The organism is Streptomyces sp. B21-105, from assembly GCF_036898465.1.
Lineage (GTDB): Bacteria > Actinomycetota > Actinomycetes > Streptomycetales > Streptomycetaceae > Streptomyces.
On sequence record NZ_JARUMJ010000001.1, the window covers coordinates 7505244 to 7562169 of the forward strand.

Here is a 56926-nt window from a genome sequence, read left to right on the forward strand (position 1 = left end):
GCGCACCTACGGCCTGGAGATCCAGGACACCCCGGTCCTAGCCCACGGCAGGGTCCGCCATCACGGCGAGCCGGTCGCCATCGTGGCCGCCGACCACCCCGAGACCGCCCGCCGCGCGGCTGCCAAGATCAAGGTCGAGTACCGCGAACTGCCCGTCATCACCGACGAGGCGTCCGCGACCGCCCCCGACGCGCTCCTGATCCACGAGGCCCGCGACGACCACCACAGCGCTCACGTCGCGCACCCCAACATCGTCCACCGCCAGCCGATCGTCCGGGGCGACGCCGAAGCAGCCGCCGAGCGGGCCGACTTCGTCGTCCGCGGCGAGTACACCTTCGGCATGCAGGACCAGGCGTTCCTCGGCCCCGAGTCGGGACTCGCCGTGCCGGACGAGGACGGCGGCGTCCACCTCTACATCGCCACCCAGTGGCTCCACTCCGACCTGCGCCAGATCGCCCCCGTGCTCGGTCTGCCCGAGAGCAAGGTGCGGATGACGCTGGCCGGCGTCGGCGGCGCGTTCGGCGGCCGCGAGGACCTGTCCATGCAGATCCACGCCTGCCTGCTGGCCCTGCGCACCGGGAAACCCGTCAAAATCGTTTACAACCGTTTCGAGTCCTTCTTCGGGCACGTCCACCGCCACCCCGCCAAGCTCACCTACGAACACGGCGCCACCCAGGACGGCAAGCTCACCCATGTGAAGTGCCGCATCGTCCTGGACGGCGGGGCGTACGCCTCCGCGTCCCCCGCGGTCGTCGGCAACGCCGCCTCGCTGTCGATCGGCCCTTACGTGGTCGACGACGTCGACATCGAGGCCGTCGCCCTCTACACCAACAATCCGCCCTGCGGCGCCATGCGCGGCTTCGGCGCGGTCCAGGCGTGCTTCGCCTACGAGGCGCAGATGGACAAGCTCGCCGACGCGGTGGGCATGGACCGGGTGGAGTTCCGCCGGCTCAACGCCATGGAGCAGGGCACGATCATGCCCACCGGCCAGCCGGTCGACTCCCCGGCTCCGGTCGCCGAACTCCTGCGCCGCGTCAAGGCGATGCCGCTGCCGCCGGAGCGCCAGTGGGAGAGCAGCGAGGGCGCGGACGTACGGCAGCTGCCCGGCGGTCTGTCCAACACCACGCACGGCGAGAGCGTCGTACGAGGAATCGGTTACGCGGTCGGCATCAAGAACGTCGGCTTCTCCGAGGGTTTCGACGACTACTCGACCGCCAGGGTCCGCATGGAGGTGATCGCCGGCGAGCCCGTCGCGACCGTCCACACCGCGATGGCGGAGGTCGGCCAGGGCGGTGTCACCGTCCATGCCCAGATCGCCCGCACCGAGCTGGGCGTCGCGCAGGTGACCATCCAGCCGGCGGACACCCGGGTGGGCAGCGCCGGTTCGACCTCGGCCTCCCGGCAGACGTACGTCACCGGCGGCGCCGTCAAGAACTCCTGCGAGCTCGTCCGGGAGAAGGTCCTGGAGATCGGGCGCCGCAGGTTCGGCTCCTACCACCCGGCCTGGGCCACCGCCGAGCTGCTCCTGGAGGGTGGCAAGGTCGTCACCGACGGCGGCGAGGTCCTCGCCGACCTGGTCGACGTGCTCGAGGACGAGGCCGTCGAGGTCGAGGCGCAGTGGCGGCACCGGCCGACCGAGCCCTTCGACCTGCGCACAGGACAGGGCTTCGGGCACGTCCAGTACTCCTTCGCCGCACACCGTGCCGTCGTCGAGGTCGACACCGAGCTGGGCCTGGTGAAGGTCATCGAACTGGCCTGCGCGCAGGACGTCGGAAAAGCCCTGAACCCGCTTTCCGCCATCGGTCAGATCCAAGGCGGCACCATTCAGGGACTGGGCGTCGCGGTCATGGAGGAGATCATCGTCGACCCGAGGACCGCGAAGGTCAGGAACCCGTCCTTCACGGACTATCTGATTCCCACGATTCTCGACACGCCGACCATCCCGGTCGACGTGCTCGAACTCGCCGACGAGCACGCGCCTTACGGGCTGCGCGGCATCGGCGAGGCGCCCACCCTGTCCTCGACCCCGGCCGTCCTCGCGGCGATCCGGGACGCGACCGGGCTGGAGCTCAACCGCACACCGGTCCGTCCGGAGCATCTGACCGGCACGGCGTGACAGTCCCTCCGGGCGGCGCACGGAACGTCACACCCTCCGCGCCGCCCGGAGCACGCAGATCGTTCGTCTCGGGCCGTCCCCCGGGTCGTGCGGCCGACGCACCTTCCCAAATCCCGCAAACGCAGTGAGCGCCGCGCGAAGCGGCGCGCGGGTGCCCCTTTGAACCTTGGGAGCAGGCCCACATGACCCAGTCACTGCAGCCGAAGACCGTCTCGGACGACGCGGGCGAGCACACCCATGTCCTCGCCGGAGGCTCTCGGCTCGACCGGTACTTCCACATATCCCGGCGGGGATCCACGGGTCGCGCGCGAAGTGCGCGGCGGCGTCACCACGTTCATGGCGATGGCGTACATCCTCCTGCTTCATGTGGGGACTGACGGCGATCTTCCTCGTCTACTTCTCCCTCCACCTGATCGAGAGCCGGCTGGGCCTGCACTAGCCGCCCGACGGCCGCCCCTGCCGGGCAGCGTCCGCCACACCACCGCAGTCAAGGAGACCGAGAGATGCTGGACATCGCCGACGAGCTCGACCGGTGGGTCGGGCAGGGCCGTGACTTCGCCGTCGCCACGGTGGTGGCCGTCGGCGGCAGCGCGCCCCGCCGGCCCGGCGCCGCCCTCGCGGTGGCCGCCGACGGCACGGCCATCGGCTCGGTCTCCGGCGGCTGCGTGGAGGGCGCGGTGTACGAGCTCTGCCGGCAGGCGCTGGAGGACGGGCAGCCGGTCCGTGAACGCTTCGGCTACAGCGACGACGACGCCTTCGCCGTGGGGCTCACCTGCGGGGGAAGCATCGACGTGCTGGTCACCCCGGTGCGGGTCGGCGATCCCGTCCGCCCGGTGATCGCGGCCGGCCTGCGCGCCGCGGCCGCCGGGGAGGCGGCGGCGCTGGCGAGGATCGTGGACGGACCAGCCCACCTCGTCGGCCGCGCGCTGCTGGTGCACGCGGACGGCGCTCGCGGCGGCGACACCCCCTCCGCCCGCCGCACCGCCGCCCACCACGGCGGTTTCGGCGCTCACCCCGAGCTCGACCGCTCGGTCGCGGCCGAGGCGGGCGCGTTGTTGGACGCCGGACGCACCACAACGGTGGAGATCGGCGAGCAGGGCGCACGCTGCGGGGCGCCGCTCACGGTTTTCGTGGAGTCGTCGGTGCCCGCGCCCCGGATGATCGTGTTCGGGGCGATCGACTTCGCGTCGGCGCTGGTGCGGGTCGGCAAGTTCCTGAACTACCACGTGACGGTCTGCGACGCCCGTCCCGTCTTCGCGACCGCGGCCCGTTTCCCCGAGGCCGACGAGATCGTCGTCGACTGGCCGCACAGGTACCTCGAGCGCACACCGGTGGACGCGCGGACCGTCCTGTGCGTCCTCACCCACGACGCCAAGTTCGACGTACCGCTGCTGCGGCTGGCGTTGCGGCTGCCGGTCGCCTACGTCGGCGCGATGGGCTCCCGGCGCACGCACCTCGACCGTAACGCCCGGCTGCGCGAAGTGGGCGTGACAGAGCTGGAGTTGGCGCGGTTGCGGTCACCCATCGGCCTTGACCTGGGGGCCCGGACACCCGAGGAGACGGCGCTGTCGATCGCCGCGGAGATCGTCGCCGAACGGCGCGGCGGCAGCGGGGTCCCGCTCACGGGGGCGCACACGCCGATCCATCACGATGTGACGTCGCCGCCTGCCGGGCGGATCGGATCGGTGGCCTGAGCCGCGGTTCCCGGCCCGGCGACGGCGTGCCGTCGGGCCACGGCGTGGCGTCGGGACACGGCGTGGCGTCGGGACACGGCGTGGCGTCGGGACACGGCGGGCCGCACCTGGTGTCACGCCTGCCACGGTCATGCCGTGGCGAGCTGCCACTGTCATGCATGCTGAGCCGCTCGGCGCTCGCAGGACCTCCTTCCCGGCGCCGGTCGGACGCCTCAGGGTGTGCGGAGGAGGCGGTCGACCGCGCGTCCGAAGACCGACCTCGCCGAGGCTTTGAGGAGAGGGTCGAAGAAAGACGGGAGAAAGCGCACCCGCAACGCCTCCCGCCAGTTCACCCGGGCCCGGCCGCCGGGGAGGGCCCGCACCTCGATCTCGGCCCAGCCGAGGACGACGCGGCCGCGCTTCTCCAGTCGGCACCGGCCCGGCTCGTCGTCGGCGGGCGGCTGCCACCCGGCCACCTCCATCCGGTCGTCGAAGGCGAGCGGGCCGATACCCGAACGCGCCACGAAGACCGTGCCCTCGCGGGTCGGCGGGGGAGTGAGGACACGGATGCGGGTGAAGGGCACCACGTCGCCGTGCCTGGACCACTGCGTCAGACGCCCCCAGGCGTCCTCCCCGGACAGCGGGACCGTGCGTTCCACCTGGAAGACGACCATGTCCGCGATGGTAGGGGCACCGGCCGGTTCCGCGGTCTCCGCACCGGCTCACGGGCGGGGCGGGCGGCGGGTTCCGGTCAGCGGTAGACCTTCCCCGGCTCGGCCCTGCCGGGCGCCAGCAGCTGAGGAACGGTCACGAAAACGAATCCGCGCTCTTTCAGCGCATCGATGATTCCGGGCACGGCCGGCACTGTCCCGTCATAGATGTCGTGCAGCAGGATGATGCCGTCCCGGTCGGCCTGGGCGAGTACCCGGCGCCGGATCAGTGCGGAATCGGTCGTCGTGTAGTCCTTGGCGGTCACCGTCCACAGCACCTCGGCGAGGCCCAGCTCGTGGCAGATCTCGTGCACCGTCTCGTCGGTGCGTCCCTGCGGTGGACGCATCAGAGTGGGGCGCCGGCCGGTGAGGCGCTCTATCTCGTCGTTGGGCCGCTGGAGTTCCTCGCGTATCTTCTGCGGCTCGATCCGCGTGAGGATCTTGTGGTCCCAGGTGTGGCTGGCCACCTCGTGCCCCTCGGCGGCCATGCGTCTGACGAGCTCGGGGTAGGTGTCGATGTGTCCCTTGCCCAACAGGAAGAAGGTCGCCGGGACCTGTCTCTCCTTGAGTATGTCGAGCAGCCGGGCGGAGTTCTCGCTCGGTCCGGCGTCGAAGGTGAGGGCGATGCACTTCGCCACCCGGCAGTCGACGGAGCCGAAGCGGGCGGCCTGCGTGGTGGACGCGGGCAGGGCCCGGGCGGCGCTCGGATGGGCGGCGTCGACGCCGCCGCAGCCGGTGAGCGTGACCGTCAGGCAGGCGGCCGCCACCGACACGGCGATGCCGCGCAACCAGGCCCCCGTGTTCTTCGTCTTCCTGGTCAATGAATGCATGGCGTGACTATACATAAAGCGTATACACGCCGCGTATAGCCTCTCGTCTGTGCGTTGTGTGCCGTCGCCCGTCCGCCGGAAACCCGTCGCACACGGTTGCCCGTCCGCCAGGCGCGGGGCAGTGAACAGGGCGGCGCTCCGACGGCACCGCTGTTCGCGGGCTGTCGGAGCGCCGTCCTCACCTCGACGAGAGTGTTACGGGGCAGCTGACAAGAGTGTCACTGGGCGTAGAACGTCGCGTCTGCCCGGTCGGTCGCCGTGCTCGGCGTCTGCACGTACAGCAGGTAGTTGTAGTGGCGGATGTAGCGGCCGGCGTTGTTGTACGACTCGTAGCTGACGCCCGCCGAGTCGGCGAGTCCCGCCCGGGGGTAGAAGCTGGCGTCCGAGGCGAACGTCGACGTGCCGTCGTTCTTCTCCACCCACACCTCGGAGTTCTTGTGCCGCAGGTAGTAGCCCGGGAAGTTCGCGGACTCCAGCGAGACCGTGCCGGACCCGGTGAGCCCTGTCACCACCCGGAACTGCGAGTCGGCGAGCGGGCTGACGTTCGCCTCGATCTTCGCGCGGTACTCCCAGTGGCGAATGAACCGGTCGGCGAAGTTGTACGAGGAGAAGCGCTGCGGGGTGACGCCGTCGGCCACCGGGGTGCCGAAGTCGGGTGTGCCGTCGGCCTTCCAGTAAACCTTCTGCACCCGGGTGCGGCGGTTGGGGTCGTTCAGCGGGTCACCGGAGATGTCCTTGTAGCTGCGGTCGTGGTAGACGACGATGTCGGACTTGCCGTCCTCGGAGACCGTGAACGAGTTGTGGCCCGGTCCGTACTGCGAGGTCGCGGCGTTGCTGGTGAAGACGGGCTGCGACCCCTTGGTCCAGGACGCCGGGTCGGTGAGGTCGGCCGTCGCCGACGCGGTGAGCATGCCGAGGCAGTAGTTGGAGTCGGTGGCGCTCGCCGAGTAGGTCATGAAGACCTTGTTGCCGTGCTGGATGAGCGCCGGGCCCTCGTTGACCTTGAAGCCGATCGTCTCCCAGGACAACGTCGGCTGGGAGATCTCCGCCGGCGTGCCCGTGATCGTCCAGGGGTTGGCCATCTTCGCGATGAACAGGCTGGTGTTGTTGTTCTCGGCCGGGTTGCGCTGCGCCCAGGCGAGGTAGCGCACGCCGTTCACGACGAACGTGGTGGAGTCGAGCGAGAAGCTCTCCCACGTGGTCTTGATCTGGCCCTTCTCGGTCCAGGTGGCGGTGAGCGGGTTGGCGCCGGTGCCCTCCAGGACGTACATCCGGATCGCCCAGATGTCGTTGGTGGCGCCGGCCGCGAAGTAGACGTACCACTTGCCGTCGATGAAGTGGATCTCCGGCGCCCAGATGTGCGCGCCCATGACCCCGCTGGTGTGCTTGGTCCAGATGGTGACCTCCTGGGCCGTCGACAGGCCCTGGATGGTCGTCGCCCGGCGCAGCACGATGCGGTCGTACTCGGGGACCGTGGCGGTGAAGTAGTAGTAGCCGTCAGTGTGCTTGAAGATGTGCGGGTCGGCCCGCTTCTCGGCGATCGGGTTGGTGTAGGTCACCGCGGGGGACGCGGGTGCGGCGGCCTGGGCGGGGACGCCCAGGCCGGTGAAGGCGGCCGCGAGGGCGACGAGGCCGGCCAGGAGCAGCCGAACGGCGTGGCGTCTCAAAGGAGTTCTCCAAGGGGGATCGCTGTGGCTGACAGGGGGCGAGGAGTTGTGGGACGGGTTCGACGTCCTCGGTTCAGGAGGCGGGCGCGAGGCGCCACTGCTGGCAGGCGTTGTTCAGCCAGGTCCACTGCCGTACGTCGGTGCCGTTCGTGTTCTGGCAGTTCGCGACGTCGGCGACCTTGCCGCTGTTCTCGTTCACGATCCGGACGTAGTCACCGGTCGCGGTGAAGACGAGCCGGAACCGCTGGCACTTGTTGTTGAGCCAGGTCCACTGACGCAGGTCCGCGCCGTCGGCGGCGGAGCAGTCGGCGGTGTCCATCACCTTGCCGGTGGCGGCGTTGACCAGCCGGCTGGTGTCGTCGCCCTGGTCCTCGACGCGCCACTTCTGGTTGGTCCCGCCGTTGCAGGTCCACTGGAAGATGTTCGTGCCGTTGGCGCCGGAACCGCCGTCGAGGTCGAGGCACTTGCCGCTGTTGCGGTTGACGAGGGTGTACGCCGTGGGCGTCGCCGCCGTCTCCCCCGACGGGCCGGGGAGCGACGTGCCGAGCGACACCGGCGTGCCGAAGTTCGGCGTTCCGTCGGCGTTCCAGGTGAACTTCTGGGCGCGGGTCGTGCGGCCGTTGCCGCAGCCGCCGTCGGAGGCGCTGTTGGCGTGGTAGACGATCCAGTTCTCCGTGCCGTCCGGCGAGCTGAAGAAACCGTTGTGACCGGGTCCGTAGACGCCGTTCGCGTCACTGCGCTGGAACACCGGAGTCTGTTTCTTCGTCCAGGATGCCGGGCTGAGCGGGTCGGAGCCGGTCAGTTCCAGCAGGCCCAGTTTGTAGTCCGGGGTCTGGCAGTAACTCGCGGAGAACGTCAGAAACGTACGGCCGTCGTGATAGAGCGGTTCAGGCCCTTCATTGACCGCCGCGCCCGAGGTCTCCCAGCTCAGCGTGGGGCTGGAAATCACCGTGAACGTGTTGCTGGCCAGCGTGTACGGGTTGCTCATCGGCGCGATGACGAGACTCTGCCTGCTGCCGTTCACGGAACCGCTTCCCACGAGAAACAGTTTTCCGTTCGCCTGCAGCACGCTCGCGTCGATCAGCCAGCCGCCCGGAGTGAGGTTGGATCCGGTGAGCGAGCCCTTGTAGGTGTACGGGCCCAGCGGGTCGGTGCCGGCGCTCTCCAGCACGTGGGTGCGCTGCGAGTCGCAGCAGGCGACGCCGCCCTGGCCGGCCGAGTAGTACAGGTACCAGTGGCCGTTGAACCGGTGGAGCTCGGGCGCCCAGATGTTGGTGTTGCGGGTCGACGTGGTGTCCGACCACACCTGCACGGTGGGTGCGCTGGCGAGACCGGCCAGCGTCGGCGACTTCCGGATGCCGAGGACGCCCGTGAACGTCGTCGTGATCAGGTAGTAGTTGCCCTCGTGGTACTCCAGCCAGGGATCGGCGCCCTTGGCCGACTTCACCGGGTTGGTGTACGAACGGCCGTCAGCCGCGGACACCGGCTGGCTCGTCGCCACCAGGGCGAGGAGAAGGGCCAGCACGCAGACGATCACAGATCTGCGGTGGTTCAACCAGGGCATACAGGACCGTCCCTTGTCCGTGAAGCATAAGTTCGATATCTCGAACAGGGTTCGTAACTTCGGCCAGAAGATATGGGGCGTTCATGTCCCCGTCAATGGTTTCGACAGTCTCACCGGCATCGGCAGTCGATCTGGAAACAACCGGCACATGCTCACCGGCTCATGTGCGCGCTTTCACGAGCTCACGAGCTCACGAGCTCACGAGCTCACGAGCTCACGAGCTCACGAGCTCACGAGCTCACGAGCTCACGAGTCCGCCCTCGCGTGCGGCTGTTCGCGGCCGAGCGCGCCAGGGCGTCCCGCTCGGCCGCTGCGGGCCGGGCGGGACGCCCTGACGTTCGGTGCTGTGTGCTGCGCTGTAGAAGGGGCCGGTGTCAGACCAGGTCGAACCGGTCGAGGTCGGAGACCTTGGCCCACGCCGCGACGAAGTCCGTCACGAACTTCTCCTTCGCGTCGTCGCTCGCGTAGACCTCGGCGAGCGCGCGCAGCTCGGAGTTCGAGCCGAAGACCAGGTCGGCACGGGTGCCGGTCCACTTCACCTCGCCCGTGGCGGCGTCGCGGCCCTCGAAGAGGGACTGGTCCGAGGACGTCGACGACCAGGTCGTGCCCAGGTCGAGCAGGTTGACGAAGAAGTCGTTCGTCAGCGTGCCCGGTGCGTCGGTGAGGACGCCGTGCGAGGACTGCCCGTGGTTCGCACCCAGGACGCGCAGGCCGCCGACGAGGACGGTCAGCTCGGGAGCGCTCAGGTCGAGCAGGTTCGCCCGGTCGAGGAGCAGGTACTCGGCCGGCAGGCGGTTGCCCTTGCCGAGGTAGTTGCGGAACCCGTCGGCGGTCGGCTCGAGGGCGGCGAACGACTCGACGTCCGTCTGCTCCTGCGAGGCGTCCACCCGGCCCGGCGTGAACGGGACCTGAACGTCGTGTCCGGCGTCCTTGGCGGCCTTCTCCACGGCGGCGGCGCCGCCGAGGACGATCAGGTCGGCCAACGAGACCTTCTTCGCGCCGGAGTTGAACTCCGCCTGGACGCCCTCGAGGACGCGCAGCACCTGCGCCAGCTCGTCGGGCTCGTTGACCTCCCAGCCGCGCTGCGGCTCGAGGCGGATGCGGGCGCCGTTGGCGCCGCCGCGCTTGTCGCTGCCGCGGAAGGTGGAGGCCGAGGCCCACGCGGTGGACACCAGCTGCGAGACGGTCAGGCCGGAGGCGAGGAGCTTGGCCTTCAGGGCCGCGACGTCCTCGGCGCCGATGACCTCGCCGTCGGCCGCCGGCAGCGGGTCCTGCCACAGCAGGGTCTCCTCCGGGACCTCCGGGCCGAGGTACAGCGACTTCGGGCCCAGGTCGCGGTGGGTGAGCTTGTACCAGGCGCGGGCGAAGGCGTCCGCGAACTGGTCGGGGTTCTCGTGGAAGCGGCGCGAGATCGGCCCGTAGATCGGGTCGAAGCGCAGCGACAGGTCGGTGGTCAGCATCGTCGGGGCGTGCCGCTTCGACGGGTCGTGGGCGTCCGGGACGGTGCCCGCGCCCGCGCCGTCCTTGGCCACCCACTGCTTCGCGCCGGCCGGGCTCTCCGTCAGCTCCCACTCGAAGCCGAACAGGTTGTCGAAGAAACCGTTGCTCCACTGCGTCGGCGTGGAGGTCCAGGTGACCTCGAGGCCGCTGGTGATGGTGTCGCCGCCCTTGCCGGTGCCGTAGCTGCTCTTCCAGCCGAGGCCCTGCTCGGCCAGCGAGGCGGCCTCGGGGTCGGCGCCGACGTTGTCCGCCGGGCCCGCGCCGTGGGTCTTGCCGAAGGTGTGACCGCCCGCGATCAGGGCGACCGTCTCCTCGTCGTTCATCGCCATCCGGCGGAACGTCTCACGGATGTCGCGGGCCGCGGCCAGCGGGTCCGGGTTGCCGTTCGGGCCCTCCGGGTTGACGTAGATGAGGCCCATCTGGACGGCGCCGAGCGGGTTCTCCAGCTCGCGGTCGCCGGTGTAGCGCCGGTCGTCGAGCCAAGTGGTCTCGGGGCCCCAGTAGACGTCCTCCTCCGCCTCCCAGACGTCCTCGCGGCCGCCGGCGAAGCCGAACGTCGTGAAGCCCATCTGCTCGAGCGCGACGTTGCCGGTGAGGATCATCAGGTCGGCCCAGGAGATGGACTGGCCGTACTTCTTCTTGACCGGCCACAGCAGACGGCGGGCCTTGTCCAGGTTGGCGTTGTCCGGCCAGCTGTTGAGCGGGGCGAACCGCTGCTGACCGGCGCCGGCGCCGCCGCGGCCGTCACTGATGCGGTAGGTGCCCGCGCTGTGCCAGGCCATGCGGATCATCAGCGGGCCGTAGTTGCCGAAGTCGGCCGGCCACCAGTCCTGCGACGTGGTCAGCACCTCGGCGACGTCCTGCTTGACGGCCGCGAGGTCGAGCGCCTTGAACGCCTCGGCGTAGTCGAAGTCCTCGCCGAGCGGGTTGGCCACCGCGGGGTTCTTCGCGAGGATCCGCACGTTGAGCCGCTCGGGCCACCACTGGCGGTTGCCGCCGCCCTGGGTCGGGTGCGCGGCACGGCCGTGCGCGACCGGGCAGCCACCTGCCTCCGCCGCCTTCGAGTCGGTCACGATCGCGTCATGGTTCTCGGTCATGGGGGAATCCTTCTGGGCTGGTCGGATCACATGCTCAGGTGCCGCAGGGGTTCGGGTGCTCGGGTCTCGAGTCCTGCGGATGTGCGGGGTCCTGCGGAGGCGCGGCGATCCTGTGGACGATCGGTGCTGCGGATACTCAGCTGTTGCGGATGCTCAGGTGCTGCGAACGGTCGAACAGTCGGGGCACAGGCCCCAGTAGATGACCTCGGCCTCGTCTATGGAGAAGCCGCGGTCGTCGGAGGCGGTCAGACAGGGGGCGTGGCCGACGGCGCAGTCGACGTCGACGACGGCTCCGCACGACCGGCACACCAGGTGGTGGTGGTTGTCACCGACGCGACCCTCGAACCGGGCGGGGCTGCCCGGCGGCTCGATGCGGCGCACCAGCCCGGCCGTGGTCAGCGCGTGCAGGGCGTCGTAGACGGCCTGCAGCGAGATGTGGCCGACGCGGTCGCGCACCCCGGAGGCGATGGCCTCGACCCCGAGGTGGTCGCCCGCCCGGACGGTCTCGAGCAGCGCGGCCCGGGCGGCCGTCACCCGCAGGCCGGCACCGCGCAGCTCCTCGGCGGTGGTCGGTGTACCGGGTGCTGTCATGCGTTCGAACCTACGCCATAGACACGAACGGTTCAAGAAAACGAACTGCACAAGTCTGAAAGTCGCGGGTCGGGCGGGACGAAGCGTGCAGGAGCGAGGCCCGGCTCGCAGGTGGCGGGAGGCTCGGGAGGTGGCGCGGCTCGGCGGAAGCGCGGCGCGCGGGAGCCGGTCTGCGCGCGCTCCGCGCCCTTCGCGTGGACGGTGACGGCGTCGCCCGGCGCGCGCAGTCCGGCCGCCAGTCCGGAGCGCAGCGCGTCCTCGTCCTCGTCCTCGTGCTCGTGCTCGTGCAGGGACCGTAGAGAACGCGCCGGCCGCTGCCCGCACGTCCCCGGCGAGGCCGACCGTGTCCACGCCGGCGATGCCCCGCCGTGTCCATGCCGGGAGGTCCGTTCCGAACTCGAACCGCTCGGGCACGGCGTTCGTGGACGGCAGCAGCTTGTCCGGTACGAGACCTTCGAGGACCTCGGGCGCACCGGCGAGCACCGCGCAGTGTCCCGGCCGCGCTCGCCGTGGACGGCGAGGACGCGACGAGAACGCGACGAGGACGCGACGCAGGCCGAGCCGTCCGGTCACGCCGGCGTCGGCTGCAGCACGATGTCGAAGACGGCACGGCGGAAGGGGTTGGCCAGGCCGGACGCCGCCGCCTGCGCCGGTTCGTCCACCTCGGTGAACTCCCGCACCAGGCTCCTCCTGACGGCGAAGACGGCGTCCGACTCCAGGTATTCGCCGCCCGCCACGAAGATGTGCGTCGTCACGGGCAGGTGGCCGGCCGCGCTCACGATGAAGTGGATGTGGGCGGGGCGGTAGGGGTGGCGGCCGGTCGCCTCGAGCAGCGCCCCGACCGGCCCGTCCGTCGGGATCGGATACGGGCTCGGCACGCACGAGCGGAACCAGAAGCGCCCTTCGGCGTCCGCGGTGAACAGGCCGCGGCCGTTGCCCGGTGGCTGCTTCTGGGGCTGCTGGACGTCGTAGAAGCCCTGGTCGTCGGCCTGCCACACGTCCAGCGTCGCGCCGGGCAGCGCGGTGCCGTCGACGGACACGACCTGCCCGCTGATCAGGCAGGGCTCACCGCCGCCGACCAGGTCGACGGTGTCCCCGAGTGCCCGGGGAGGGGACTCGACCATGTGGAACGGGCCGAGCACGGTGGAGTCGGTGACGGCTGGCTCCTTGCGGTCGTTGATCGCCTCGACGAGCATCGACACGCCGAGGACGTCCGAGAGCAGGATGAACTCCTGCCGGGTGTCGTCGCACCGGTGCCCGGCCTCGGTGAGGAACGCGATCGCCCGCTCCCATTCGGCACGGGTCGGCTCGGTCTCCCGAACGAAGTCGTGCAGGTGTCGCACGAGCCCGGTCAACAGCTCCCGCAGCCGCGGGTCGGGGGTGCGGGAGAAACTGTCCACGACCGCTTCCGTCGCGGTTTCGGCGGTGAAGTCCATGGACATGGCGGTCTCCTGCTCAGCCTCGGCGGTGCGGTTGCGACGAGTATCCGCCGAGGGAGAGGACGAGGAAGAGGGCGAGGGCGAGGAAGAGGGCGAGGGCGAGGAAGCCGTCGCCGGGCGTGGTCGGACGGCCCGACGACGGATCGGGCAGGGCGCACGACCGGGCCGGCGCGACCCTTGAGAAGATCGTTCGTGAAACGCCTCCACCGAACGAACCTCCGGAAGGGAACCGACCAGATCATGTGTGTCACCGCTTCCCGCGGCCTGACGGAATCCCGTTCTCGGACGGGATCCTGTTTCCGGACGGAATCCCGTTCTCGGACGGAAACCTGTTGCCGACGGGCCACGCCTGGACGTGCGGAAACTCGTTGCCGACGCTTCACCCGTCGTCCGGCGGAAACCCGTTGCCTACGCTTCACCCGTCGTCCGGCGGAAACCCGTTGCCGACGGGGCACGCGTCGTCGTGCGGAAACCCGTTCCAGGGCGGAGGCCCGTGGATGACCGGCAACGAAGACGCAGTCCTGCTGCACACCGACGGCCGGGCCGCCCGCCTCGTCCTCAACCGCCCGCGCGCCCTCAACGCCCTGAACCACGCGATGGTGAACCGCATCGACGACGCGCTCACCGCGTGGGAGCACGACCCGGACGTCGAGACCGTGGTCCTCACCGGCGCGGGGGAGCGCGGCCTGTGCGCGGGCGGCGACATCCGGGCCGTCCACGACGACGCCCGCGACGGTGACGGAAAGGCCTCGGCAGCCTTCTGGCGGGACGAGTACCGTCTCAACGCCCGCATCGCCGGGTATCCCAAGCCCTACGTCGCCGTGATGGACGGCATCGTGATGGGCGGGGGTGTCGGCGTCTCGGCGCACGGCGGCGTGCGGGTCGTCACCGAGCGCTCCCGGATCGCCATGCCGGAAACCGGCATCGGATTCGTGCCCGACGTCGGCGGCACCCACCTGCTCGGCCGCGCGCCGGGGGAGCTCGGCGTCCACCTCGCCCTGACGGGAGCGCAGATCGGAGCGGGAGACGCCGTACTGTGCGGATTCGCCGATCACTACGTGCCGTCCGTCTCGCTCCCGCGGTTCCTCGCCGAACTCGCCGACCTGCCGGTGCGTGAGGCCCTCGCCCGTCACGAACAGGCCCCGCCGCAAGGAGAGTTGGCTGCGGCGCGCGGGTGGATCGACGCCTGTTACGCCGCCGGCACGGTCGAGGAGATCGTCCGGCGTCTGCTCGCCCACGGCGCCCCGGCCGCCGCGGAGGCCGCGGGAATCCTGCTCACGCGGTCGCCCACCGCGCTGAAGGTCACCCTGGCCGCCCTGCACCGTGCCCGGCGGCTCGGGTCGCTGCAGGAGGTGCTGGACCAGGAGTACCGCGTCTCCTGCGCCGCCCTGACCAGTCACGACCTCGTCGAGGGCGTCCGTGCCCAGATCGTCGACAAGGACCGCGCCCCGCGCTGGTCGCCGGCCACCCTCGCCGAGGTCGCCGACACCGACGTGGAACGTTTCTTCACCCCACTCGGCACCCAGGAACTCGGTCTCGCCGAACCTCCGCCCCCCACCCGGGCCTCGGCCCCCGCCCACAGACGGGGCTGACCGCCACGAGCCGGCCGGTGCCGGCGGTCTCGTGAACCGGCACGCCTCTCGTCGCCCACCGCTTCGCGGACCGGACCTGCCGTCGCTTCGCGGACCGGACCTGCCGTCGGGTCGCGGACCGGACCTGCCGTCGGGTCGCGGACCGGACCTGCCGTCGCGTCGCGGACCGGACCTGCCGTCGGGTCGCGGACAGGACCTGTCCGCAAGTCCGGTTAGTTTGCTGTGCATGACGAAGACGACGTCCCCGGCAGGTCCCGTGCTCGACGCCCAGGCTCTCAGTCGGGCCACCCTCGCCCGTCAACTGCTACTGAGTCCGGCCGAGTTGTCCGTCAAGGCCGCGGTGGAGCATCTGCTCGGACTGCAGGCGCAGAACGCCAGGCCGCCGTACTACGCGCTCGCCGCCCGCCTCGAGGGCTTCGCCCCGGAGCAGCTGTCGGCACTGATGGCCGACCGTGGAGTCGTCCGCATCGTCACCATGCGGTCCACCATCAGGTCCTCCGCTGGGTATCCCCGGCTTCAGCCGGGGCGGGAAAGCGGAACGGTGCGGAGCACCGTTGTTCGTTGAGGTCAGGACAGGGGGCGGCGCTGGCCCTCGATGTACTGACGGATGATCGACAGCGGCGCTCCGCCGCAGGAGGCCGCGAAGTACGAGCGGGACCAGAACACCGATCCCATCCCGGTTCGGTTGACGCGGCCGGTGTATTCGGCGCGCAGGTACCGGGAGCTGACGCCCTTGAGGCTGTTGACCAGCTTGGAGAGGGCGAGCTTGGACGGGTAGTGCACGAGCAGGTGCACGTGATCACGCTCGCCGTTGAACTCGCGTAGCTCCACCTCGAACTTGTCGCAGACCTCCCGCATGATCTCTTCGCATCGCCGAAGCATCTCGTCATCGAAGATTCCCTTCCGGTATCTGGTGACGAACACCAAGTGGGCGTGGAGATCGAAGGTGACGTGACGCCCCCTGCGGATATCGGTGTCTGGTTCCCAGCGTGGTGACATACCCCAAGGGCAGTAGGGTGATCGCAACGACCAGGAAGGGGGTGGGCCGGATGATCCGTGCGTACAAGTTCCTCATGCGGCCCACCGTGGGCCAGTCCGCCGCTCTCGGCGAGATGCTGCGCGATCACTGCTCGCTCTACAACGGGGCCTTGCAGGAACGGCGTGACGCCTACCGGCACGTGTCGAAGACGAGCATCAAGTACGGGATGCAGTCCGCGCAGCTCAAGGAGATCCGGGCGTTCGACCCGGAGCGTCAGGGCCGCTGGTCGTTCTCCAGCCAGCAAGCCACCTTGCGGCGCCTCGACAAGGCGTTCGCCGCGTTCTTCCGCCGCATCAAGCACGGCGAGACGCCCGGCTACCCGCGCTTGCGGGGAGTCAACTGGTTCGACACGGTGGACTTCCCCAAGGACGGCGACGGCTGCCGCTGGGACTCCACCCCGCATGATCCGCAGACCCGCGTACGCCTCCAAGGCGTCGGGCACGTCAAGGTCAAGCAGCACCGGCCCGTGGCCGGCAAGGTCAAGACCATGTCCGTCAAGCGCGAGGGCAAGCGCTGGTACGTGGTGCTGACCGCCGAGCAGGCCCAGCCCGAGCCGCTGCCCAGGACAGGGTCCGTGGTCGGCATCGACATGGGCATCGCCTCCTTCCTCACCACCTCCAACGGCGAGCACATCGACAACCCGCGCCACGGCCGCAAGGCCACAGCGAAGCTCGAAGCCGCACAACGGAAGCTGTCCACCTTCGGACGAGTGCGCCGCGACAAGCGGACGAAGAACCACCAGCGGGCCGTCGAGCGCGTCGCCGACCTGCACCGCAAGGTGCGGCGTCAGCGCCTGGACCACGCACACAAGACCGCGCTCGACCTCGTCCGCGACCACGACCTCATCGCGCACGAGAACCTGACGATCCGCAACATGGTGCGCACCGCCGCACCCAAGCCCGACCCCGACACGCCAGGGGCATTCCTGCCCAACGGCGCGGCGGCGAAGACGGGCCTCAACCGCTCGATCTCGGATGCCGGATGGGGGGTGTTCCTGACGATCCTGCACGCCAAGGCTGAAAGCGCCGGACGTGACGTGATCGCCGTGGACCCCCGCAACACCTCTCGGACATGCCCCGAATGCGGGCACGTCAGCGCGGAGAACCGGCCCACACAGGAGAAGTTCCACTGCGTTGGATGCGGCCACCGGGCGCACGCTGACGTCGTGGGAGCTTCCAATGTTCTGCGGGCCGGGCTGGCCCGTCGTCAAGCTCAACCAGCTTGACGAGAAGCCCCCGCATTTATGCGGGGGAGTAGTCACCCACACCCACACCGCGGACGACTGCCTGACCCTGCGGCCGCTCGTCCAGCCCGCCCGTGACCGGGAGTTGACGAACTTCCGCAAGGGTCTCCTCGGAGTGGACCTCGACCGGCTCGCCGCCCTCGCCCGCGAACTCGTCGAGGCCGAGCCGCGCACCATGGGGCAGTTGCGCGAGGCCCTCGGCGCGCAGTGGCCGGACGCAGACCCGCAGTCCCTCGCCGTCGCCGCCCGTTGCCGACTCCCCCTGGTCCAGGTCACTCCGCGCGGACTGTGGGGCCGGAGCGGACAGGTAGCCCTCACCACCGCCGAGCACTGGCTGGGCCGTCCGGCACAGCGGGCTCCCGCCGTGGACGCCGTCGTCCTGCGCTATCTGGCGGCCTTCGGCCCGGCCTCCGTCAAGGACATGCAGACCTGGGCCGGTCTGACCCGGCTGCGTGAGGCCTTCGAACGTCTCCGTCCGCAGCTGCTCGTCTTCCGGGACGAGCGCGGCGTCGAACTCTTCGACCTGCCCGAGGCCCCGCGTCCGGACCGGGAGACCCCGGCCCCGCCGCGGTTCCTCCCCGAGTTCGACAACCTCCTCCTCTCGCACGCCGACCGTGGCCGTGTCGTCCCGCCCGAGTACTGGGGGCGTTCCTGGCAGGGCAACCAGGCGCACTGCACCCTCCTGGTCGACGGTTTCCTGGCGGGCGTGTGGAGACTGGAGCGGGACGCCCTGGTCGTCGAGCCCTTCGGTCGCCTCACCGGCGTGCAGCAGCGGGACGTGCTCGCCGAGGGAGAGCGCATGCTGGCCGTGATGCATCCGGGGCAGCGTTACGACATCCGCTTCGGAACAGTCCTCCGGCCTTGACGGCAGCGGACGCCGTGGAGGTCATGGACGTCATGGATGCCGTTTGGACGTCATGGGCGGCAGGTCAGTCCGCCCGCCCCGTCAGCGCCACCGTCACGCCCAGGCCGATCATGGTGCAGCCGCCCGCGCCCCCGATCCACGACAGCCGCCGGTCGGAGCGCGCGAACCAGGAGCGGGCCGCCGACGCGGTCAGGCCCCACAGTGTGTCCGTCACCAGGCCGATCAGGATCGGGACGAGGCCCAGGAGCAGCATCTGGAGCGGGAGGTCGCCCGCCGCGTGGTCGACGAACTGGGGGAGGACGGCCGCGAAGAACACCACCCCCTTCGGGTTGGTCACGCCGACCAGGACGCCGTCCAGCGCGGTCCGCAGGTCGCCGCGGGCCGGGCCCGCAGCCCGTGCGCCGATCGACGACGCCCTCAGTTCCGCCCGGTGCCGGAAGGCCTGGACGCCCAGGTGCACCAGATAGGCGGCGCCCGCGAGCTTCACCCCCAGGTAGACCGTCACCGAGCGCTCCACCAGCGACCCGACGCCGACGGCGACCGCCGCCAGCAGCAGGTAGGAGCCCACGACGTTGCCGAGCGCGGTCGCCACGGCGGTGCGACGGCCGTGGGCCGGCGCGCGGCCGATGACGAACAGCACGCTCGGGCCCGGGATCGCGATCACCAGCAGCGACATGGCCGCGAAGGCCAGAATCCGGTCCGTGGACACCATGCGCGTCACCCTTTCCCGAGCCGCCGAACGCCCGCGGGCCGGGCGCCCCGTACAAACACGCCTGCCGCGGCCGGTCTCAGGGCCGTGCGTCATGCGAAACGCCCCCACCGGCGAGCGGTGAGGGCGTGGACGGATGGACAGGAGGCGCTGCGGGCCGCTCGTGGAGGCTCGCAGCGCCCCCTGGTCGTTCCCTGAGGGATGCTCAGGAGTTTCTCGGGGGTGGGCTACCGGGCTACCCGGTGACTACGAGTCGACCTGTGCCGTCACCAGGCCGGAGAAGGTGGTCAGCCGGGTGTAGACACCCGGGTGACCGGCTTCCGCGCAGCCCTCGCCCCAAGAAGTGATGCCTGCCAGGACGCCCCCGATGAGCAGGGGACCGCCGCTGTCGCCCTGGCAGGTGTCTGTGCCGCCGGAGGAGTATCCGGCGCAAACCATGTCGGTCTGGACGAAGTCCGAACCGTAGGAGCTCTTGCAGCTGGAGTCGGACACGACCGGGACGGCCGCGGTCCGCAGCTGGTCGGAGGAGCTGCCGTTCTCCGAGGTGGTGCCCCAGCCGATGATGCGGGCGGTGGTGCCGGCCGCGTACACGCCGGTCTGGGACGAGGAGACGTACGACGCCTTGGTGTACGGCATCGACGTCGACAGGGTCAGGACTGCCACGTCGTCGCCGTCGGTGGCGTCCGTGTATCCCGGGTTGATCCAGATCCTGCTCACCCGGCTGACCGTGCCGTCGGTGCCGCTGAGGTAGGTGCGGCCGCCGACGACGCGCACGCTGCTCGTGGTCTCGCCGACCATGCAGTGCGCGGCGGTGACCACCTTGGTCGCCGAGACGAGGGTGCCGCCGCAGAACTGGTTCTGCGAGGCGTCCGTGATCTGCATCATGAACGGGTACGCCGTGGTCGTGGTCGTCGTGCCGCCGACGATCGGCTGCGGCGCTGCGACGGCGGTGGGGGCGCCGAGCAGTGCGGTCGCCGCCGTGGCGGCGGTCGCCGCGACCACAGCGGCGGTTCTCTTCACGCGGTTGAGCCCGAACATGGAACTCCTCGAGGGGTTGCCGGTGGGGGGTCGCGCGGGTGTGGGGTTGCACGGGGGTCGCGGGACCGACCCCCGTCTGCCCGGGCGAGCGGCACGTCCCTTACGCTAGGACCCCGAGCCCGGCGTCCCCAATGAGGGAACCCCCTAAGGGAGTTGGGGCAGGGAAAACCCTCGGTCCGACAGTGCCCCCGCAGCACCTCGCTCAGGGGGACGTCCTGCGCGCGGGTCGCCCCGAGGGGCAGTTAACCCGCGCGATCCTCACTTCGCGTGACGCCCCGCCGCCAACCGGACGATGTCCACCCGCGAGCGGATGCCCAGCTTGCGGTAGACCCGGGTCAGGGTCGCCTCGACCGTCTTCACGCTGATGAACAGCCGAGCGGCGATCTCCCGGTTGGTCGCCCCCTCCATGACGAGCGCCGCGACCTGACGCTCCATCGCGGCCAGTCCCGCCAGCGCGTCGGAGGGCGGGGTCTGCGCGGGGGTGCCCGACGGCTCGCCCGCGCCCCGGGCGGCGGCCTCGTCCACCTGACGCAGCCAGGGCAGCGCCCGGCATCGCCTGAACAGCCGTGCCGCTTCGTCGTACGACGTCGGCCCCGGCCGCCCGGTGCGCAGCCGGGCCAGGGCGAACGCCGCCCGTGCCTCCTCCAGCCCGTAGCCGAGCTTGGCGAGCCGGTCCTGAACGGACGTCAGCCGGGACAGCGCCTCCTCGTGGTCGCCGAGCGCCGCCCGCACCAGGGCATCCGCCCGGTCCAGCACGGCCAGCACGCTCTCCCGGTCCAGTCGCAGCGCGTGCTCGCGCGTCACGGCGATGACGTCCTGCGCCTCGCCCGGCTCGCCGACCCGGACCAGCGCCTCGGCCAGGTCGCCCTGCCAGCGGCCGCGCGCCGGGTCGGTGATGCCCAGGCCCTGCTCCAGCTCCCGCACCCGGCGCAGCGAGGCGACCGCGCCCGCCGCGTCGCCGGCCACGAACTGGGCGTGGCCCAGCGCGGCCAGGGCGCGCGAGAGGTACATCTGATCGCCGTCCTCCTCGGCGCGCCCCGCCGCCTCCCGGGCCAGTGCCAGCGCCTGGCCGACGTCGCCGCCCGAGGCCTCGGCGAGGGAGGCCAGCATCGCGGAGGCGCCCAGGCCGATGCCCGAGTCACGGGCCAGCCTGAGGCTTTCGCGGGCCAGGTCGAGGGCGCGTCCGCAGTGCCCGGAGCGCAGTTCGGTCTCGGCGAGGAAGCGCTGGAAGTGCACCTCGCTCTCGACCATGCCGCGTCGACGCACCTCGCGCAGCAGCGCGGTGATGGTCGACCGGGCCTCGGGCAGCTGGTCGCTCATCATCAGCCAGCGGAACCTCGCCGCGCCGACGCCGTTGTGGTGGCAGGCCACGTAAGGGTCCTGAGGCTCCCGCATGGCGTGCTTGATGGTCGCGGGGGCGTTCGGATGGCCCATCAGGGTCTCGGTGGACGACTGGAACGACAGCGCCATCAGCTCGGTGCGCCGGTCGTCGCCGCGGGCCGCCAGCTCCGCCGCGTGCGCGGCCTCCTGCCGGGCCTCGGAGAAGTCGCCCTCGACGATCAGCTTGCGCCAGGCGAGGCGGTAGTGGACCAGGGCGAGCAGCCGGGGGTCGTCGCCGGCGTCGGCGAGGGCCTGCGGGAAGACGGCGTCGACGTCGCCGAGGGCCTGCCCGGCGGCCTCGATGACCACCTCCCAGGCGCGGATCCGGTCGGCGGGCACGGTCGCCCGGGTCAGCACCTCGCGCGCGATGTCCCGCGCCAGGTCCACCTCACCGGCGGTGATGGCGTCCTCGGCGGCGCACAGCCGGTGTTCGTCCGGGCCGGGCGTGCCGTCCGGCGGGGTGTGCCGGGCGGCGAGCAGACCGAGCGAGGCGGCCACCGACGGCGCGCCCCGGTCGCGGGCCAGGGCCGCGGCCTCGGCGAGCCGGGCGGCGACCTCCGGGTCGGTGCCGGTGGTGGCCAGGGCGAGGTTGCGGGCCCGCTCGATCGGGTCGGAGGCGGCGGTGGACAGCGCGGCGTGCGCGGCCCGGCGCTCCTGCGCGGGCGCCTCCGCGTACAGCGCGGCCGAGATCAGGGGGTGCGCGAACCGGACGGCAGGGCCCTCCGGCTCGGTCGCCAACAGTCCGAGGGCCGCCGCCTGCGCGGTCTCCGCCTCGGCGTTCTCCCTGCCGGCCGCGTGCAGCAGCGCCAGCGTGGGGCGGGCTCCGGCGCTGGCCACCAGCAGGGTGCGCCGGGCCTCGTCGGAGAGCATGTCCAGACGGCTGAGGACCAGGGCGCGCAGCGAGGTCGGCACCGGCAGCGGTTCGCCCGGGCGGGGCGGCGTCGGGTTCTCGCCGAGGGCGCGGCCGAGCTCCAGCGCGAACAGGGGGTTGCCGCCGCTGGTGCGGTGGATCTCCCGGACCGTGGAGCGGGGCAGGTCGGTGTAGCCGCGGTGGTCGAGCAGCGCGGAGACCTGGCTGCGGGAGAGCGGGTTGAGGCGGACGGCGAGGGTGTCGGGCGGGGACGCGCGTAGATGCCGGTCGTACTCCTGCCCCTCCGTGCGCACCGCGCACAGCAGTTGGACGGGGGTGTCGCCGAGGCGGCGGGCGGCGAAGCCGAGGAGTTCGGCGCTGGCCGAGTCCAGCCACTGCAGGTCGTCGGCGACGAGCAGGACGGGGCCCGCGGCGGCGAGGATGCGCAGCGCGGACAGGACGGCCAGCCGCAGGGCGAGGCCGTCGCGGTGCAGGGTCGATTCGCCGCGGCCGGTGAGCGCCGACTCCAGGGCGGTGCGCTGCGCGACGGGCAACTTGTCCGAGACCTCGCCCAGGACGAGACCGAAGAGGTCCGCCAGGGCCAGGAAGGGGAGGTGGGATTCGGACTCGGTCGCCGAGCAGCGCAGGACGGTGTGCGCCGCCTCGGCGTAATCCGCGGCCAATGCCCGCAGCACGGTCGACTTTCCTATTCCGGCCGGGCCGTGCAGCAGCACACTGCCGCCGCGCGTCAGCTGGTCACGGGCGCCCGTGACCAGCTCCTCCCTGCCGATGACGAGGTCGGGGCGGCATCTGGCAGGCTCCTTGAAGTCCCGTCGCACGGTCACCGCTCCCCTCCGAGTGTCGTGTCCGGGCCAAATTCTAGGCAACGTGTCTTTGAAATTCGGAGGTGGATCGTGGTGAGGGATATAACAACGTGACGCATAGTTAAATTCATGGCAACGGTAAGTGAATGATTCCTTGCCGTGAGGGGCCTCCTTGGCCGGATGTGATCGCTGCCTCTACTGTGCTTATGCACTGTTTCTGCCGTGTTTCTGCCGTGCTCCGACCGTCGCGCCCGAACGTCTGGCGCGCCACGTCGCTCGCGCTACGGCAGCAGACCCGCCCTGCGGGCCGCGGCCACCGCCTCTCCCCGGGTGTGCGCGCCCAGTCTGCGCATCGCCGATCTCAGGTAGCTCTTGACCGTCTCCGTCCGCAGCCCGAGCCGCTCGGCGGTCGCCCCGTTCGTCGACCCCGCCGCCACGCACGCCAGCACGTCCAGCTCCCGCGGCGCCAGGACGACCGGCTGTCCCGCCGGCTCCTGCGGCGGCCCCGGGGCCAGCAGCCCGCAGGCCTCGAGGAGGTCGGCCCGCAGCGCGGGGTCGGAGATCCGCGGGGCGAGGGCCCGCAGGGCCGCGTGCGCCTCGCGCACCTGCTCCCAGTCGGCGGCCCCGGCGGCCCCGGCCCTCCGGTCCGAGCCCGCGGTCGCCCCCTCCCCCGGAACGGCGCCTGCTCCGAAGCCCGGTCCCGCACCTGGTCCGGTACCTGGTCCGGCGCCCGGCCTGAACCCCGACCCGGTACCTCGTCCGGCACCCGGCCCGAACCCCCTCCCGGCACCCGGCCCGAACCCCCTCCCGGCACCCGGCCCGAACCCCCTCCCGGCACCCGGCCCGGCACCCGGCCCGAAGCCCGGCCCGGCGGCCCTCAGCAGTGCACGCACCTCGTCCTCGACGACCAGCGCCTGCTCCACGTCCCGTGCCGCCTGCGCCGCGGCGGTCAGTGTGCGGTCGCCCAGCGGCTGCGCCGTGCGCAGGGCCCCGTACAGCACCCCGCGCACCCGGCGCCGGACCACCACCGGGATCGCCAGCACCGAACGCAGCCCCTCCTCGGCGACGGCCGCGTCGTACTCGTGGCTGATCTGCCGGGAGAGCGAGTAGTCGGTCACCGCACACGGACGGGCCAGCGCCACCGCCCTGCCGCCGAGCCCGTTGCCGGACGTCACCGCCAGCCCGCGCAGCGCGAGCCCGGCAGCCCCGCTGAACTCGCTGATCCGCATCCGCTGCCGCCCGGGCTCCACCAGGCCGCCGAAGGCCACCGGCAGCCCGGTCGCCCGGCGCAGCCGCCCCAGCGCACCGCGAATCTCCACCGTTCCGGCCGCATCTGCTGCCACGTTCTCGCCCTTTCCGCGCGGCGTGGTGCCGCACACCCCCGTTCGGGGGTAGTGAGACCTGCATCACGGATTACACGATGTCGGAGAGCCGCCCGGCAATGGTCCGGCACCGAGGAGGACACAGATGACGGCGACGGAGCTCTTCCGCAGAGCCCGCGACTTCCTGCTGGAACACCGCGAGGACTACACAACCGCTTACGAGCGTTTCGAGTGGCCCCGCCCCGAGCGGTTCAACTGGGCCCTCGACTGGTTCGACGCCATCGCCGACGGCAACGAGCGCACCGCCCTGCACATCGTGGAGGAAGACGGTTCCGAAACCCGTCGCACCTTCGCCGAGCTGTCCGAGCGCTCCGACCGGGTAGCGAACTGGCTGCGCGGCCGCGGTGTGGCCGCCGAGGACCGCGTGCTCGTGATGCTCGGCAACCAGGCCGAACTGTGGGAGACCGCGCTGGCGGCGATGAAGCTGCGCGCCGTCGTCATCCCGGCGACGCCGCTGCTCGGCCCCGCCGACCTGACCGACCGCGTCGAACGCGGCCGGGTCAGGCACGTCCTCGTCCGGTCCGCGGACACCGGCAAGTTCGACGAGATCCCTGGCGACTACACGCGCATCGCGGTCGGCGGCGCGCCCGAGGGCTGGCAGCCGTACGAGGAGGCGTACGCCGCCCCGGCCGCCTTCACGCCGGACGGCCCCACCCTCGCCGACGACCCGCTGATGCTCTACTTCACCTCCGGCACGACCGCCCGGCCCAAGCTGGTGGAGCACACCCACACCTCGTACCCGGTCGGCCACCTGTCCACGATGTACTGGATCGGTCTGCGGCCCGGCGACGTCCACCTCAACATTTCCTCACCCGGCTGGGCCAAGCACGCCTGGTCCAACCTCTTCGCCCCGTGGAACGCGGAAGCAACCGTTTTCATCCACAATTACACGCGTTTCGACCCGGCCCGGCTGATGGCGGAGATGGACCGGGCGGGCGTGACGACGTTCTGCGCCCCGCCCACAGTCTGGCGCATGCTCATCCAGGCCGACCTCACCGGACTGCGCACCCCGCCGCGCGAGGCGGTGGCCGCGGGCGAGCCCCTCAATCCCGAGGTCATCGAGCAGGTCCGCCGGGCCTGGGGAGTGACCGTCCGGGACGGCTTCGGCCAGACCGAGACGGCCGTCCAGATCGCCAACAGCCCCGGCCAGGAACTGAAGACCGGCTCGATGGGCCGGCCCGGCCCCGGATACCGGGTGGAGCTGCTCGACCCGGTGTCGGGCGCGCCCGGTGCGACGGAGGGCGAGATCGCGCTCGACCTGTCCGAACGGCCGGTGGGGCTGATGACCGGCTACCACGGCGACGCCGACCGCACCGCCGAGGCGATGGCCGGCGGCTACTACCGCACCGGGGACGTCGGAAGCCGTGACGGACACGGTTACATCACCTATGTGGGCCGGTCCGACGACGTCTTCAAGGCGTCCGACTACAAGATCAGTCCCTTCGAGCTGGAGAGCGCGCTGCTGGAGCACGCGGCGGTGGCGGAGGCGGCCGTGGTCCCCGCCCCGGACGAGCTGCGCCTCGCCGTCCCCAAGGCGTACGTCGTCCTCGCCGACGGCTGGGAGCCGGGCCCCGACACCGCGAAGGTGCTCTTCGAACACTCCCGCGAGGTGCTCGCCGCCTACAAGCGGATCCGCCGTCTGGAGTTCGCGCCGCTGCCCAAGACCGTCAGCGGCAAGATCCGCCGCATCGAGCTGCGCGAGGCGACGGCGGCGGGCTCCGCGGACGAGTACCGCGAGGAGGACTTCCGGTGAGCGGGACGAGCGGGACGAGCAGGACGAACGGAATGAGCGGGGCCGGCAGGGAGAGCGGGGACGGCGGGGCGAGTGCGTCCAGCGGGACCAGTGGGGCGAGCGACGCGTCGTCCACGCCGGGGACCGCCTCCGCGCCCGGCTCCTCGTACACCCACGGGACGAGCACGACCGCGCTGCTCGGGGACACGATCGGGCAGAACCTGGACCGGGCCCTGGCGGCCTGGCCGGAGCGCGAGGCACTGGTCGACGTGCCGTCCGGCCGGCGCTGGACCTACGCCCGGTTCGGCGCGGACGTCGACCGGCTGGCGTACGCGCTGCTCGCGAGCGGGGTCGCCAAGGGCGACCGGGTGGGCATCTGGGCGGTCAACTGCGCGGAGTGGGTGCTGGTGCAGTACGCCACCGCCCGGGTCGGCGCGATCATGGTGAACGTCAACCCGGCCTATCGCACGCACGAGGTCGAGTATGTCCTGAAGCAGGCCGGGATCTCGCTGTTGTTCGCCTCCCTCAGCCACAAGACGAGCGACTACCGGGCGATGGTCGAGGAGGTGCGCGGCCGCTGCCCGCAACTGCGAGAGACCGTTTACATCGGTGATCCGAGCTGGGCGGCGTTCCTGGAGCGCGGCGCCCCCGAACGGCGAGGGGAACTGGCCGCCCGGGCGGCCGAGCTGTCCTGCGACGATCCCATCAACATCCAGTACACCTCGGGCACGACGGGCTTCCCCAAGGGTGCCACCCTCTCCCACCACAACATTCTCAACAACGGTTACTTCGTGGGTGAGTCGATCGCCTACAGCGAGCAGGACCGGATCTGTGTTCCGGTGCCCTTTTATCACTGTTTCGGCATGGTGATGGGAAACCTCGCGGCCACCTCGCACGGCGCGTGCATCGTCGTTCCGGCGGCGTCGTTCGACCCGCGGGCCACGTTGGAGGCGGTCCAGCAGGAGCGGTGCACCTCCCTGTACGGCGTGCCGACCATGTTCATCGCGGAGCTGAACCTGCCCGACTTCGCGGCGTACGACCTGTCGACGCTGCGCACCGGCATCATGGCGGGCTCGCCCTGTCCGGCGGAGGTGATGAAGCGGGTGGTCGCCGAGATGAACATGGCGCAGGTTTCGATCTGTTACGGCATGACCGAGACCTCGCCCGTCTCCACCCAGACCCATCGGGACGACGACCTGGAACACCGCACCGGAACCGTCGGCCGTGCCCTGCCGCACATCGAGGTGAAGGTGGTCGACCCCGTGGACGGCGTGACCCGGCCGCGCGGCGGCCCCGGCGAACTCTGCACCCGGGGATACAGCGTGATGCTCGGCTACTGGAACGAGCCCGAGAAGACCGCCGAAGTGATCGACGCGGGGCGCTGGATGCACACCGGGGACTTGGCGGTGATGCGGGAAGACGGTTACGTGGAGATCGTCGGCCGCATCAAGGACATGATCATCCGGGGTGGGGAGAACATCTACCCGCGCGAGATCGAGGAGTTCCTGTACGGCCATCCCGGGATCAGGGACGTCCAGGTCGTCGGCGTCCCGCACGAGAGGTACGGCGAGGAGGTCCTCGCCTGCGTGATCCCGGCAGACCCGGCAAGAACGCTGACGCTGGAGGAGCTGCGCGCCTACTGCGAGGGCCGGTTGGCGCACTACAAGATCCCGAGCAGGCTGCAGATCGTGGACGCCTTCCCCATGACCGTGTCGGGAAAGGTGCGCAAGATCGAACTGCGCGAGAAGTACGCCCTTTAGCTCATGACTCAGGACTCAGGGTTCACGGCTCGAGGGTCAGGGCTGACGCGGCGGTCACCGGGGTGGTGTCCGCCGCGTCAGCCGCCTCGGGCGTCGAGGGCGTCGGCCGTCGCGTTGACCGGCTGCGGGGTGCCGGTGAGGTCGAGTACGAACAGAGGCACGCGCAGTTGGTCGGCCCGGGCGCGGGCGTCGTCCGTGTATCCGGCGAGCGAGAAGTAGACGCACTCCGTGGACTCCGTCATGGCCGTCAGCCACAGGCACTCCACGTCCCGCAGTGACGCGGGCCGCACGCTCGGGTCCACCTGGGCCAGGAGCCCGCGGGAGGCGAGGCCGATGCCGGAGGTGGGCCGCTGGTCGGCCCGCCGGACGTCCCCGTGCCCGAGCCAGTTCAGATAGTGCGCCGCCGAGGTGACCGCGTCGCGCGCCGTACGGATGGCCACGGGACGGAAGGCACGCCGGGGCGCGGCCGACGGCGGCACTGCCGGGGGCCGCGGCAGAGCTTCCGACGGCGGCGTCCGCGAAATCGCGGTATGCGCTTTCGACGTCGACTCCGGGCTCTGCTCGACGGATGAGTCCGCGGAGGGGTCTGCGGACGGCTCGCCGTGCGGGTCCGCGGGAGGGTCCACGGACAGGGCGGTCGCGGGGAGCCGCAGCACCGTTCCGCAAGCGCATCCCAGTTCCGGGTGCGGCCACTGGTCGCGGCGCCCGCACGCCGGACACCGCAGGACGATCCACTCGTCGTCCCACGACCGGTGCGCCACGGCGCTGGGGGCCGTCCGCCGGTCGAGTACCGGCGTGACGGGGGCGCCGCACGCGCACGGATAGGACGGCGCGGTGAAGTGGTGCTCCCGCCGGCAGGCCGGGCAGCGCACCTGGACGCTCTCGGACATGGCCCCCATCGTCCTCCTCCGGCCCCCCGCCTGTCCGTCTCTTGACGACCTTCGCGCACCCACTTGATTACTTCCAGATAGTAGAAAATGTTTTCCGTATTACGGAAGAAGAAACAGGCGGAAACAATCGGAAGCAAAGGGAAGGGCTCACCGCGGGGCGCGCTGAACCCTCTGAAGCAGTCGAAGCGGGAGTAACTCCATGGCTCGTATGACCGCTGCCCGTGCGGCAGTCGAGATCCTCAAGCTCGAGGGCGTCACCAGCGTGTTCGGTGTCCCGGCGCGGCGATCAATCCCTTCTGTGCGGCACTCGGGGCCGCCGGCGGCGTCGATCACACGCTCGCCCGCCATGTGGAGGGCGCCTCGCACATGGCCGAGGGCTACCCCCGCGCCCACCCGGGCGACATCGGGGTCTGCGTCGGCACCTCGGGCCCGGTCGGCACCGACATGATCACCGGGCTGTACTCCGCCCTCGGCGACTCGATCCCGATACTGTGCATCACGGGTCAGCCGCCGACAGCCATGATCCACAAGGAGGACTTGCAGGCCGTCGACATCGCCGCCATCGCCGGCCCGGGTGACCAAGACGGCGGTCACCGTCCTGGAGGCCGCGCAGGTTCCGGGCGTCTTCCAGCAGGCGTTCCACCTCATGCGGTCCGGCCGGCCGGGCCCGGTCCTGATCGATCTGCCCGTCGACGTCCAGCAGGCGGAGATCGAGTTCGACCCGGACATGTACGCGCCGCTGCCCGTGTACAAGCCGGCCGCGACCCGGCCGCAGATCGAGAAGGCCCTGCGGATGCTGAACGCGTCCGAGCGGCCGCTGATCGTCGCGGGCGGCGGCGTCATCACGGCCGACGTCGGCGAACTCCTGGTGGAATGCGTCGAGTTGACGGGAGTCCCGGTCGTCCCGACGCTGATGGGCTGGGGTGCGATCCCGGACGACCACTCGGTCATCGCCGGCGGGCGGCCGAGCCGGGCGCCGCGGGCGCGGGCGGCGTCCAGGCCCTCGTTGGTGCCCTGCACGATGAGTTCGCGGATGAACTCCGCCAGGGCCGCGAACACGTGGAAGACCAGGCGCCCGCCGGGCGTGGTCGTGTCGAGCGCCTCGTGCAGCGAGGTGAAGCCGACGCCGAGCTTGCGCAGGCCGGACACGATCGCGATGAGGTCCTGGATGGAGCGGCCGAGCCGGTCCGGCGACGGGACGACGAGGGTGTCGCCCTCGCGCAGGTAGTCGAGGGCCTTCCACAGTTCCTCGCGTTCGGCGTTCTTGCCGGACTTCCTGTCGGAGAAGATCCGGATGCACCCTGCTTCGGTGAGTGCGTGGATCTGTCGGTCGAGCAACTGCCCTTTGGTGGACACGCGTGCGTATCCCGCGAGGCTGCCGGTCCGTACGGCCGGAACGGGGGCGAGGAGATCGGCGATGTCGTCGTCCTGGGGTGGCTGAACCTGCCAGATCGTACAGAAAACGGTGCTGCTCAAGTTCTTGAGCACATCAACTTTCTGACACCGTTTCATGGGCATGATCCGGTGCCGATCCGGCTGTGTGCCGCCGCTTATTGATCTCGCTCATCAATCGGTCCGATTCCTGCACGCCACAGCAAAGTGGGAACGCTTCGGCGGTCATCAGTGCGTTGGATGAGGTCCCCGGTGGCCGGGGCGATCGAGAACAGCCAGGCCCTCAGGCGTCCTCGTTGTCGTAAGCGGCGGCGGGCCAGATCGCAGACCTGGGGTGACCTGCTTGCTGCCGGGTCATGGTGAGGACGACACCAGGCCCGCCCGGTAAGCGATGATCACGAGCTGGACCCGGTCGCGGGCGTCGAGTTTGGTCAGCAGTCGCGCCACATGGGTCTTGGCGGTGGCGTGGCCGATGAACAGCTCGGCGGCGATCTCGCTGTTGGACAGGCCGCGCCCGACGAGTGTCAGCACCTCGCGTTCCCGCTCGGTGATGCCATCGAGTCGCTGCGGAGGGGCAGCGGCCGCGGGACGGTTCGCGAACTCCTCGATCAGGCGTCGGGTGACGCTCGGCGCGATGAGGGCGTCGCCGGCGGCCACGACGCGGGTCGCGGCGAGGATGTCGTCCAGCGCCATGTCCTTGACCAGGAATCCGCTGGCCCCCGCCCGGAGCGCGGCGTAGACGTTGTTGTCGTCATCGAAGGTGGTGAGCATGAGTACGCGCGGCGCTGGGGCGTTGGAGGTGATCATCCGGGTGGCCTCGAGGCCGTCCATGCCGGGCATCCGGATGTCCATCACGACGACGTCGGGCCGGAGTTCCCTGACTATCCGGACTGCCTCCGTGCTGGTTCCGGCCTCGCCCACGATCTCCAGATCGGGGGCGTCGGCGATGACCATGCGAAGGCCGGCTCGTACGAGAGGCTGGTCGTCGGCGAGGACGATGCGTACGGTCATCCCGGCAGCCTGGCTGTCACCCGGAAGCCGCCCTCGGGGCGCGGCCCGGCGCTGAACTCGCCGCCCAGCAGATCTGCTCGGTCGCGCATTCCAGTGATTCCGTAGCCGGTGCCGTCGGTCGCGGCATCGGGCGGCGCGCCGGTGCCGTCGTCGACGACCTCGATGGCCAGCTCGGCGGTGCGGTAGTCGACGTTCACCTGGCAATGGCGGGCGTTCGCGTGGCGGACCACGTTGGTCAATGACTCCTGGATGATGCGGAATGCCGATTGGTCCGTGTCGGGTGGCAGCAGACGTTTCGTGCCCTGCCAGCGCACCTTTACGTGGAGTCCGGCCGTGGCAGTGCCCTGCGTCAGCCGGTCCACGCCTGCCATGCCCGTCACCGGTTCGGGTTCGGTCCGGTGCAGCGTGCCGAGCATTTGACGCAGCCCCACGAGGGTCTCCCGGCTGGTCAGCTCGATCGCGTCGAGCGCTCTGCGGGCTCCCTCGGGCTGGGTCTCGATGACCCGCTTGGCCGCGCCGGCCTGGATGGCGATCACTCCGATGCTGTGGGCGACCGTGTCGTGCAGCTCCCGGGCGATCCGCAGGCGCTCCGCCTGCACCGCCTGGGCGGCGGCCTGTTCACGCAGCCGCTGGGCGTACTCGCGCCGCTGGCGGATCGAGCTGCCCAGCGTCCAGGAGACCAGGGCGACCGAGGCGATCGGCACCGCGGCCTCGGTCACACCGTGCGCCCAGCCTCCGTTCGTGATCCGCCAGCCGCTGATCTGCGCCGTGAGGACCGCGACGGCCGCCATGGCAGTGGTGCGACGGCTGCGGTCGGCGGCGGCGGCGATGTAGAGCAGCAGCACGTCCGCCGTCGGGAGCAGCAGAGCCCACGCCCAGGGAGCGAGCGCCGCAGCCGCCAGGGATTCGGTGAGGACCAGGCCCAGGACCGGCAGTGGTCGGCGTCGGGCCGCTACGAGCGGCAACGCCAGGCCGACGGCGAGCGCCAGGCCGGCCCAGGGGCCCCGCAGGAAGGGGGCGGCCTCGGGTCCGCCCTGTCGCTCGAGCAGCCACAGCGCCAGTGCGAACAGCAGGGCCGCGCACCAGGTGAGGACCGGCCAGGCGCCTGGCGGGATGCGTCCGAGCAGGGGCGGCCGGGGCTTGGTCTCTTCCACAGGCCGAGCGTAGGCGTGCACCCGGCTCTCCGCGTCGCCTTACAGGCGTACGCCTGCGGCATTACGGACCACCCGTCGGGTCCGCTGAGGGCCGGACGCTCCCAGGACCCGGCTTGGGCGAGCGTGGACGGCGTTCCGAGCTCCACCGAGAGGACTGCCATGGTGATGGACACGATGACGACGACCACGTACGGGGCGGCTGCCCGAGCCCGTGGGCTGCACAAGGTCTACGGGGAGGGGGAGACCCGGGTCCTGGCGCTGGACGACGTCAGCATGGAGTTTCCGCGCGGCGAGTTCGCCGCGATCATGGGTCCCTCGGGATCCGGCAAGTCCACGCTGATGCACTGCATGGCCGGGCTCGACAGCGTGACCTCGGGCTCCGCGACGATCGGCGATGTGGAGCTGGTCGGCCTGAAGGACAAACAGCTGACCCGGCTGCGCCGAGACAGGATCGGGTTCATCTTCCAGGCCTTCAATCTGATGCCCACGCTCACCGCCATGGAGAACATCACGCTGCCCGGGGACATCGCCGGGCGCAGGCCCGACAGGGACTGGCTGGCACGGGTCGTCGACGCGGTGGGCCTGGCCGACCGGCTGAAGCACCGCCCCGGCCAACTGTCCGGCGGACAGCAGCAACGCGTGGCCTGCGCCCGCGCCCTGGCAGGAAAGCCCGAGATCATCTTCGCCGACGAGCCCACCGGGAACCTCGACTCGCACGCCGGCGCGGAGGTCCTGGCGCTCCTCGGATCCTGCGTGCGCGACTTCGGCCAGAGCGTCGTCATGGTCACCCACGACCCGGTGGCCGCCTCCCACGCGGACCGGGTGGTCTTCCTCGCCGACGGCCGCATCGTCGACGAACTGCGATCGCCCACCGCCGACAGTGTGCTGGACCGCATGCGCCGGCTCGACCGCGTCGGCTGACGGGGGCTGTCACCCATGTTCCGTACCGCCCTGCGCAATGTCCTGGCCCACCGCGGCCGGCTCCTGATGACCACCCTGGCCGTGCTGCTCGGCACCGGCTTCATGACCGGCACCATGATCTTCTCCGACAGTATCCACCAAGCCGCGAACAACAGCCGCAGCAAGGACTTCACCGGCATCTCGGTCCAGGTTGCCGACGACACCGCCGGACTTCCCTCCGGCGCCAGGCAGAACAGCGCCAAGAGCTCCGCCCGGCTCACAGAGGCGACCGTCCGTCGGATTGCCGCGCTGCCGGGAGTCGCCGGGACCCGCGCGGTGGTGAGCGGCACCGCTGCCATCGCGGACAAGAACGGCAACATGATCGGCGACATCATGAGAAGCACGGGCGCCAACTTCGTGCCGGATGCCGCCGGGAACGATGCACGCTACCCGATGTTCCAGGGCCGAGGACCGCACACCGCGACCGAGGTCGCCCTGGACCGGGGCACCGTCGTAAAGACGGGCTACCGGCTCGGTGAGACCGTCCGCATCGCCGCCAACGGCCCTGCCATCAGCGTCACCCTGACCGGCGTCTTCTCCTCCGACGCGCCTGCGGTCCGGTCCGGCAACCCGCTGGCTCTGCTGGACACCCAGGGCGCCCGGAGGGTGCTGTCGCTGGCGCCGGACCAGTACAGCAGCATCGACGTCACCGCCGCTCCCGGCACCTCCGAGACCGCACTGCTGCACGCCGTCACTCCGCTGGTCCCCGGCGGCAACCAATTCCGAGCCGAGACCGGCGCGCAGCTGGCCGCGCAGCAGGCCGAGATGCTGGCCCAGAGCGGCAGGAGCCTGGCCACCATGCTGACCACCGCTGCCGGGATCTCGCTGTTCATCGGCATCTTCCTCATCGCCAACACCTTCACCATGCTGGTGGCCCAGCGCACCCGGCAGCTGGCACTGCTCCGCGCCATCGGCGCCGGGCGCAGCCAGGTCACCCGCTCCGTGCTGATCGAGGCGCTCCTTGTCGGTCTCAGCGGCTCCGCCGCCGGACTGCTCCTCGGCATCGGCATCGGCGCCGCTCTCGCGGCGGGAGTGAAGTCCCTGGACGCGGACCTTCCCAGAGCCGGCGTGGTCGTCACCTCGACAACCGTGCTGATCACCCTGCTCGTCGGCACCCTGGTCACTGTCCTGTCCGCCGCGCTGCCCGCCCTCCGCGCCTGCCGGATCCCCCCGGTCGCCGCGCTGAGCAGCGGCGAGCAACCCGCCACCCCCCGAAGCCTGTTTCTTCGCAACGTCCTCGGCTCCCTGACCACCGCCGGGGGCCTCGGCCTGGTCCTGTTGGGCAGCACCGAGAGGGGCGCCACGGCGCGTTTGCCGCTCATGGTGGGGGCGCTCCTCGCGGTCCTCGGCATCGTGCAGCTGCTGCCGCTGCTGTCCCGTCCGGTGATCGCCCTGTCCCGCCCGCCGCTCGCCCGCCTTTGCGGCACCCCCGGCTCACTCGCCGCACTCAACGCGATCCGCAACCCGCGCCGCACCGCGAGTACAGCCGCCGCCCTGACCATCGGACTCACCCTGGTCACCGCGATGACCGTGATCGGCGCCTCGGTCTCGGATGCGATCGACCGCGCCGTGACCAACGAGATGGCGGCGGACTACGCCGTCACCACGCTCACCGGCACCCTGGACCCGAGCATCGCGACATCGGTCGCCCAGGCCCCCGGGGTGGTCGCCTCCAGCCCGGTTACCGACGTGGAGTGGCGGATAGCCGGCGTGCGGACCGAGGCGAAGGGCCTAGACGCCGACAGTGCCGATCAGCTGGTCCGGCCGAGCATGAGTCAGGGGGCGGCCACGGCACTGAAACGAGGTCAGATCCTGGTGGACTCCGACTTCGCGGGCCGGCACGGACTGGCCGTCGGCTCCACCGTGACCGTGGCCGCCCCGCACGGGACCGGCGCCCGCCTCACCGTCGGCGGGGTGTTCGCACCCAGCCGGCTGCTCGCCCCCGTGCTCCTGCCGGGCGGCGTGGTCGCCGCACACCAGCCGTACGCGCCGGCGCAGCAGATCCTGGTCAAGGGCGCGAACGGGGCAACCCCTGCCTTCAAACAGGCTCTCAAGGACGCCACCGGCAAAAGCCCTGTGGTCGAGGTCGAGAACAAGCAGGACCTGAGGGACGGGTACGACCGCACCATCACCTTCGCCCTCAACCTGCTCTACGCACTGCTCGGGATGTCGTTGCTGGTCGCGGCCCTGGGAGTGGTCAATACGCTGGCAATGGCCGTGTTCGAGCGCAGGCGCGAGCTCGGTCTGCTCCGGGCGATCGGCCTGGACCGCGGCGGCGTCAAGCGGATGGTACGGCTGGAATCGGTGTTGATCTCCGTCTTCGGCGCGGCGATCGGCATGGCCTTCGGCGTCTTCCTGGCCTGGGCGGCCGGCACCACCATGACCGTGACCCTGCCAGAGCTCCGCACGGTCTTGCCCTACCCCAAGCTGTTGCTGATGCTGCTGGCCGCCGTTCTCGTCGGCCTGGCCGCCGCCCAATGGCCGGCTCGCCGGGCCGCCCGTCCTGACGTGCTGGAAAGCATCACCGCGGACTGACGGCCCGGCCTGCTCCGAAGGTCACGCCGGATCGCCCGGCGCCCGCCGCGTGCGGCCATAGGCAGCGGAGCGCCCTTGTACTGGATGTACTTGGCGTTTCGCCAATGCAGCGAGCGTGCGCGCAGGCGTCGCGGGCCCGGGACGATCTGCTGGACCGGCCGCAGCTGTGGCCTCTGTGCTGCTGCGTCAAGCTCTAGGAACTCGCCACCGAGCCGGGCCACGCGCCCATCGCGATCAGACCGCTGAAGGTCTGACCGGAACATGAGGGTGCCTCTCTGCCTGCTGTGCGAGGTTGGCGGGGATGCGAGGTTGGCGGGGATGCGGGGTTGCGGGGTTGGCGAGTATCCCGACATTGCGGGATTCGCGAGGTCAGGACGGTCGGCGCGCTGCGCGCGGGAGCCACGCGAAGGCCTCGGAGCTCGGCCTGTCGCCCGGCTTGTACTCGAGGCCGACCCGGCCGTCGTAACCGGCCTCGCGCAGCCGGCCGAGGAGCTCCTCCAGCGGGAGCGATCCCGTGCCCGGCGCGCCGCGGCCCGGATCGTCGGCGATCTGCACATGACCCGTCGCCGAGGCGTACCGGTCGATCACCGACGGCAGGTCCTCGCCGTTCATGGACAGGTGGTAGAGGTCCATCAGGAACCTCGCGTTGGCGAGTCCGCTCGCCTCGTTGACCTTGTCGACGACGCCGACCGCGGCCGATGCGCTCACCAGGGGGTAGCGCGGCGACTCGGGCCTGTTCAGCGCCTCGATCAGCAGGATCGCGCCGATCCGGTGGGCCGCCCGGGCCGCGAGCACCAGGTTCTCCAGCGCGAGCGCGTCCTGCTCGGCGGGGTCCACGCCGTCGACGCGGTTGCCGTAGAGCGCGTTGAGCGCCGTGCAGCCGAGGGAGCCGGCGAAGTCGGCGGCCACGTCGACGTTGGCGCGGAACCGCTCCGATTCCGCGCCGGGGACCGACAGTGCGCCGCGGTCCGGGCCCGGGAGCCGTCCGGCGTAGAAGTTGAGGCCCGTGAGCCGCACGCCCGCGTCCTCGATCGCTGTCCTGAGCGCGTCGAGCCCGGACCGCCCGGGGGTGGGGGAGTCGATCCAGGGCCACCACAGCTCGACCGCGGCGAAGCCGGCCGCGGCGGCGGCCGCGGGGCGCTCCAGGAGCGGGAGTTCCGTGAAGAGGATCGACAGGTTGACGTTGAAGCGCTGGTCTTCGAAGCCCATGGGGTTCCGCGCTCCCTTCCGTGTCGAGGATTTCCATAATGCGGAAGATTATTTCTGTTTCTTGGAAGATTGCCGCCGGTCGACGGGACTTGTCAAGGGGGTGGAGGAGTGCGGGAGCCCGCCCTGGCGTAGGTCGGCGGCGCTCCCTTCGGCGGTCGGCCGCCGGGCGCCTGCCGGACTCCGGGGTGGGTGTCGGCCGGGTCCGTTAGGGTCGGGGTCCGGGCGCCGTCGGCCCGGTCCGGTTCACAGAGGTGTGAGGGCGCGATGCGACTGAAAGTGGAGTTCACCACCGAGCCCTTCGATCTCGACGAGGCGCCGGCGCACGCGCTGGCCGCCCGCGCGGTGATCGAGGCGGCCGCCCTGGACGCGGTGGACGTCGGCCCCTTCGGCAACACCGTGGAAGGCGCCGCCGACGCGGTGCTCGCCGCGGTGGGCGACCTGCTGCGCACGTCCCTCGGCGCGGGCGCCACCCGGATCTCGCTGCAGGTCAACGTCATCGGGGACGCTCCGGACGCGACCGGCACCACCGTCGGGGCGGGCCGGTGAGCGCCGCCGGCGACGACGCCTTCATCGCGGCCGTGAAGCCGCTGGTCGACGCGATCGGCGGTGAGATGCTCCCGCCGGACGAGGCCGGTGTCGAGGACGTCGTGCTGACCTGGCAGGGCGTCGAGGCCGTCGCCGTGCGTCTGCCCCAGCTCGCCGACTCCCTCGATCACATCCTGGCCGCCATGGAGCGCAGGACCGGCAAGCCGCTCGCCGACCTGGACCGCAAGGCCAAACAGGAGGTCGTGCGGATACTCGAGGCGCGCGGCGCGTTCTCCGTGCGGCACGGCGTGGAGACGGTGGCGAGCGCGCTCGGGGTGAGTCGCTTCACCGTCTACAACTACCTCAACCGGGAGAAGGGCGCCTGAGCGGCCCGGCCGAAATTTTCAACAAAGTGTTGACGTGATGTCGTCGGGGGCGTTAGCTGGCGACAGCCCGCTCAAGCACGAAGGCCGCTGTCCGCGGCCACGGAGGTTTCCGTGACGTCGACTTCACCGCCCCCGGGCCTGGCCCGGTTCAACGGTCTCGAGGAGTCCGCGGCCCGCGTCGCGCTCGTCGAGGTGTGCGCCTCGGCGGCGTGGGCGGACCGACTGCTCGCGGCCCGTCCCTACCCCGCCGCCGACGACCTCTACGCGGTGAGCGACGCGGCCATGGCCGACCTGACCGCCGCCGACCTCGCGGAGGCGATGGCCGGGCACCCGCCGATCGGCCGCCCCCGGCCGGGTGACGCGACGTCGGCCCGCGAACAACGCGGCATGGCCGGCGCCTCCGAGGAGCTCAGGGCGCAGATGCTCGAACTCAACCTGGCCTACCAGGAGAAGTTCGGTCATGTCTTCCTGATCTGCGCCACCGGCCGCACCGGCGAGCAGATGCGCGACGCGGTGAGGGAGCGCCTCGGCAACGCGCCGGAGCGGGAGCGCGAGATCGTCCGCACCGAACTGGGCAGGATCAACCGCATCCGCCTCGCCCGACTCGTCGAAGAGGACTGAGACCCGCCATGAGCACCAGCACCACCGCCTCGGTGTCCACCCACATCCTGGACACCTCCGCGGGCCGCCCCGCCGAGGGCGTCGCCGTCCGTCTCCTCGCCCGCCCGGGCCGGGACGCCGACTGGCAGGCGCTCGGCGGTTCCGCGACCGACGCGGACGGACGGTGCAGGGACCTGCCGGCGCTGCCGGAAGGGACCGCCCACGTACGGCTCGACTTCGCCGTGGAGCCGTACTTCGAGAACAACCTGGCCGATCCGCAGCAGGACGCCCCCGCGCATCGGGACAGCGGCGCTCCCGCGGTGTTCTTCCCGGAGGTGGCGATCACGTTCGCCGTCGTGCCGGGCGAGCACTACCACGTGCCGCTGCTGCTCAACCCGTTCGGCTACTCCGTATACCGAGGGAGCTAGCAGACATGGCAGACCACCCCCGCCCGGGCCGCCCCGTGCTTCTGGGACAGAACCAGTACGGCAAGGCCGAGAACCGGGTCGTGAAGATCACGCGGGACGGCGCCACCCACCACATCAAGGACCTCAACGTCTCCGTGGCGCTGAGCGGCGACATGGACGAGGTCCACTACTCCGGCTCGAACGCCAACGTGCTGCCGACCGACACCACCAAGAACACGGTGTACGCGTTCGCCAAGGAGCACGGCATCGAGTCCGCAGAGGAGTTCGGCATCCATCTCGCCCGTCACTTCGTGACCTCGCAGGAACCCATCAGGAAGGCCCGGATCCGCGTCGAGGAGTACGCCTGGGAGCGGATCGACACCTCCGGCACCGCTCCCCGGCCTTCCGGCGCGGACGACGCCAAGCACTCGTTCGTCCGCAAGGGCCAGGAGACCCGGCTCGCCCAGATCACCTACGACGGGTCGTCGTGGGAGGTCGTCTCCGGGCTCAAGGACCTGGTCGTGATGAACACGACCGACTCCGAGTTCTGGGGGTTCGTCAAGGACAGGTACACGACGCTCCCCGAGGCACACGACCGCATCCTGGCCACCCAGGTCTCCGCCCGCTGGCGCTTTCGCTGGTCGGACGACGAGCAGCCGGCGCCGGACTGGGAGACGTCCTACGAGCAGGTGCGCAAGCACATGCTGCAGGCCTTCGCCGAGACGTACTCGCTGTCCCTCCAGCAGACCCTGTACGAGATGGGCTCGCGGATCATCGACCGGAGCGACGAGATCGACGAGGTCCGCTTCTCGCTCCCGAACAAGCACCACTTCCTCGTCGATCTGCAGCCGTTCGGGCTGGAGAACGACAACGAGGTGTACTTCGCGGCCGACCGCCCCTACGGCCTGATCGAGGCCACCGTCCTGCGGGACGGCTGTGCGGCGAGGATACCGGCGGACCTCACCGACCTCTGAGGTGCAGCAACCTCTGAAGTGCAGCAACCTCTGACGGTCTCACCGTCTCTGACGGTCCCTCACCAGCCTCTGACCGCCCAGCGAGCAAGGACGAACCACCATGGCAGCAGTCCAGCGCATCGTCATCGAGAGCGCCGCGATCGCGACCGTAGACGCCGAGGACACCGAGTACGCGGACGGCCATGTCGTCCTCGCCGGCAACCGCATAGAGTCGGTCGGCGCGGGCCGGGCCCCCGAGGGCCTGGAGAACGTCGTACGCCGCATCGACGCGGCCGGGCATCTGGTCACGCCCGGCCTGGTCAACACCCACCACCACTTCTACCAGTGGATCACCCGGGGCCTGGCCACCGACCACAACCTCTTCGACTGGCTCGTCGCGCTGTACCCGACGTGGGCGCGCATCGACGAGCGGATGGTCCGCGCGGCCGCCGAGGGCTCCCTGGCGATGATGGCCCGCGGCGGCGTCACCACCGCCATGGACCACCACTACGTCTTCCCGCAGGGGACCGGTGACCTGTCCGGCGCGATCATCGGCGCGGCTCGGGAGACGGGCGTCCGGTTCACCCTCGCCCGCGGCTCCATGGACCGCAGCGAGAAGGACGGAGGCCTGCCCCCGGACTTCGCGGTGGAGACGCTGGACGGCGCCCTCGCCGCCACCGAGGAGACGATCGCCCGGCACCACGACGCCTCCTTCGACGCGATGACCCAGGTCGCCGTCGCCCCGTGTTCGCCCTTCTCCGTCTCCACCGAACTGATGCGCCAGGGAGCCGAGTTGGCCCGTCGGCTGGGCGTGCGGCTGCACACCCACGGCTCGGAGACGGTCGAGGAGGAGAAGTTCTGTCACGAGCTGTTCGGGATGGGCCCGACCGACTACTTCGAGTCCACCGGCTGGCTCGGCGAGGATGTGTGGATGGCGCACTGCGTCCACATGAACGACTCCGACATCGACGCCTTCGCCCGCACCGGGACGGGCGTCGCCCACTGTCCGTCGTCCAACGCACGGCTGGCGGCCGGCATCGCCCGCGTCCCCGACATGCTGGCGGCCGGCGTCCCGGTGGGCCTCGGCGTCGACGGCACGGCGTCCAACGAGTCCGGCGAACTGCACACCGAACTGCGCAACGCCCTGTTGATCAACCGTCTCGGAGCGCACCGCGAGGCCGCGCTGAACGCCCGTCAGGCGCTGCGCCTCGGCACCTTCGGCGGGGCCCAGGTGCTGGGCCGTGCGGCACAGATCGGCTCGCTGGAGCCGGGCAAGCTCGCCGACCTGGTCCTGTGGAAGCTGGACACCCTCGCGCACGCCTCCATCGCCGACCCGGTGACCGCGCTGGTCTTCGGCGCGGCGGCCCCGGTCACCGCCTCCTTCGTGAACGGCCGTCAGATCGTCGAGAACGGACGGCTGTCGACCGTCGACGAGGACGCCGTCGCCCGCTCGACCCGCGAAGAGGCCCGGCGGCTGGCACGGATCACCGCGCAGGGCTGACCTGCCGAAGACTCCGGTAGAGGGGGACGGCCCTCGGCCGGATGCCGTGCACCCGCGTGGCGGCGGCCCCGGAACGGTCCGCGAGCCGTCCTCGAGCCGTCCTCGTCCCGGGCTGGGGCCTGCACCGGCTTCCTGTCGAGGGCCCGCACCGGCTCCCGGGCGGGGGGTCACCCGGAAGACCCGGGCCCCTGCCACGCCATGAGGTTCGCGAAAAGCTCGGCCTGCTCGACCGCGTCGTCCAGCGCGTGATGCGTGTGGGGGCGCCGGGGCAGCAGCGCGGCCGGCATCGTCCGCTTGGCCACCGCCCGCAGCGGCACCCCCGCCTTGACGGCGTACAGCGTCTTCATGTCGAGGCAGCCGGAATGCCCGAACGGACTCTCCCCGGTGAAGCGGATCAGGTACCAGTACAGGAACGTCCAGTCGTACGAGGCCGGGTAGCCGCACATCACCGGCTGCGTGCCCTCGCCGACCTCCCGCACCCACCGGCTGAACTCGGCGAGCGCCGGCGCGGGGTCCCGACCCTCCCGGAGCAGGCGGGCACGGTCGAGTCCGCTCACGGCGAGCGCCTCGGGAACGAACCGGTCGCTGATCGGCCGCAGTTCACGGTAGAAGGTCTGACGTGCGGGGTCGGCCGCGGTGAACCCGTCGGCGTCCTGCCGGCCCGCTACCGCGGCGCCCAGGCTCAGCAGCGAGTACGGCCCCGGGATCGGTCCGTCCGCCTCGACGTCCACCGAGATGTAGAGACTGGGTTTCACTCTTCGTGCGGTCATGGAGCCGGATCATCGCAGGCCGGGCCTGCATCCGGCATCCGGATTCAGGGCCGCCGCGGCGCCCGGCAGGGCGTGGCCCGGGGCAGCCGGCCGGTGAAGAACGCCGTCGGCGGGACGCCCATCAGGCTGCGGAAGTCGGCGGTCATGTGCGACTGGTCGTAGTAACCGGCGTCGGCGGCGAGTTGCGCCCACGGGGCGGAGGCCGCGTGCGTGAGGAGGTGACGGACGCGGTCGATGCGGGCGTAGTGCTTGGGGGAGACTCCGACGCCGACGGCGAAGAGGTTGCGCAACTGGCGTTCACTCACGGCGAGTTGGCGCGCGACGTCGCGTACGGCGGCGGGAGCGCGGTCCGGGTGGGTGGACAGGGCGTCGACGGCGGCCCGCAACAGGCGTTCGCGCGGGCCGTCCACGTGCGGCGGCAGCAGGTCGGCGAGGCGGGCGGTGATGTCCTGCGGTCCCCCGACGGTCAGTTCGCGGACCAGGCGGCGGGCGGCCGGGGCCGGGCCCTCCTCCTTCGCCTCGAACACGCTGAGCTGGGCGGAGGCCGTCCGGGCGGGGGAGCCGGTGCCGAACATGAGCGGTGACGGACTCCAGGGGGTCGTCGATCCGCGCGACGTCGCCGAGGCGGCCGCCGCCGCCCTCCTCGACGAGCGCCGGGCGGGCCGGACGTACACGCTGACCGGGCCCGAGACGATCAGCGTGCCCGGTCAGGCCGCCGTGCTCGCCGAACTTCTGGGACGGCCGGTGACGACCCGTGACCTCGCGCCGGACGAGGTGCGCGCGTTCGTCCTGGACCGCTGGCGGGACGAGGCCGTCGCCGACGGCGTCGCGACGGGTTCTTCGTACGTCCGGCGGGGAGGCAACGCGGTCGTCACCGAGGACGTGCCCCTGCTGCTGGGACGGCCGGCGCGGACGTACCGCGCGTGGGCGCGGGATCACCGGGAGGCGTTCGGGGCGCGCTGACGGGGCGGGGCTGCGGGCGCCCCTTCGGGGACCGGCGGGCTCCGCGGAAGACCGCGGAGCCGCGGGGGCCGCGGACCCTAGAGTCCGAACAGGGCCGGTTCGGTGGCCAGTTCCTTGAAGTAGTCCTGCGGGTTCGCCACCATCCGGCGCTTCTGCAGGTCCAGCAGGCCGCCGACGGCGCTCAGTTCGGCGGCGACCGTGCCGTCCGCCCTGGTGATGGTCTGCTGGATCCGGAACGTCTTGCCGCCGCCCCACTCGAAGGCGCAGGACACGTCGACCTCGTCCCCGGCGAGCAGTTCACGCCGGTAGCGGATGGTGGTCTCCAGGGCGACCGGGCCCACGCCCTTGCCGATCAGGCCGGCCTGGCTGATGCCCGCCGCCTGCAGCAACGACCAGCGAGCGTGCTCCGCGTAGTTGATGTACACGCTCTGGTTGAGGTGTCCCTGTACGTCGGTCTCGTATCCGCGGACGGTGACCCGGACGGAAAACGGCTCGCTCACTGCTTCCCCTTCTCGTCGACGAGCATGCGATGCCCTGTTCGTTCATCGATGCACAGAGCACCGATCTTGGCATGTCCCTCACATCCGGCGGGGGGAAGCCAGCAGATAGCGCGCTCTCGACCGGGGATCGGTGTGCTCGCCGACCTGCCAGCCCGCCTCTTCCAGTGTCGTCGCGCAGGCGCGCAGCGTCGCGTCGTCGGGCCCGTGCACGGCGACCGCTTCCGGCTGCGGGGTGGCCCGCACCCGGTAGCCGTCGCTTCCCCGCGGGCCGGCGGGGCGGTGGCCGGCCGCCTCCAGGGCCAGCGCGGCCGCCCGCACCAGATGTGCGCGCTCCCAGCCGCAGGGACGGTCCGTGCCGCCGTCCGCGTTGGTCATCCGGCGCAGCTCCAGCAGTCCCTGCCAGGCGCTGTGCACCTCACGGACGCGGGCGGGGCCTGTCGGCCCGGCATCCGCCTCGCCGCCGACGCGCGCGGCGAACACCTCCCCGCCGCCGTTCGCCTGCGCGCCGCCGTCCGCGTTCGCGCCGCCCTCCCCGTCCGGCGGGAGGGCCGCCGTCGGCTCGGGCACGGCCTCCCGGACGCGGTGACCCGCCGGGGTGAGGAAGTGGTCGTTCGGCGGCCGCGGGTGCCGGAACGCGAGCCCGTGCCGCACCAGCGCCGCCAGCTGCGCCTGCGTGCCCCGCAGCCGCCCGGTGACCGGCTCGGCGGCGTCGATCACCCGCCGCTGCGCGGCGGTCGGCGGTCGTGTCACGGCGTACTCCCTCCCGGCGACCGGCGACGGGTCCCCCTTGCGTCCCCGTGTGTCTCCCCGCGTCTCACCCGGTGCGTCCGAGGCTACGACGGAGGTCTGACATTCCAGGCGGCGATCACCGGGCGTCCGTGCTCGGTGCCCAGCCGGCACAGCGTCCCCGTCGCCAGTTGGAACAGCGCGCCGTCCGAGGCGGGCAGGCCGAGCCGGCGGGCGGTCAGGACGCGCAGGAAGTGACCGTGCGCCACGAGCACCACGCAGCCCTCGCTGTCGGCGTGGGCCGCGTCGACCTGGGCCAGCACCCGGTCGGCCCGCTCCCCGACCTGCTCGGCCGTCTCCCCGGGGCGGTCGGGCGGGCCCGGCGCGACCCCGTCGGTGAAGAGGAACCAGTCGGGCCGGGTGCGCTGGATCTCGACCGTGGTGACGCCCTCGTAGCCGCCGTAGTCCCATTCGCGCAGGTCGGCGTCGACTCTGACGTCCTGCAGCCCGATCAGCTCGGCCGTCTCCCGCGCCCGCTGCAGAGGGCTGACGAACGCGGCGCCGATCCGATGCGAACGGATGAGGGGCGCGAGCGCACGCGCCTGGGCGCGGCCCCGGTCGGTGAGCGGGACGTCTGTCGACCCGGTGTGCCGTCCCGAACGCGACCAGGAGGTCTCGCCGTGCCGGACGAGGAAGAGATCAGCCATGCCCTTCAGGCTAGGCCCTGCCGTGGATCATGCCGAAGACGAGGGGTCACCGGAACGGACGGCATGGCCGGTCCGCCGCGGCCCGACCGGGACGGCAGGCCCCGGGAGCGAGCCCGTCGTGCGGACGCCAGGCTCCGGGTGCGGTCCCGTCGTGCGGACGCCAGGCTCCGGGTGCGGTCCCGTCGTGCGGAGGGCAGGCTCCGGGTGCGGTCCCGTCGTGCGGAGGGCAGGCTCCGGGTGCGGTCCCGTCACGCGGGCGGCCGGCGCCGTCCTGCGCCGCCGTCCTACTGCCGGTATCCGCTCAGGAAGCGTCCGATCCGGCCGATGGCGGCCTCCAGATCGTCGGCGTGGGGGAGGGTGAGGATGCGGAAGTGGTCGGGGGCCGGCCAGTTGAAGCCGGTGCCCTGGACGACCTGGATCTTCTCCCGCAGCAGCAGGTCCAGGACGAACTTCTCGTCGTCGTGGATCTTGTGCACCTTGGGGTCCAGACGGGGGAACGCGTACAGCGACCCCTTCGGCTTGACGCAGGACACGCCGGGGATCTCGTTGAGCTTCTCCCAGGCCACCGTGCGCTGTTCGTGCAGGCGGCCGCCGGGCGCGGTCAGCTCGTGGATGGACTGGCGGCCGCCGAGCGCGGCCTGGATGGCGTACTGGGCGGGCGCGTTGGCGCACAGCCGCATGGAGGCCAGCATGGTCAGGCCCTCCAGATAGTTTCTGGCGTGCTGTTTCGGGCCGGTGACCACCAGCCAGCCCGACCGGAAGCCGGCCACCCGGTACGTCTTCGACAGCCCGCAGAACGTCAGCACGACCAGGTCGGGGGCGAGAGCGGCGACCGAGTGGTGCTCGGCGTCGTCGTACAGGATCCGGTCGTAGATCTCGTCGGCGAAGACCATCAGGCCGTGCCGGCGGGCGAGGCCGAGGATGCCCTCGAGGATCTCCTTCGGGTAGACCGCGCCGGTGGGGTTGTTGGGATTGATGATGACGACGGCCTTGGTGCGGTCGGTGATCTTCGACGCCATGTCGTCCAGGTCCGGGTACCAGTCGGCCTGTTCGTCGCAGAGGTAGTGGACCGCCTTGCCGCCGGCGAGCGTGGTGACGGCCGTCCAGAGGGGGAAGTCGGGGGCCGGGATGAGGATCTCGTCGCCGTCCTCCACCAGCGCCTGTACGGCCATGGAGATCAGCTCGGAGATGCCGTTGCCGAGGAAGACGTCGTCGACGCCGACCTCCAGGCCCAGCGTCTGGTAGCGCCCCGCCACCGCGCGGCGGGCCGACAGGACACCGCGTGAGTCGGTGTAGCCGTGCGCCTGCGGCAGCATCCGGATCATGTCCTGGAGGATCTCCTCCGGCGCCTCGAACCCGAAGAGGGCGGGGTTGCCGGTGTTCAGGCGCAGCACGCTGTGGCCCGCCGCCTCCAGGGCGTCCGCGTGCTCGATGACCGGGCCACGGATCTCGTAGCAGACCTCGCTCAACTTGTTCGACTGCCGGAACTCCATGCGCGCTCGCCCCTCCGGTTGATGTGTTGCTTGGTTTTACCAAGTTCTCGCTTGGAAAGTCCAACGACATGTCTAGACTGCGTGCCATGTCACCTCGCCGAAGCTACGACCAGTACTGTTCCGCCGCGCGCGCCCTCGACGTCGTCGGCGACCGCTGGACCCTGCTGATCGTCCGGGAGTTGCTCGCCGGCCCGCGCCGGTACACGGACCTGCACGCCGACCTGCCGGGCGTCAGCACGGACGTGCTCGCCTCACGGCTGAAGGACATGGAGCGGGACGGACTCGCCACCCGGCGCAGGATGCCCCCGCCGGGAGCGGCGTACGTCTACGAACTCACCGGCCGCGGCGTGGAGTTGCTGCCGGTGCTGCAGGCCCTGGGGGCGTGGGGGGAGGGCGAGCTGGGCGAGCGGCGGCCCACCGACGCCCTGCGCGCCCACTGGTTCGCGCTGCCGCTGCTGCGCGGCCTGCGGCACGCCGGGGTGGACGAGGGGCTGGTCGAAGTGCGGTTGGAGGAGGGCGCGTTCCACCTCCACGTCGGGGAGGCCGACGGGCCGGTCTACGGCGACGGCCGCGCCCCCCGGGAGCCCGGCGCCCTGCTCGCGCTGGACGCCGGCACCGCCGCGGCCGTCGCCCGGGGGGAGCTGGGCGTGCCGGACGCGGTGCGCGCCGGCCGGATCGAGGTGACCGGCGAGGGCGCGCCGGCGAAGGCGCTGCGGACGGCATGAGACAGGGCCCACCGCGCCGTGCGGTGGGCCCTGCGTGTAGTGAACCCTGCGGGGGAGGCGTCAGAGGTAAGGCGTCAGGCGTCAGACGGCGGGCGTCAGGCGTCAGACGGCGGGCGTCAGGCGCCCGGCGGCACGTGCCGTGGTCGTCCCGAGCCGCGGGTCAGGGTGTATCCGCCGATCCCGGCGAGGGCGGCGAGCGCCGCGCCGGCCGCGGTCCACACCCACCGGTCGGACCACCAGCCGGACGCCCAGCCGTCGTCCGGCTCGATGCTCGACAGCACCGCCGAGGCCGACGAGTCGTCCTTCTTCGCCTCGGAGGTGACCGCGGTGCCCGGAACGAGCGGCTCGGCCAGTGAACCGTCGACGGCCGCGGAACCCCCGATGTCCTTGGAGTCCACCCGCAGTTCCGTGCCGACGGGCAGACCCAGGTCGGCCGTCCTCAGCCCGAGGGCGGTGAGCCGGACGTAGTACGTGCCCGGCAGCGGGTCGTCGGCCCACGGCTCCGACCAGGCGCGCACCGTGCGCAGCACGCAGGCCAGTTCGACGGAGCTCGCGCCCGCCGCCGCGGTCCGCGTCTGCGCGCCGTACTGGCAGGCCTGACGGCGCCGCAGACCGTCGTACACGTCGACCTGCCAGGTCTGCGCCGCATGGGTCCCGGGCAGCTTCACCGTCGCCTTGACGGTGGGGCGTTGACCGGTGTCCGCCGGGAACGACCAGTACAGGTAGTCGCCCGCGGAACCGTTCGCCGTCGCCGTCTGACCCTGTTCGATCTCCGTCGCCGTACGGAACGAGGTGCCCGCCTCGGTCGGCGCGGAGCCGCCTGCCGACGGACTCGCCGACGGCGTGGAGTCGGCCGCGGCCGGCCCGGTCGCGGGGCCGAGCGCCAGTCCCGCCACCGGCCCGAGGACCAGCAGGACGCTGCTCAACACACGGGTGATACGCATCAGTTGGTCCTCCAGATCGCGACCCGCCAGCGAGACGCCCAGCCCCACAGCACACCCGCGAGGAAGCCGACCAGCACCAGGACGCCCAGCAGCCACCAGCCCCGGCCGAGACCGAAGGCGGCCACGTCGCTCGCCTGCGACGGGCCGTCGACGACGTCCACGGTCAGCTCCAGCGGCATGCCCGGCGTGGTCTTCACGCCGGCCGCCGCCGAGTAGGAATGGGTCACCTGGACGCACACCGTCTCGGCCGGAGCGTCGTCGTCGCTCTCCGCCTTCGGATAGCGCAGACCCGTCGAGATGACGTCGGTCCGGCCGATGCCCGCGGCCTCACCGCGCACGATCTCCCGGCCGTGCACGGTGACCGCCCGCAGCAGCACCCCGTAGTCGGGGTTCACGGCCCGGTCCGCCGACACGCTCACCGAGGCGCGCAGCTCCTTGCCCGGCTCGACGTCGACCCGGTACCAGCGCTCCCGGCCGAACTCCTCGCGGTCGGTGTACAGACCCGACTTCAGCGTGGGCGCCTTGGCGCAGGAGTCCGCGCCCTGGACGGCCACCGGAGTGACCACGGGGTCCGCGGCCCGGTCGACCAACTGGTTCACCCGGTCGGTGAGTTCGTCGGTGTGCTCCACCGAGGTGTAGGTGCCGCCGGTCGCCTCCGCGATGCAGCTGAGCTGCTGGCGCATCTTGACGTTCGGCACCAGGCCGAGGGTGTCGATGGTCAGGCCGATGCCCTTGGCGGCGATCTCGCGGGCGACCTCGCACGGGTCGAGCGGAGGACAGGTGTCCTCGCCGTCGCTGATCAGCACGATGCGCTTGGAGCCGGTGCCGCCCTCGAGGTCCTCGGCCGCCTTCAGCAGGGCGGGACCGATCGGCGTCCAGCCGGTCGGCGACAGCGTCGCCACCGCCGTCTTCGCCTCCGTCCGGTCCAGCGGGCCGACCGGGTAGAGCTGCGCGGTGTCCTTGCAGCCCGTCTTGCGGTCGTCGCCCGGGTAGTCGGCGCCGAGGGTGCGGATGCCGAGGAGGACGTTCTCCGGGGTCGCGTCCAGCACCTCGTTGAACGCCTGCTTGGCCGCGGCCATCCGCGTCCCGCCGTCCATGTCCTTCGTCCGCATCGAACCGCTGACGTCGAGGACCAGGTCGACCTTGGGTGCGGCGGCGGTGGTCTCGTCGGCTGTCGCCCCGGCCGGGAACGCGATCCCGGCCGCGAGCGCGGCGAGCAGGGCGCAGACGCCCGCCGCCAGCCGTTGTGTTCTGATCATCGGCGGATCCTATTGATCAGAGGCGGCCCGCCACAAAACGAGGTCAGTCCGCCTGCCACCGCAACGGGTTGGGCAGCTCGGCCCACTGGTCGCCGGGCGTCCCCGGCGACAGCCGCATCAGCGTCAGCGCCTTCGCGGGCAGCGGTTCCTCGCACAGCGCCACGAGGTCGGGGGTGCGCGGCAGATCCCGCACCGCGCTCTCCAGGGCCGCGCCCAGCGCCCGGCCGCTCCCGGCCGTCCCCGCCAGCGCACCCGCCACCAGCGAGCCGAACAGCTTGCGCCGCAGCACCGTCACGTCGCCCGTGACGATCCGTGCGGGCAGGCCGTCGGGCAGCGGGACGCCGTGCCGGGCCAGCCGCGCCGGACTGACCCGGATGTCGGCCAGGTCGCGGTAGACCAGGCGCAGCGGCTCGCCCGACGGCGACAGCACGACCAGCAGGTTCTGGCCGTGCGCCTCCAACGCCACGCCCAGCTCCAGCATGCGCAGGCCCACAGTGAGCCCGAGCCGTGCCAGCTGGACCAACCAGGCGCTGTCGCGGGGCAGTTCGGTGCCGGCCAGGGCGGCCACCGGGACGACGTGCTCGCCCGGCCCCCCGTACTCCCGAGGCGACTCGCGCAGCACGGCCGCCAGGTCCGGCGAACGGGCGGTCACGGCGCCCAGCGTCCGGGTCATGTGCAACAGGCCGTGCGCGTACGGCGTCAGGGTCTCCGCGAACGCCGACAGGGCCGCGGAGGCGGCCACCGAGCCGATGGAGATGTCCCGCACCGAGGACGTCAGCCGGGTGCTCAACGCGGTCTTGACGTGCAGGCCGTCGTCGAGGGCGAGCGTGCGCAGAGACATCAGCGGATGCGCCGGGAGCCCCCCCGGACCGCTTGCGCCGAGCACCCGCGCCGCGACCCCCTGCGGGCCGCCCCGGCCGAGGACATGCGCCGCCTGCCACGGATGCACCGGGATCAACAGCCGCACGCCGTCCCGCAGATGCTCCGGCCACCCGCCCGACACCAGGCAGTCGGCGGCGGGCGCAGGCAGCAGCCCCAGCCGCACCGACGGCCGGTGCTCGGGCCCGTACGCCAGCTGCTCGGCCACCGAGAAGCCGGGCCGCGCACGGCAGTTGGGGTGGTACGGATGCCCGTCGACGACGCGCTGCTCCCACTCCCAGTCCTGCGCCGGCCACTCCTTCGGGTCCGTCGGCAAGCTGTCGTCGGGGTCCTGGCCGGCCCGGGACAGCGCCAACGAGGCGACGCTGTGGCCGAGTTCGGCGGCGAAGCCGGCACCGTGCGGAACGGCCAGCTCCGCCAGCAGCCGGGCGGGGTCGTCGTACGCCGTGCCGTGCAGACGCACCTCCGTCACCCCGGGGGCCGTCGTGTACGGGTCCGCGGGCGGGCCGAGCAGACGGCGGCCGTCCCGCAGGCGCAGCGACAACCCCTCCCGGCCTCGCGGACCGCACCCCGCACGGCCCGCGACGAAGGACAGCGGCTCGTGGGCGAGGGCCCGCCACAGCCGGGTCAGCACGGCCGCCCGGGCACCGGGCAGCGCGGCCGCGAACCGCGGGCCGAGAGCGGGACGTGCGACGGCCAGTTCTTCGGCCAGATCGGCCTCGACGCTGGGGGGACGGTGCACGGGGGAGCTCCTGAGGGTACGGGTACACGGCGTCACGGACGGCTCGTGACGACAGCGATACTTGATCGTCTCCGCCCAGCAGAACCGTAGGGAACCAGGGAACCAGTGGATCGCGTGGACCTCATCCCCCCGCCCCCCGAGCCGGCGCAGCCGCCGACCGCCGACGTCGCCGAGCGGGCCGACGCGTACGCCGCCGCGCCGCTGCTGAACTGTCTGCTGCGGGAGCTCGCCGAGCCGCTGCCCCGCACGCCGGGCGGCGACGGCACGCCGGGCGGCGACGGCAGGACGGTCCACCGGCTGCCCGGCGGCCTGCTGCTGCGCGTGCGCGGCGACCGCCGGCCCGCCGAACCCGAGGTGCACGAGGCCGGGACCTGGCGCCCGCTGGACCACCCCGGGCTCGTCGCCCTGACTGCCGAGGCGCTGCGCCGGCGCACCGGACGCGACAACCCCGACCTGCCCGCCGAGATGATCGACAGCAGGGACGCGGTGGCGGCGCTGCTCACCGCACGCGCGCGTGCCGCCCCGCCGGCCGACCCCTACCTGCGCTCCGAACAGTCCCTGATCACCGGCCACCCCCACCACCCCGCCCCCAAGGCGCGCGGCGGCGGTCCCGCGGCAGGCTGGCTGCCGTACGCCCCCGAGGCGCACGCCCGCTTCCCGCTCGTCCTGCTGGGGCTGCGCGAGGACGCCGTCGTCGAGGAGGGCGACACCGGCCCGCTGGACGCCCTCGGCGAGGCCCCGCCCGGGTACCGGTTGCTGCCCGCACACCCCTGGCAGCTCGGCCTCGCGGCCCGGGAACTCGCGCCGGCCTTCGCCGACGGCCGCCTGGTCCGGCTGGGCGCCACCGGCTTCGACGTCTGGCCGACGGCCGCCGTGCGCACCGTGTACGCACCCGAGCGCGACCTGTGCCTGAAGTTCAGCCTCGACGTGCGCATCACCAACGACATCCGCCGGCTGTGGCGTCACGACCTGCTGAGACTGCGCCGCACCGACACCGCGGCGGCCCGGGCCTTCGCGGCCATGGACGGCCCGGCGGCCTGGCTGAGCGACCGCGGCTACCGCACCGCCGCCTTCGCCTTCGAGGCGCTCGCCGTCCTGGTCCGCGACGGACTGACCGCCCCGGTGCTGCCCGGCGCGACCCCGCTGCTCGCCGCGGGCCTCGTGGAGGGCTTCGACGGCAGTCCGCCGGCCACGGCGACGGACCCGGCGAGATGGTGGGAGGCGTACCTGACGGTCGTCGTCCCGCCCGCGCTGGAGGCGTTCGCTCGCCACGGCGTCGTCCTCGAGGCGCATCTGCAGAACACGCTCGTCGCCGTCGACGCCGACGGCATTCCGGTGCAGGCCCTGTTCCGCGACGCCGAGGGCGTGAGACTCCTGCCGGACGTGGAGCGGGCGGCCGGCTGGGAGCGGCTGGTGTACTGCCTGGTGGTGAACCATCTGTGCGAGGTCGCCGCGGCCCTCGTCGCCCACCACCCCGACTACGACCCGTGGCCCGCGGCACACCGCGCCCTCGCCCGCCCCGACCTCCCCGAGACGGCGGCCCTGCTCACCGCCCCCACCCTGCCGGGCAAGACGAACCTGCTGCTGCGCTGGACCGGCGCGGACGGCGCGGACGCCCGCTATCTGCCGCTGCCCAACCCGCTCGCCACCGCCGCCGACGCCCGCCGCACATGATCCGATCACGCCGACCGGTGAGCCGTGCCACATGACCGCCGTGGCCACATGACCGCCATGGCCGCATGACCGCCGGGCGCCCGGGGCCGCCGGGCGCCACGTGAACCCCCGGGCGGCGGCCCCACCGGCAGCGGAGACGTCTACCGGGTACGGCCGTACCCGGCCCAGAGCGGGCCGATGACGGCCTTGCGCCGCTCGGTGCTCGCGCTCGCGTACAGGGCGGCCGCGGTCAGCGCACCGCCCGCCGCGCACCAGGCGACGCGCGCGTGCCGGGAGAGCCAGACCTGGGGGGCACGTCCGTGTGCCTCGGAGTCGAAGATGCCGTGGGCGCCGAAATCGTGGCCGCCCTCGGCGTCCAGGGGCTGCCACAGGTTGTTCGGACGGTTGTCCGGGACGCTCCGGTCGGTCTGCTGGGAGTCGAACGCGGTTCGGGCCAGGTAGCGGTCCAGCAGACCGGCGGCGACCTTGTTGGCCAGGACGGTGGCGACGGTGGAGCTCCCCACGTAGTACTGCTTGCGTCGCGGGTGGTCGGCCGCGTACACGACGGACCGCGCCGCGATCTCGGGCTGGTAGACGGGCGGCACCGGGCGCGGATGCCTCGGCAGCCGGGACAGGACCCACGAGAACTGGGGTGTGTTCACACCGGGCATCTGGACGACCGTGATCCGGACGTCGCTCTTGCGGTGCAGCAGCTCGGTGCGCACGGAGGAGGTGAATCCGTTCACGGCGTGCTTGGCGCCGCAGTACGGCGACTGCAGGGGGATGGAGCGATCACCCAGGGCGGAGCCGACCTGCACGATCGTGCCGGCGTCGCGGGGCAGCATCCGCGCCAGCGCCGCCCGCGTCCCGTGCACGTAGCCGAGGTAGGTCACCTCGGTCACCCGCCGGAACTCCTGCGGCGAGATGTCGGTGAACGGGGCGAAGACCGAGGCGAAGGCGACGTTGACCCACACGTCGATCGGTCCGAACTCCTCCTCGACGGCGTCGGCGGCGGCCTCGACCCGGGTGTGGTCGGCGACGTCGGTGGGCACCACCAGCGCCTTGCCGCCGGCCTCCTCCACCTCACGTCCGGTGGCTTCCAGCCCGGTGACGCCCCGGGCCAGCAGTCCGATGCGCGCGCCACGGCGGGCGAAGGCACGGGCACAGGCACGGCCGATGCCTCCGCTCGCTCCGGTGATGACGACGGTCTGAGCCACGGGAACGCTCCCTTCCATGAGTGTCGCAGTCAGTGAATGTCGCAGGAGGTGACGGCCGGTGTTCAGGGCCCGGACCAGGGCCGGGCCAGGCGGACCGAGCACTCCAGCATCAGCGCGTGCACGAAAGCCTGGGGGAGGTTCCCGCGCATCTGCCGCTGAGGGACGTCGTACTCCTCCGAGTAGAGCCCGGCAGGGCCGCAGGCCGCGCGATTGCGTTCGAACCAGCGGTGTGCGGCTACTTCCCGCCCCTGTTGGTGTTCCGCGAGCGCCATCACGAAGCCGCACAGCAGAAAGGCCCCCTCGGCCGCCTCGAGCGGCCGCTCGTCATGGCGGAAACGGTAGGCGAAATGATCGTCGGTCAGCTCCTCGGTGTAGGCGCGCAGCGTGGCGACGGTCCGGGGATCGTCGGCGGGCAGGGCCCCGCGCAGCGGCGGCAGCAGCAGCGCGCCGTCCAGGCCCGGGTCCTCGGGGGAGCGCTGCCAGCGGCCCGTGGGATGCAGGCAGTGAGCGGCGGTGTCGGCGACCAGCCGGTCGGCGAGCGCCACCCATTCGCCGGCGTGCGGCGACGCCGTGTCGGCGCCGGCGACGGCCCGCAGCCCGGCGGCACACGTCAGCCGGCTGTGGGCCCAGTTGCGGGGCGAGAGTTCCCAGACACCGGCGTCAGGCTGGTGGTGGCGCCGGGCGATCGCGTCGGCGGCGATTTCCGCGGCCCGCCATGCGTCCGCGTCCAGCCGGTCCCGGCGGGCCGCCGAGGCCAGCAGCAGCAGCGCCTCGCCGAACCCGTCGAGCTGGAACTGTTCGTTGACCTGGTTGCCCACCCGGTCGAAGCCTCCCGGGTAGCCCGGCAGATCCAGCGAGCGCTGGTCGGGGATCCGGCCGCCGTCGACCGTGTAGGCGGGCGCGAGGCGCGGGCCGTCCTCGTGCAGACGCGCCGCGACGAAACGCACCGCACCGTCCAGCACCGTCTCCCCGCCCGCAGCGGCCGCTGCCTGGCCCGCGTAGCTCAGGTCCCGGATCCACGCGTAGCGGTAGTCGTAGTTGCGGCCCTCCTCGGCCCGCTCGGGAAGGCTGGTCGTCGTGGCCGCGACCATGCCCCCGGTCGAGCCGGTCAGCCCCCGCAGCACGGTGTACGCCTGGCGGGCGTCCCGGCGCGCGATGGCATGGTCCAGACCGGGCGCCTCCCCGCGCCACGCAGCCTCGGTCGAGCGCCAGGCGGCCACCGGGTCGGGCGGCCGGCCGCTCAGGGGCCTGTCGCTGATTTCGAGCACCAGATCGTGATGGTCTTCGGCCTCGACGGTCAGCTCCGTCATCAGCCCCGGCGGGTCGGCGGGACGGGCCGTCGGCCAGCCCGACCAGCGCAGGCGCAGATCGCCCGCTGTCCCGGTCCAGGTGTGATCGTCGTGGCGGGTCACGTCGCGCAACGGGTGGCGGCCGAACCCGGCGGCCGGCGCCAGCACCACGGACACCCGGGCGGCGCCCTCGCGGGCGATGACCCGCCTCAAGATCACCGCGGTGTGCGGATCACCCGGGAAGGCGAGCGCCTCACGGCACTCCACGACACCGTCGTCGGTGACCCAGCGGCTGCGCCAGATCAGCGACCCTTCCTCGTAGTGGCCACCCCACACACAGCGGGCCACCGGGGTGACCGTGTACACGCCGCTGCCCCCGATGAGCGTCGAGAAGACGGCGTCGGAATGCCACCGGGGCGCGCACATCCATGCGAAGTCACCGTGCGGTCCGACGATGACGCCCCGCTCGCCGTCGGCCAGCAACGCGTAGTGACGCAGCGGCTCCGGCCCGGGCCCCGCCCCGCACCGGCGCCGACCGACTGGCATTTCCCTCACCGGCAACCCTCCCGTCCGTCCCGTCAGGGCGTACACCGCCGTCCGACACCACCTCAGGAAGAGGAGTCCGCTCCGCTGCCCCGCCCCGGGTGCTTCGCGACTCCGCTAACCCCTGGACGTGGATGACAAACCCGTATCAGCGAATTGGCCTCGCCCGACAGCGCCGCACGGCGGGAACTCGTCGCACGCGTGGGCGTCGAGCTCGTGCAGCGCACGGCGATCGAGAGGGAGTACCTGTATCCGGCGGTGATCGAGCACGTGCCCGGAGGGTCGCAGTGGGCGGCGCGGGGACTCGCGGAGCACGCCGGGATCGAAGAGATCGTCCGGGCGCTTCAGGGCCCGGCACCGGACCAGGAAGTCTTCGGCCGGCTGGTCCTGGACCTCGTCACCCGCCTTACCGATCACCTGCGTGAATAAGTGTGGTCGACCGGATCCGTGACGTCCTCATGGGCCGGTGGCGGGGCGTCCACGAGGACGCCGCGGGGCCGGGACCCCGGCGCGCGGCGGGGAGCGTGCGGCTGGACGACCGCCTTCCGCACGGTGAACCGTTGCACAGGGCGAGAATCGTCCCGGAGCCGGGTGAGGGGGCGTTACGCGGCAGGGCCAGGGGGTACTCATGACGGGCGGTGCGCCAGGTGCCGCTCGTTTCCGCTGGGAGGCCCGGCATGGACGCTTCGGTGGACCGGATCGCGCACCCCTGGGGCAGCCGTACCCCGTACGGCCGAGGCGAGCCGTGGCCCGAGCGTGTGGACGCGTATCTCATGGCGGGTGTCGAACCCGGCCGGGTACAGCGGTGGGTGCAGGCCGCGTCGGTCCTGCATTCCGACGGTGACGCGATGGACATCGCGGTCGTGGACGGGCGCATCGCAGGGGTGCGCGGACGGGCCGGCGACCGGGTCAACCGCGGCCGGCTGGGCCCGAAGGACCTTTTCGGCTGGCAGGCGAACGCGTCGAAGGACCGGCTGACGAGGCCGCTGGTGCGCGAGGGCGGACGCCTGGTGGAGTGCGACTGGGACGCGGCGATGGAGCGGATCGTCGCCCGCTCGCGGTCACTGCTGGAGGAACGCGGACCGGGCTCGATCGGCTTCTACACCAGCGGGCAGCTCTTCCTGGAGGAGTACTACACGCTCGCGGTGCTGGCGCGGGCCGGGATCGGCACCAACCACCTGGACGGCAACACGCGCCTGTGCACGTCGACGGCGGGCGAGGCGTTGAAGGAGTCCTTCGGCTCCGACGGGCAGCCGGGCAGTTACGACGACATCGACCACGCCGACGTGATCGCGCTGTTCGGGCACAACATCGCCGAGACACAGCCCGTGCAGTGGATGCGCGTCCTCGACCGTCTGGAGGGCGCCGACCCGCCCCGTCTGATCTGTGTCG

The 56926-nt window shown here is 71.8% G+C and carries 48 protein-coding genes and 3 pseudogenes (2 of these 51 only partly in view); 23 read left to right on the forward strand and 28 right to left on the reverse strand.

The genetic code is table 11. From position 1 onward, the window contains the following. From QA802_RS33615 to QA802_RS33625, 3 genes and pseudogenes are all read left to right on the forward strand, one after another. Positions 1-2116: the 3' portion of a xanthine dehydrogenase family protein molybdopterin-binding subunit gene (locus QA802_RS33615; RefSeq protein WP_334530742.1), read on the forward strand. It extends 305 nt beyond the left edge of the window; 2116 of the gene's 2421 nt are visible here — the last part of the coding sequence; the start codon falls outside the window, past its left edge; the stop codon is at positions 2114-2116. A gap of 182 nt (positions 2117-2298) precedes the next feature. Next, positions 2299-2482: pseudogene (locus QA802_RS33620) on the forward strand (NCS2 family permease); the annotation flags it as partial. A gap of 137 nt (positions 2483-2619) precedes the next feature. After that, positions 2620-3810: an XdhC family protein gene (locus QA802_RS33625; RefSeq protein ID WP_334530745.1), complete on the forward strand. Its 1191-nt coding sequence runs from the start codon at positions 2620-2622 to the stop codon at positions 3808-3810. A 212-nt stretch (positions 3811-4022) separates the two neighbouring features. Here QA802_RS33625 and QA802_RS33630 read toward each other — a convergent pair whose 3' ends face one another. From QA802_RS33630 to QA802_RS33660, 7 genes are all read right to left on the reverse strand, one after another. Continuing rightward, positions 4023-4463: an SRPBCC family protein gene (locus QA802_RS33630; protein ID WP_334530748.1), complete on the reverse strand. Its 441-nt coding sequence runs from the start codon at positions 4461-4463 to the stop codon at positions 4023-4025. 77 nt (positions 4464-4540) lie between these two features. Then, on the reverse strand, positions 4541-5329 hold the full coding sequence (locus tag QA802_RS33635; RefSeq protein WP_334530751.1) for a polysaccharide deacetylase family protein: 789 nt from the start codon (positions 5327-5329) through the stop codon (positions 4541-4543). Positions 5330-5547: 218 nt separating this feature from the next. After that, positions 5548-6996, reverse strand: coding sequence for a family 43 glycosylhydrolase (locus tag QA802_RS33640; protein ID WP_334530754.1), 1449 nt, complete (start codon positions 6994-6996; stop codon positions 5548-5550). Between the two features lie 73 nt (positions 6997-7069). Beyond that, on the reverse strand, positions 7070-8560 hold the full coding sequence (locus QA802_RS33645) for a family 43 glycosylhydrolase (RefSeq protein ID WP_334530757.1): 1491 nt from the start codon (positions 8558-8560) through the stop codon (positions 7070-7072). Positions 8561-8934: 374 nt separating this feature from the next. After that, positions 8935-11157 carry a catalase/peroxidase HPI gene (katG, locus tag QA802_RS33650; RefSeq protein ID WP_334530759.1) on the reverse strand — a complete coding sequence of 741 codons (2223 nt, stop codon included), beginning with the start codon at positions 11155-11157 and terminating at the stop codon, positions 8935-8937. A gap of 153 nt (positions 11158-11310) precedes the next feature. Continuing rightward, positions 11311-11748, reverse strand: a complete 438-nt coding sequence (locus QA802_RS33655; RefSeq protein ID WP_319168696.1) for a Fur family transcriptional regulator — start codon at positions 11746-11748, stop codon at positions 11311-11313. Between the two features lie 569 nt (positions 11749-12317). After that, positions 12318-13190 (reverse strand): dioxygenase family protein, encoded by an 873-nt coding sequence (locus QA802_RS33660; protein WP_334530764.1) that lies wholly within the window; start codon positions 13188-13190, stop codon positions 12318-12320. Between the two features lie 494 nt (positions 13191-13684). On the opposite strand from QA802_RS33660, the gene QA802_RS33665 reads away from it, so the two are divergent. Continuing rightward, positions 13685-14779 carry an enoyl-CoA hydratase/isomerase family protein gene (locus QA802_RS33665; protein ID WP_334530767.1) on the forward strand — a complete coding sequence of 365 codons (1095 nt, stop codon included), beginning with the start codon at positions 13685-13687 and terminating at the stop codon, positions 14777-14779. 226 nt (positions 14780-15005) lie between these two features. After that, positions 15006-15344, forward strand: coding sequence for a DNA glycosylase AlkZ-like family protein (locus QA802_RS33670; RefSeq protein WP_334530770.1), 339 nt, complete (start codon positions 15006-15008; stop codon positions 15342-15344). Positions 15345-15346: 2 nt separating this feature from the next. Here QA802_RS33670 and tnpA read toward each other — a convergent pair whose 3' ends face one another. Beyond that, entirely contained in the window at positions 15347-15778 is a 432-nt protein-coding gene (tnpA, locus tag QA802_RS33675) for an IS200/IS605 family transposase (protein WP_334520635.1), read from the reverse strand. A gap of 50 nt (positions 15779-15828) precedes the next feature. On the opposite strand from tnpA, the gene QA802_RS33680 reads away from it, so the two are divergent. Then, a complete protein-coding gene (locus QA802_RS33680) occupies positions 15829-17043 on the forward strand; it encodes an RNA-guided endonuclease InsQ/TnpB family protein (RefSeq protein WP_334530773.1) in 1215 nt (404 codons plus the stop codon). Further along, positions 16997-17926: a winged helix DNA-binding domain-containing protein gene (locus QA802_RS33685; RefSeq protein WP_334530776.1), complete on the forward strand. Its 930-nt coding sequence runs from the start codon at positions 16997-16999 to the stop codon at positions 17924-17926. Before QA802_RS33680 ends, QA802_RS33685 begins: the two co-directional genes overlap by 47 nt. A 64-nt stretch (positions 17927-17990) precedes the next feature. On the opposite strand, the gene QA802_RS33690 is transcribed toward QA802_RS33685, so the two are convergent. The 4 genes from QA802_RS33690 to QA802_RS33705 all read right to left on the reverse strand — a co-directional run bounded on the left by QA802_RS33690 (position 17991) and on the right by QA802_RS33705 (position 24070). Continuing rightward, the gene (locus QA802_RS33690; protein ID WP_334530778.1) at positions 17991-18638 is read right to left on the reverse strand and encodes a LysE family translocator; all 648 of its coding nucleotides are present in this window, start codon (positions 18636-18638) and stop codon (positions 17991-17993) included. A 243-nt stretch (positions 18639-18881) separates the two neighbouring features. After that, positions 18882-19673 carry a S1 family peptidase gene (locus QA802_RS33695; protein ID WP_334530781.1) on the reverse strand — a complete coding sequence of 264 codons (792 nt, stop codon included), beginning with the start codon at positions 19671-19673 and terminating at the stop codon, positions 18882-18884. A gap of 258 nt (positions 19674-19931) precedes the next feature. Continuing rightward, positions 19932-22748 (reverse strand): helix-turn-helix transcriptional regulator, encoded by a 2817-nt coding sequence (locus QA802_RS33700; RefSeq protein WP_334530784.1) that lies wholly within the window; start codon positions 22746-22748, stop codon positions 19932-19934. A gap of 260 nt (positions 22749-23008) precedes the next feature. Next, positions 23009-24070 (reverse strand): response regulator transcription factor, encoded by a 1062-nt coding sequence (locus QA802_RS33705; RefSeq protein WP_334530786.1) that lies wholly within the window; start codon positions 24068-24070, stop codon positions 23009-23011. A gap of 124 nt (positions 24071-24194) precedes the next feature. On the opposite strand from QA802_RS33705, the gene QA802_RS33710 reads away from it, so the two are divergent. Both QA802_RS33710 and QA802_RS33715 read left to right on the forward strand, forming a co-directional pair. Further along, positions 24195-25862, forward strand: coding sequence for an AMP-binding protein (locus QA802_RS33710; RefSeq protein ID WP_334530788.1), 1668 nt, complete (start codon positions 24195-24197; stop codon positions 25860-25862). Continuing rightward, complete coding sequence (locus QA802_RS33715) at positions 25859-27601, forward strand: AMP-binding protein (protein WP_334530790.1); 1743 nt, start codon at positions 25859-25861, stop codon at positions 27599-27601. Before QA802_RS33710 ends, QA802_RS33715 begins: the two co-directional genes overlap by 4 nt. Before the next feature lie 77 nt (positions 27602-27678). On the opposite strand, the gene QA802_RS33720 is transcribed toward QA802_RS33715, so the two are convergent. Next, positions 27679-28500 carry a hypothetical protein gene (locus QA802_RS33720; protein ID WP_443042212.1) on the reverse strand — a complete coding sequence of 274 codons (822 nt, stop codon included), beginning with the start codon at positions 28498-28500 and terminating at the stop codon, positions 27679-27681. Positions 28501-28690: 190 nt separating this feature from the next. Between QA802_RS33720 and QA802_RS33725 the strand changes: the two are divergent. Continuing rightward, positions 28691-29449, forward strand: a pseudogene (locus QA802_RS33725) (thiamine pyrophosphate-binding protein); the annotation flags it as partial. A gap of 74 nt (positions 29450-29523) precedes the next feature. On the opposite strand, the pseudogene QA802_RS33730 reads toward QA802_RS33725, so the two are convergent. From QA802_RS33730 to QA802_RS33745, 3 genes and pseudogenes are all read right to left on the reverse strand, one after another. Further along, positions 29524-30009, reverse strand: a pseudogene (locus QA802_RS33730) (recombinase family protein); the annotation flags it as partial. Between the two features lie 228 nt (positions 30010-30237). Beyond that, positions 30238-30894 carry a response regulator gene (locus tag QA802_RS33740; protein WP_334530799.1) on the reverse strand — a complete coding sequence of 219 codons (657 nt, stop codon included), beginning with the start codon at positions 30892-30894 and terminating at the stop codon, positions 30238-30240. Next, positions 30891-32048 carry a sensor histidine kinase gene (locus tag QA802_RS33745; RefSeq protein WP_334530801.1) on the reverse strand — a complete coding sequence of 386 codons (1158 nt, stop codon included), beginning with the start codon at positions 32046-32048 and terminating at the stop codon, positions 30891-30893. The genes QA802_RS33740 and QA802_RS33745 overlap by 4 nt, the downstream gene beginning before the upstream one ends. A gap of 174 nt (positions 32049-32222) precedes the next feature. On the opposite strand from QA802_RS33745, the gene QA802_RS33750 reads away from it, so the two are divergent. Together QA802_RS33750 and QA802_RS33755 are read left to right on the forward strand one after the other, a co-directional pair. Continuing rightward, entirely contained in the window at positions 32223-32969 is a 747-nt protein-coding gene (locus QA802_RS33750; RefSeq protein ID WP_443042309.1) for an ABC transporter ATP-binding protein, read from the forward strand. Positions 32970-32984: 15 nt separating this feature from the next. After that, entirely contained in the window at positions 32985-35543 is a 2559-nt protein-coding gene (locus QA802_RS33755) for an ABC transporter permease (protein WP_334530803.1), read from the forward strand. A 369-nt stretch (positions 35544-35912) separates the two neighbouring features. Here the strand turns inward: QA802_RS33755 and QA802_RS33760 are convergent, their stop codons facing one another. Then, positions 35913-36752: a TIM barrel protein gene (locus tag QA802_RS33760; RefSeq protein ID WP_334530807.1), complete on the reverse strand. Its 840-nt coding sequence runs from the start codon at positions 36750-36752 to the stop codon at positions 35913-35915. Between the two features lie 264 nt (positions 36753-37016). Between QA802_RS33760 and QA802_RS33765 the strand changes: the two genes are divergently transcribed. The 6 genes from QA802_RS33765 (at position 37017) to QA802_RS33790 (ending at position 41124) form a co-directional block, all read left to right on the forward strand. Next, the gene (locus QA802_RS33765) at positions 37017-37298 is read left to right on the forward strand and encodes a hypothetical protein (protein ID WP_334530810.1); all 282 of its coding nucleotides are present in this window, start codon (positions 37017-37019) and stop codon (positions 37296-37298) included. After that, positions 37295-37663: a helix-turn-helix domain-containing protein gene (locus tag QA802_RS33770; RefSeq protein ID WP_334530813.1), complete on the forward strand. Its 369-nt coding sequence runs from the start codon at positions 37295-37297 to the stop codon at positions 37661-37663. The genes QA802_RS33765 and QA802_RS33770 overlap by 4 nt, the downstream gene beginning before the upstream one ends. A gap of 111 nt (positions 37664-37774) precedes the next feature. Further along, entirely contained in the window at positions 37775-38284 is a 510-nt protein-coding gene (gene uraD, locus QA802_RS33775; protein WP_319168680.1) for a 2-oxo-4-hydroxy-4-carboxy-5-ureidoimidazoline decarboxylase, read from the forward strand. A gap of 8 nt (positions 38285-38292) precedes the next feature. After that, on the forward strand, positions 38293-38691 hold the full coding sequence (gene uraH / locus QA802_RS33780; protein WP_334530818.1) for a hydroxyisourate hydrolase: 399 nt from the start codon (positions 38293-38295) through the stop codon (positions 38689-38691). 5 nt (positions 38692-38696) lie between these two features. Next, positions 38697-39644 carry a factor-independent urate hydroxylase gene (gene pucL / locus QA802_RS33785; RefSeq protein WP_334530821.1) on the forward strand — a complete coding sequence of 316 codons (948 nt, stop codon included), beginning with the start codon at positions 38697-38699 and terminating at the stop codon, positions 39642-39644. A 100-nt stretch (positions 39645-39744) separates the two neighbouring features. After that, on the forward strand, positions 39745-41124 hold the full coding sequence (locus QA802_RS33790; RefSeq protein ID WP_334530824.1) for an 8-oxoguanine deaminase: 1380 nt from the start codon (positions 39745-39747) through the stop codon (positions 41122-41124). Between the two features lie 167 nt (positions 41125-41291). Here the strand turns inward: QA802_RS33790 and QA802_RS33795 are convergent, their stop codons facing one another. Both QA802_RS33795 and QA802_RS33800 read right to left on the reverse strand, forming a co-directional pair. Then, positions 41292-41894, reverse strand: a complete 603-nt coding sequence (locus QA802_RS33795; protein ID WP_334530827.1) for a 3'-5' exonuclease — start codon at positions 41892-41894, stop codon at positions 41292-41294. 44 nt (positions 41895-41938) lie between these two features. Continuing rightward, a complete protein-coding gene (locus QA802_RS33800; RefSeq protein WP_443042213.1) occupies positions 41939-42469 on the reverse strand; it encodes an AraC family transcriptional regulator in 531 nt (176 codons plus the stop codon). Here QA802_RS33800 and QA802_RS33805 point away from each other — a divergent pair. Further along, positions 42468-42857 carry a Rossmann-fold NAD(P)-binding domain-containing protein gene (locus QA802_RS33805; RefSeq protein WP_334530830.1) on the forward strand — a complete coding sequence of 130 codons (390 nt, stop codon included), beginning with the start codon at positions 42468-42470 and terminating at the stop codon, positions 42855-42857. The two genes, QA802_RS33800 and QA802_RS33805, sit on opposite strands and share 2 nt — an antisense overlap. Positions 42858-42934: 77 nt before the next feature. On the opposite strand, the gene QA802_RS33810 is transcribed toward QA802_RS33805, so the two are convergent. The 4 genes from QA802_RS33810 to QA802_RS33825 form a co-directional block, all read right to left on the reverse strand. Continuing rightward, positions 42935-43357, reverse strand: a complete 423-nt coding sequence (locus tag QA802_RS33810; RefSeq protein ID WP_319168675.1) for an acyl-CoA thioesterase — start codon at positions 43355-43357, stop codon at positions 42935-42937. 78 nt (positions 43358-43435) lie between these two features. Beyond that, on the reverse strand, positions 43436-44107 hold the full coding sequence (locus tag QA802_RS33815) for a hypothetical protein (protein WP_334530833.1): 672 nt from the start codon (positions 44105-44107) through the stop codon (positions 43436-43438). An 83-nt stretch (positions 44108-44190) separates the two neighbouring features. After that, complete coding sequence (locus QA802_RS33820; RefSeq protein WP_334530836.1) at positions 44191-44790, reverse strand: histidine phosphatase family protein; 600 nt, start codon at positions 44788-44790, stop codon at positions 44191-44193. Between the two features lie 284 nt (positions 44791-45074). Next, the gene (locus QA802_RS33825; protein WP_334530839.1) at positions 45075-46283 is read right to left on the reverse strand and encodes a pyridoxal phosphate-dependent aminotransferase; all 1209 of its coding nucleotides are present in this window, start codon (positions 46281-46283) and stop codon (positions 45075-45077) included. A gap of 86 nt (positions 46284-46369) precedes the next feature. Between QA802_RS33825 and QA802_RS33830 the strand changes: the two genes are divergently transcribed. Next, on the forward strand, positions 46370-47008 hold the full coding sequence (locus QA802_RS33830; protein ID WP_334530842.1) for a winged helix-turn-helix transcriptional regulator: 639 nt from the start codon (positions 46370-46372) through the stop codon (positions 47006-47008). Positions 47009-47124: 116 nt separating this feature from the next. Here QA802_RS33830 and QA802_RS33835 read toward each other — a convergent pair whose 3' ends face one another. The 3 genes from QA802_RS33835 to QA802_RS33845 are packed head-to-tail and all read right to left on the reverse strand — an operon-like array spanning position 47125 to position 50832. Further along, a complete protein-coding gene (locus QA802_RS33835) occupies positions 47125-47952 on the reverse strand; it encodes a hypothetical protein (protein WP_334530845.1) in 828 nt (275 codons plus the stop codon). Next, entirely contained in the window at positions 47952-49211 is a 1260-nt protein-coding gene (locus tag QA802_RS33840) for a VWA domain-containing protein (protein ID WP_334530848.1), read from the reverse strand. Before QA802_RS33840 ends, QA802_RS33835 begins: the two co-directional genes overlap by 1 nt. A gap of 43 nt (positions 49212-49254) precedes the next feature. Next, positions 49255-50832: an IucA/IucC family protein gene (locus QA802_RS33845; RefSeq protein ID WP_334530850.1), complete on the reverse strand. Its 1578-nt coding sequence runs from the start codon at positions 50830-50832 to the stop codon at positions 49255-49257. Positions 50833-50937: 105 nt separating this feature from the next. On the opposite strand from QA802_RS33845, the gene QA802_RS33850 reads away from it, so the two are divergent. Continuing rightward, on the forward strand, positions 50938-52506 hold the full coding sequence (locus QA802_RS33850) for an IucA/IucC family protein (RefSeq protein ID WP_443042214.1): 1569 nt from the start codon (positions 50938-50940) through the stop codon (positions 52504-52506). 140 nt (positions 52507-52646) lie between these two features. Here the strand turns inward: QA802_RS33850 and QA802_RS33855 are convergent, their stop codons facing one another. Then, positions 52647-53720 (reverse strand): SDR family oxidoreductase, encoded by a 1074-nt coding sequence (locus QA802_RS33855; RefSeq protein ID WP_334530855.1) that lies wholly within the window; start codon positions 53718-53720, stop codon positions 52647-52649. Positions 53721-53764: 44 nt separating this feature from the next. Then, a complete protein-coding gene (locus QA802_RS33860) occupies positions 53765-55537 on the reverse strand; it encodes a glycoside hydrolase family 15 protein (RefSeq protein WP_334535039.1) in 1773 nt (590 codons plus the stop codon). A gap of 153 nt (positions 55538-55690) precedes the next feature. Here QA802_RS33860 and QA802_RS33865 point away from each other — a divergent pair, with 153 nt between their 5' ends. Beyond that, positions 55691-55963 (forward strand): hemerythrin domain-containing protein, encoded by a 273-nt coding sequence (locus QA802_RS33865; RefSeq protein WP_334530858.1) that lies wholly within the window; start codon positions 55691-55693, stop codon positions 55961-55963. A gap of 248 nt (positions 55964-56211) precedes the next feature. Further along, a protein-coding gene (locus tag QA802_RS33870; RefSeq protein ID WP_334530861.1) for a molybdopterin oxidoreductase family protein crosses the window boundary here: on the forward strand, positions 56212-56926 show its 5' portion. The gene runs 1781 nt beyond the window's last position; only the first 715 of its 2496 coding nucleotides appear in the window; the start codon lies at positions 56212-56214; its stop codon lies beyond the right edge, outside the window.

Excerpts from the sequence above, each read along its gene's own strand:
- QA802_RS33625 (WP_334530745.1), top strand. The coding sequence starts at position 2,620 with ATGCTGGACATCGCCGACGAGCTCGACCGGTGGGTCGGGCAGGGCCGT.
- QA802_RS33630 (WP_334530748.1), bottom strand. The coding sequence starts at position 4,463 with ATGGTCGTCTTCCAGGTGGAACGCACGGTCCCGCTGTCCGGGGAGGAC.
- QA802_RS33635 (WP_334530751.1), bottom strand. The coding sequence starts at position 5,329 with ATGCATTCATTGACCAGGAAGACGAAGAACACGGGGGCCTGGTTGCGC.
- QA802_RS33645 (WP_334530757.1), bottom strand. The coding sequence starts at position 8,560 with ATGCCCTGGTTGAACCACCGCAGATCTGTGATCGTCTGCGTGCTGGCC.
- katG (WP_334530759.1), bottom strand. The coding sequence starts at position 11,157 with ATGACCGAGAACCATGACGCGATCGTGACCGACTCGAAGGCGGCGGAG.
- QA802_RS33655 (WP_319168696.1), bottom strand. The coding sequence starts at position 11,748 with ATGACAGCACCCGGTACACCGACCACCGCCGAGGAGCTGCGCGGTGCC.
- QA802_RS33660 (WP_334530764.1), bottom strand. The coding sequence starts at position 13,190 with ATGTCCATGGACTTCACCGCCGAAACCGCGACGGAAGCGGTCGTGGAC.
- QA802_RS33665 (WP_334530767.1), top strand. The coding sequence starts at position 13,685 with ATGACCGGCAACGAAGACGCAGTCCTGCTGCACACCGACGGCCGGGCC.
- QA802_RS33670 (WP_334530770.1), top strand. The coding sequence starts at position 15,006 with ATGACGAAGACGACGTCCCCGGCAGGTCCCGTGCTCGACGCCCAGGCT.
- tnpA (WP_334520635.1), bottom strand. The coding sequence starts at position 15,778 with ATGTCACCACGCTGGGAACCAGACACCGATATCCGCAGGGGGCGTCAC.
- QA802_RS33680 (WP_334530773.1), top strand. The coding sequence starts at position 15,829 with ATGATCCGTGCGTACAAGTTCCTCATGCGGCCCACCGTGGGCCAGTCC.
- QA802_RS33685 (WP_334530776.1), top strand. The coding sequence starts at position 16,997 with ATGTTCTGCGGGCCGGGCTGGCCCGTCGTCAAGCTCAACCAGCTTGAC.
- QA802_RS33690 (WP_334530778.1), bottom strand. The coding sequence starts at position 18,638 with ATGGTGTCCACGGACCGGATTCTGGCCTTCGCGGCCATGTCGCTGCTG.
- QA802_RS33695 (WP_334530781.1), bottom strand. The coding sequence starts at position 19,673 with ATGTTCGGGCTCAACCGCGTGAAGAGAACCGCCGCTGTGGTCGCGGCG.
- QA802_RS33710 (WP_334530788.1), top strand. The coding sequence starts at position 24,195 with ATGACGGCGACGGAGCTCTTCCGCAGAGCCCGCGACTTCCTGCTGGAA.
- QA802_RS33720 (WP_443042212.1), bottom strand. The coding sequence starts at position 28,500 with ATGGGGGCCATGTCCGAGAGCGTCCAGGTGCGCTGCCCGGCCTGCCGG.
- QA802_RS33740 (WP_334530799.1), bottom strand. The coding sequence starts at position 30,894 with ATGACCGTACGCATCGTCCTCGCCGACGACCAGCCTCTCGTACGAGCC.
- QA802_RS33750 (WP_443042309.1), top strand. The coding sequence starts at position 32,223 with ATGACGACGACCACGTACGGGGCGGCTGCCCGAGCCCGTGGGCTGCAC.
- QA802_RS33755 (WP_334530803.1), top strand. The coding sequence starts at position 32,985 with ATGTTCCGTACCGCCCTGCGCAATGTCCTGGCCCACCGCGGCCGGCTC.
- QA802_RS33760 (WP_334530807.1), bottom strand. The coding sequence starts at position 36,752 with ATGGGCTTCGAAGACCAGCGCTTCAACGTCAACCTGTCGATCCTCTTC.
- QA802_RS33765 (WP_334530810.1), top strand. The coding sequence starts at position 37,017 with ATGCGACTGAAAGTGGAGTTCACCACCGAGCCCTTCGATCTCGACGAG.
- uraH (WP_334530818.1), top strand. The coding sequence starts at position 38,293 with ATGAGCACCAGCACCACCGCCTCGGTGTCCACCCACATCCTGGACACC.
- pucL (WP_334530821.1), top strand. The coding sequence starts at position 38,697 with ATGGCAGACCACCCCCGCCCGGGCCGCCCCGTGCTTCTGGGACAGAAC.
- QA802_RS33790 (WP_334530824.1), top strand. The coding sequence starts at position 39,745 with ATGGCAGCAGTCCAGCGCATCGTCATCGAGAGCGCCGCGATCGCGACC.
- QA802_RS33795 (WP_334530827.1), bottom strand. The coding sequence starts at position 41,894 with ATGACCGCACGAAGAGTGAAACCCAGTCTCTACATCTCGGTGGACGTC.
- QA802_RS33805 (WP_334530830.1), top strand. The coding sequence starts at position 42,468 with ATGAGCGGTGACGGACTCCAGGGGGTCGTCGATCCGCGCGACGTCGCC.
- QA802_RS33800 (WP_443042213.1), bottom strand. The coding sequence starts at position 42,469 with ATGTTCGGCACCGGCTCCCCCGCCCGGACGGCCTCCGCCCAGCTCAGC.
- QA802_RS33820 (WP_334530836.1), bottom strand. The coding sequence starts at position 44,790 with ATGGCTGATCTCTTCCTCGTCCGGCACGGCGAGACCTCCTGGTCGCGT.
- QA802_RS33825 (WP_334530839.1), bottom strand. The coding sequence starts at position 46,283 with ATGGAGTTCCGGCAGTCGAACAAGTTGAGCGAGGTCTGCTACGAGATC.
- QA802_RS33830 (WP_334530842.1), top strand. The coding sequence starts at position 46,370 with ATGTCACCTCGCCGAAGCTACGACCAGTACTGTTCCGCCGCGCGCGCC.
- QA802_RS33835 (WP_334530845.1), bottom strand. The coding sequence starts at position 47,952 with ATGCGTATCACCCGTGTGTTGAGCAGCGTCCTGCTGGTCCTCGGGCCG.
- QA802_RS33840 (WP_334530848.1), bottom strand. The coding sequence starts at position 49,211 with ATGATCAGAACACAACGGCTGGCGGCGGGCGTCTGCGCCCTGCTCGCC.
- QA802_RS33855 (WP_334530855.1), bottom strand. The coding sequence starts at position 53,720 with ATGGAAGGGAGCGTTCCCGTGGCTCAGACCGTCGTCATCACCGGAGCG.
- QA802_RS33860 (WP_334535039.1), bottom strand. The coding sequence starts at position 55,537 with ATGCCAGTCGGTCGGCGCCGGTGCGGGGCGGGGCCCGGGCCGGAGCCG.